The organism is Pseudomonas hamedanensis (genome assembly GCF_014268595.2).
GTDB lineage: Bacteria > Pseudomonadota > Gammaproteobacteria > Pseudomonadales > Pseudomonadaceae > Aquipseudomonas > Aquipseudomonas hamedanensis.
This window is the reverse complement of the sequence record NZ_CP077091.1, coordinates 4,921,909-4,978,819: the sequence shown is the minus strand read 5'-3', so window position 1 is coordinate 4,978,819 and position 56,911 is coordinate 4,921,909. Positions and strand designations below refer to the sequence as shown.

At 60.5% G+C, this 56,911-nt stretch carries 49 protein-coding genes, 4 tRNA genes and 1 pseudogene (2 of these 54 running past the window's edge); 35 read left to right on the top strand and 19 right to left on the bottom strand.

Annotated features, from left to right (window positions below; translation table 11 throughout):
* From rlmD to HU739_RS21710, 4 genes are all read left to right on the top strand, one after another.
* Positions 1–526: the final stretch of a 23S rRNA (uracil(1939)-C(5))-methyltransferase RlmD gene (rlmD, locus tag HU739_RS21725; RefSeq protein ID WP_186551736.1), read on the top strand. It extends 851 nt beyond the left edge of the window; 526 of the gene's 1,377 nt are visible here — the last part of the coding sequence; the start codon falls outside the window, past its left edge; it ends in the stop codon at positions 524–526.
* A gap of 101 nt (positions 527–627) precedes the next feature.
* Positions 628–2,871: a GTP diphosphokinase gene (relA, locus tag HU739_RS21720; RefSeq protein ID WP_039757831.1), complete on the top strand. Its 2,244-nt coding sequence runs from the start codon at positions 628–630 to the stop codon at positions 2,869–2,871.
* Positions 2,872–3,004: 133 nt separating this feature from the next.
* Positions 3,005–3,838: a nucleoside triphosphate pyrophosphohydrolase gene (gene mazG / locus HU739_RS21715; RefSeq protein WP_186551737.1), complete on the top strand. Its 834-nt coding sequence runs from the start codon at positions 3,005–3,007 to the stop codon at positions 3,836–3,838.
* 26 nt (positions 3,839–3,864) lie between these two features.
* Positions 3,865–4,407, top strand: a complete 543-nt coding sequence (locus tag HU739_RS21710) for a DUF2058 domain-containing protein (RefSeq protein WP_186551738.1) — start codon at positions 3,865–3,867, stop codon at positions 4,405–4,407.
* Positions 4,408–4,461: 54 nt separating this feature from the next.
* Here HU739_RS21710 and HU739_RS21705 read toward each other — a convergent pair whose 3' ends face one another.
* From HU739_RS21705 to HU739_RS21680, 6 genes are all read right to left on the bottom strand, one after another.
* On the bottom strand, positions 4,462–4,650 hold the full coding sequence (locus HU739_RS21705) for a hypothetical protein (RefSeq protein ID WP_186551739.1): 189 nt from the start codon (positions 4,648–4,650) through the stop codon (positions 4,462–4,464).
* A 391-nt stretch (positions 4,651–5,041) separates the two neighbouring features.
* The gene (fabB, locus tag HU739_RS21700) at positions 5,042–6,262 is read right to left on the bottom strand and encodes a beta-ketoacyl-ACP synthase I (RefSeq protein WP_186529698.1); all 1,221 of its coding nucleotides are present in this window, start codon (positions 6,260–6,262) and stop codon (positions 5,042–5,044) included.
* A gap of 11 nt (positions 6,263–6,273) precedes the next feature.
* Positions 6,274–6,789, bottom strand: coding sequence for a 3-hydroxyacyl-[acyl-carrier-protein] dehydratase FabA (fabA, locus tag HU739_RS21695; RefSeq protein WP_024013962.1), 516 nt, complete (start codon positions 6,787–6,789; stop codon positions 6,274–6,276).
* A 247-nt stretch (positions 6,790–7,036) separates the two neighbouring features.
* Complete coding sequence (locus tag HU739_RS21690) at positions 7,037–8,941, bottom strand: ATP-binding protein (RefSeq protein ID WP_186551740.1); 1,905 nt, start codon at positions 8,939–8,941, stop codon at positions 7,037–7,039.
* Positions 8,938–9,870, bottom strand: coding sequence for an ABC transporter substrate-binding protein (locus tag HU739_RS21685; RefSeq protein WP_186551741.1), 933 nt, complete (start codon positions 9,868–9,870; stop codon positions 8,938–8,940). The genes HU739_RS21690 and HU739_RS21685 overlap by 4 nt, the downstream gene beginning before the upstream one ends.
* Before the next feature lies 1 nt (position 9,871).
* Positions 9,872–11,995: a TonB-dependent receptor plug domain-containing protein gene (locus HU739_RS21680; RefSeq protein ID WP_186551742.1), complete on the bottom strand. Its 2,124-nt coding sequence runs from the start codon at positions 11,993–11,995 to the stop codon at positions 9,872–9,874.
* 196 nt (positions 11,996–12,191) lie between these two features.
* Between HU739_RS21680 and HU739_RS21675 the strand changes: the two genes are divergently transcribed.
* From HU739_RS21675 to HU739_RS21655, 5 genes are all read left to right on the top strand, one after another.
* Positions 12,192–13,217 carry an NAD(P)H-dependent glycerol-3-phosphate dehydrogenase gene (locus tag HU739_RS21675; protein ID WP_186551743.1) on the top strand — a complete coding sequence of 342 codons (1,026 nt, stop codon included), beginning with the start codon at positions 12,192–12,194 and terminating at the stop codon, positions 13,215–13,217.
* Between the two features lie 16 nt (positions 13,218–13,233).
* Positions 13,234–13,581 carry a DUF4389 domain-containing protein gene (locus tag HU739_RS21670; RefSeq protein ID WP_186551744.1) on the top strand — a complete coding sequence of 116 codons (348 nt, stop codon included), beginning with the start codon at positions 13,234–13,236 and terminating at the stop codon, positions 13,579–13,581.
* Complete coding sequence (gene sixA / locus HU739_RS21665) at positions 13,578–14,030, top strand: phosphohistidine phosphatase SixA (RefSeq protein WP_186551745.1); 453 nt, start codon at positions 13,578–13,580, stop codon at positions 14,028–14,030. Before HU739_RS21670 ends, sixA begins: the two co-directional genes overlap by 4 nt.
* A gap of 208 nt (positions 14,031–14,238) precedes the next feature.
* Entirely contained in the window at positions 14,239–15,894 is a 1,656-nt protein-coding gene (locus HU739_RS21660; protein ID WP_186551746.1) for an AMP-binding protein, read from the top strand.
* Between the two features lie 31 nt (positions 15,895–15,925).
* The gene (locus tag HU739_RS21655; protein ID WP_186551747.1) at positions 15,926–16,369 is read left to right on the top strand and encodes a hotdog fold thioesterase; all 444 of its coding nucleotides are present in this window, start codon (positions 15,926–15,928) and stop codon (positions 16,367–16,369) included.
* A gap of 30 nt (positions 16,370–16,399) precedes the next feature.
* Here the strand turns inward: HU739_RS21655 and HU739_RS21650 are convergent, their stop codons facing one another.
* Positions 16,400–19,366 (bottom strand): RHS repeat domain-containing protein, encoded by a 2,967-nt coding sequence (locus HU739_RS21650; protein WP_186551748.1) that lies wholly within the window; start codon positions 19,364–19,366, stop codon positions 16,400–16,402.
* A gap of 221 nt (positions 19,367–19,587) precedes the next feature.
* Between HU739_RS21650 and HU739_RS21645 the strand changes: the two genes are divergently transcribed.
* From HU739_RS21645 to HU739_RS21630, 4 genes are all read left to right on the top strand, one after another.
* Positions 19,588–20,394, top strand: coding sequence for an alpha/beta fold hydrolase (locus HU739_RS21645; RefSeq protein WP_186551749.1), 807 nt, complete (start codon positions 19,588–19,590; stop codon positions 20,392–20,394).
* On the top strand, positions 20,391–21,245 hold the full coding sequence (locus HU739_RS21640) for an alpha/beta hydrolase (RefSeq protein WP_186551750.1): 855 nt from the start codon (positions 20,391–20,393) through the stop codon (positions 21,243–21,245). The genes HU739_RS21645 and HU739_RS21640 overlap by 4 nt, the downstream gene beginning before the upstream one ends.
* A 103-nt stretch (positions 21,246–21,348) precedes the next feature.
* Entirely contained in the window at positions 21,349–22,167 is an 819-nt protein-coding gene (locus tag HU739_RS21635; protein WP_186551751.1) for a DUF4892 domain-containing protein, read from the top strand.
* 69 nt (positions 22,168–22,236) lie between these two features.
* Positions 22,237–23,280, top strand: a complete 1,044-nt coding sequence (locus HU739_RS21630) for an AI-2E family transporter (RefSeq protein ID WP_186551752.1) — start codon at positions 22,237–22,239, stop codon at positions 23,278–23,280.
* A 1,046-nt stretch (positions 23,281–24,326) separates the two neighbouring features.
* Here HU739_RS21630 and HU739_RS21625 read toward each other — a convergent pair.
* Together HU739_RS21625 and HU739_RS21620 are read right to left on the bottom strand one after the other, a co-directional pair.
* Positions 24,327–25,373: a sensor histidine kinase gene (locus HU739_RS21625; RefSeq protein ID WP_186552572.1), complete on the bottom strand. Its 1,047-nt coding sequence runs from the start codon at positions 25,371–25,373 to the stop codon at positions 24,327–24,329.
* On the bottom strand, positions 25,373–26,122 hold the full coding sequence (locus HU739_RS21620; protein ID WP_186552573.1) for a response regulator: 750 nt from the start codon (positions 26,120–26,122) through the stop codon (positions 25,373–25,375). Before HU739_RS21620 ends, HU739_RS21625 begins: the two co-directional genes overlap by 1 nt.
* A gap of 293 nt (positions 26,123–26,415) precedes the next feature.
* Here HU739_RS21620 and pyrF point away from each other — a divergent pair, with 293 nt between their 5' ends.
* Positions 26,416–27,114 carry an orotidine-5'-phosphate decarboxylase gene (gene pyrF / locus HU739_RS21615; RefSeq protein ID WP_186552574.1) on the top strand — a complete coding sequence of 233 codons (699 nt, stop codon included), beginning with the start codon at positions 26,416–26,418 and terminating at the stop codon, positions 27,112–27,114.
* Between the two features lie 125 nt (positions 27,115–27,239).
* On the opposite strand, the gene HU739_RS21610 is transcribed toward pyrF, so the two are convergent.
* The gene (locus HU739_RS21610) at positions 27,240–28,244 is read right to left on the bottom strand and encodes an NADP-dependent oxidoreductase (protein ID WP_186552575.1); all 1,005 of its coding nucleotides are present in this window, start codon (positions 28,242–28,244) and stop codon (positions 27,240–27,242) included.
* 235 nt (positions 28,245–28,479) lie between these two features.
* Between HU739_RS21610 and HU739_RS21605 the strand changes: the two genes are divergently transcribed.
* From HU739_RS21605 to HU739_RS27095, 4 genes and pseudogenes are all read left to right on the top strand, one after another.
* Positions 28,480–29,241 (top strand): SDR family oxidoreductase, encoded by a 762-nt coding sequence (locus tag HU739_RS21605; protein WP_186552576.1) that lies wholly within the window; start codon positions 28,480–28,482, stop codon positions 29,239–29,241.
* A gap of 182 nt (positions 29,242–29,423) precedes the next feature.
* Positions 29,424–30,824 carry an aminotransferase-like domain-containing protein gene (locus tag HU739_RS21600; protein WP_186552577.1) on the top strand — a complete coding sequence of 467 codons (1,401 nt, stop codon included), beginning with the start codon at positions 29,424–29,426 and terminating at the stop codon, positions 30,822–30,824.
* Positions 30,825–30,932: 108 nt separating this feature from the next.
* Positions 30,933–32,039: pseudogene (locus HU739_RS27100) on the top strand (HAMP domain-containing protein); the annotation flags it as partial.
* Positions 32,019–32,900, top strand: a complete 882-nt coding sequence (locus HU739_RS27095) for a methyl-accepting chemotaxis protein (RefSeq protein ID WP_407681965.1) — start codon at positions 32,019–32,021, stop codon at positions 32,898–32,900. The pseudogene HU739_RS27100 and the gene HU739_RS27095, both read left to right, overlap by 21 nt.
* Before the next feature lie 739 nt (positions 32,901–33,639).
* Here the strand turns inward: HU739_RS27095 and HU739_RS21590 are convergent.
* Entirely contained in the window at positions 33,640–34,398 is a 759-nt protein-coding gene (locus tag HU739_RS21590; protein ID WP_186552579.1) for a hypothetical protein, read from the bottom strand.
* Between the two features lie 384 nt (positions 34,399–34,782).
* On the opposite strand from HU739_RS21590, the gene HU739_RS21585 reads away from it, so the two are divergent.
* The 4 genes from HU739_RS21585 to HU739_RS21570 all read left to right on the top strand — a co-directional run bounded on the left by HU739_RS21585 (position 34,783) and on the right by HU739_RS21570 (position 35,195).
* Positions 34,783–34,858 (top strand) — tRNA-Glu (locus HU739_RS21585).
* A 2-nt stretch (positions 34,859–34,860) separates the two neighbouring features.
* A tRNA-Gly gene (locus tag HU739_RS21580) sits at positions 34,861–34,936 on the top strand.
* Positions 34,937–35,040: 104 nt separating this feature from the next.
* Positions 35,041–35,116 (top strand) — tRNA-Glu (locus tag HU739_RS21575).
* Between the two features lie 3 nt (positions 35,117–35,119).
* Positions 35,120–35,195: transfer RNA gene (locus tag HU739_RS21570), tRNA-Gly, on the top strand.
* A gap of 333 nt (positions 35,196–35,528) precedes the next feature.
* Here the strand turns inward: HU739_RS21570 and aceE are convergent.
* Complete coding sequence (gene aceE / locus HU739_RS21565; RefSeq protein ID WP_186546938.1) at positions 35,529–38,195, bottom strand: pyruvate dehydrogenase (acetyl-transferring), homodimeric type; 2,667 nt, start codon at positions 38,193–38,195, stop codon at positions 35,529–35,531.
* A 171-nt stretch (positions 38,196–38,366) separates the two neighbouring features.
* On the opposite strand from aceE, the gene HU739_RS21560 reads away from it, so the two are divergent.
* Positions 38,367–38,819 carry a MarR family winged helix-turn-helix transcriptional regulator gene (locus HU739_RS21560; RefSeq protein WP_186546939.1) on the top strand — a complete coding sequence of 151 codons (453 nt, stop codon included), beginning with the start codon at positions 38,367–38,369 and terminating at the stop codon, positions 38,817–38,819.
* Between the two features lie 246 nt (positions 38,820–39,065).
* On the opposite strand, the gene HU739_RS21555 is transcribed toward HU739_RS21560, so the two are convergent.
* From HU739_RS21555 to HU739_RS21540, 4 genes are all read right to left on the bottom strand, one after another.
* Positions 39,066–40,805 carry a dipeptidase gene (locus HU739_RS21555; RefSeq protein ID WP_186546940.1) on the bottom strand — a complete coding sequence of 580 codons (1,740 nt, stop codon included), beginning with the start codon at positions 40,803–40,805 and terminating at the stop codon, positions 39,066–39,068.
* A gap of 186 nt (positions 40,806–40,991) precedes the next feature.
* Positions 40,992–41,630, bottom strand: coding sequence for a LysE family translocator (locus HU739_RS21550; protein ID WP_186546941.1), 639 nt, complete (start codon positions 41,628–41,630; stop codon positions 40,992–40,994).
* 1 nt (position 41,631) lies between these two features.
* Positions 41,632–42,402 (bottom strand): 2OG-Fe(II) oxygenase, encoded by a 771-nt coding sequence (locus tag HU739_RS21545; RefSeq protein ID WP_186546942.1) that lies wholly within the window; start codon positions 42,400–42,402, stop codon positions 41,632–41,634.
* Between the two features lie 89 nt (positions 42,403–42,491).
* Positions 42,492–43,118, bottom strand: coding sequence for an alanyl-tRNA editing protein (locus tag HU739_RS21540; RefSeq protein ID WP_186546943.1), 627 nt, complete (start codon positions 43,116–43,118; stop codon positions 42,492–42,494).
* Between the two features lie 90 nt (positions 43,119–43,208).
* Here HU739_RS21540 and HU739_RS21535 point away from each other — a divergent pair, with 90 nt between their 5' ends.
* Together HU739_RS21535 and HU739_RS21530 are read left to right on the top strand one after the other, a co-directional pair.
* Complete coding sequence (locus tag HU739_RS21535) at positions 43,209–44,207, top strand: LysR family transcriptional regulator (RefSeq protein ID WP_186546944.1); 999 nt, start codon at positions 43,209–43,211, stop codon at positions 44,205–44,207.
* 332 nt (positions 44,208–44,539) lie between these two features.
* Complete coding sequence (locus HU739_RS21530; RefSeq protein WP_186546945.1) at positions 44,540–44,704, top strand: hypothetical protein; 165 nt, start codon at positions 44,540–44,542, stop codon at positions 44,702–44,704.
* A 14-nt stretch (positions 44,705–44,718) separates the two neighbouring features.
* Here the strand turns inward: HU739_RS21530 and HU739_RS21525 are convergent, their stop codons facing one another.
* Positions 44,719–45,126: a PA2817 family protein gene (locus tag HU739_RS21525; RefSeq protein ID WP_090285247.1), complete on the bottom strand. Its 408-nt coding sequence runs from the start codon at positions 45,124–45,126 to the stop codon at positions 44,719–44,721.
* Positions 45,127–45,214: 88 nt separating this feature from the next.
* On the bottom strand, positions 45,215–47,662 hold the full coding sequence (locus HU739_RS21520) for an acyl-CoA dehydrogenase (RefSeq protein ID WP_186546946.1): 2,448 nt from the start codon (positions 47,660–47,662) through the stop codon (positions 45,215–45,217).
* Positions 47,663–47,909: 247 nt separating this feature from the next.
* On the opposite strand from HU739_RS21520, the gene HU739_RS21515 reads away from it, so the two are divergent.
* From HU739_RS21515 to HU739_RS21500, 4 genes are all read left to right on the top strand, one after another.
* A complete protein-coding gene (locus HU739_RS21515) occupies positions 47,910–48,569 on the top strand; it encodes a transglutaminase-like domain-containing protein (RefSeq protein ID WP_186546947.1) in 660 nt (219 codons plus the stop codon).
* A 43-nt stretch (positions 48,570–48,612) separates the two neighbouring features.
* Positions 48,613–49,236, top strand: coding sequence for a glutathione S-transferase family protein (locus HU739_RS21510; RefSeq protein WP_186546948.1), 624 nt, complete (start codon positions 48,613–48,615; stop codon positions 49,234–49,236).
* A 132-nt stretch (positions 49,237–49,368) separates the two neighbouring features.
* Positions 49,369–50,301 (top strand): ABC transporter ATP-binding protein, encoded by a 933-nt coding sequence (locus tag HU739_RS21505; protein WP_186546949.1) that lies wholly within the window; start codon positions 49,369–49,371, stop codon positions 50,299–50,301.
* A complete protein-coding gene (locus tag HU739_RS21500; protein WP_186546950.1) occupies positions 50,298–51,077 on the top strand; it encodes an ABC transporter permease in 780 nt (259 codons plus the stop codon). The genes HU739_RS21505 and HU739_RS21500 overlap by 4 nt, the downstream gene beginning before the upstream one ends.
* 146 nt (positions 51,078–51,223) lie before the next feature.
* On the opposite strand, the gene HU739_RS21495 is transcribed toward HU739_RS21500, so the two are convergent.
* Complete coding sequence (locus HU739_RS21495; protein ID WP_186546951.1) at positions 51,224–51,742, bottom strand: DUF2062 domain-containing protein; 519 nt, start codon at positions 51,740–51,742, stop codon at positions 51,224–51,226.
* 135 nt (positions 51,743–51,877) lie between these two features.
* Between HU739_RS21495 and HU739_RS21490 the strand changes: the two genes are divergently transcribed.
* The 6 genes from HU739_RS21490 to kdsB all read left to right on the top strand — a co-directional run.
* Positions 51,878–54,112, top strand: coding sequence for a DNA internalization-related competence protein ComEC/Rec2 (locus tag HU739_RS21490; RefSeq protein ID WP_186546952.1), 2,235 nt, complete (start codon positions 51,878–51,880; stop codon positions 54,110–54,112).
* A gap of 101 nt (positions 54,113–54,213) precedes the next feature.
* Positions 54,214–54,849 (top strand): MotA/TolQ/ExbB proton channel family protein, encoded by a 636-nt coding sequence (locus HU739_RS21485; protein WP_186546953.1) that lies wholly within the window; start codon positions 54,214–54,216, stop codon positions 54,847–54,849.
* Positions 54,846–55,274, top strand: coding sequence for an ExbD/TolR family protein (locus HU739_RS21480; RefSeq protein ID WP_016771006.1), 429 nt, complete (start codon positions 54,846–54,848; stop codon positions 55,272–55,274). The genes HU739_RS21485 and HU739_RS21480 overlap by 4 nt, the downstream gene beginning before the upstream one ends.
* The gene (lpxK, locus tag HU739_RS21475) at positions 55,274–56,284 is read left to right on the top strand and encodes a tetraacyldisaccharide 4'-kinase (RefSeq protein ID WP_186546954.1); all 1,011 of its coding nucleotides are present in this window, start codon (positions 55,274–55,276) and stop codon (positions 56,282–56,284) included. Before HU739_RS21480 ends, lpxK begins: the two co-directional genes overlap by 1 nt.
* A gap of 22 nt (positions 56,285–56,306) precedes the next feature.
* A complete protein-coding gene (locus HU739_RS21470; RefSeq protein WP_003179363.1) occupies positions 56,307–56,492 on the top strand; it encodes a Trm112 family protein in 186 nt (61 codons plus the stop codon).
* Positions 56,489–56,911, top strand: partial view of a 3-deoxy-manno-octulosonate cytidylyltransferase gene (gene kdsB, locus HU739_RS21465; RefSeq protein WP_186546955.1) — the 5' portion only. 342 nt of this gene lie beyond the right edge of the window; only the first 423 of its 765 coding nucleotides appear in the window; its start codon is at positions 56,489–56,491; its stop codon lies off the right edge, out of view. The genes HU739_RS21470 and kdsB overlap by 4 nt, the downstream gene beginning before the upstream one ends.

The following is a 56,911-nucleotide window of genomic DNA, read 5'->3' as shown; positions in this document are numbered from 1 at the left end:
CAATGCCGCGGTCAACGAGGCAATGGTTGCGCAGGCGCTGGACTGGCTGAAACCGGCGCGCGAGGAACGGGTACTGGACCTGTTTTGCGGGCTGGGCAACTTTGCGCTGCCGCTGGCCCAAAGCGTGCGTGAAGTGGTGGCGGTGGAGGGCGTGCAGACCATGGTCGAGCGGGCCGCTGCCAACGCCGTCAGTAACAATTTGCATAACACAAAGTTTTTTCAAGCCGATTTATCCCAGCCTTTGAGCGCTGCCCAGTGGATCGCGAACGGCTTTTCTGCGGTACTCTTGGACCCACCGCGTGACGGTGCTTTCGAGGTGGTACGCCAGTTGGCGACCCTGGGTGCCAAACGGCTGGTGTATGTGTCGTGCAACCCGGCAACGCTGGCGCGCGACACGGTGGAATTGATCAAGCAGGGCTACCGGTTAAAACGTGCCGGGATTCTCGATATGTTTCCTCAGACGGCACATGTCGAGGCCATGGCGTTATTTGAAGCGGGCCAGGATGGCTCGTCTGAATCCGTCTGATCTGTCCGCGCAGCGCTCGCTTGAGCCCCGCGAGCGCAAACGGGCAGTACAGGTCAGCGATTTGACGCATTGAATCTGCGTCGTAGGGAAGGTAAAGCAGCATGGTACAGGTGAGAGCACACCAGCCGATCAACACTGACGGCAGTATCAACCTCGAGGCCTGGCTCGATCATGCGGTCAGTGTCGATCTGGCACTGGATCGCGAGGCCTTGAAAGAAGCCTGCGAGTTCGCTCGCGAGGCCGAACAACAGTCCAATGCCAAGAAGAATCTGTGGGCCGAAGGCTCCGGCAGTTTCAGTACTGGCCTGGAAATCGCCGAGATTCTTGCCGACCTCAAGCTCGATCAGGATTCGCTGGTCGCGGCGGTCCTGTATCGCGGCGTGCGCGAAGGCCAGATCGAACTCGCCGCAGTCGGCCAGCGCTTCGGCCCGGTGGTGGCCAAGCTGATCGACGGCGTGCAGCGCATGGCGGCCATCAGCGCCAGCCTCAGCCCTCGGCAATCGATGGTCATGGGCACGCAGGGGCAGGTGGAAAACCTGCGCAAGATGCTCGTCGCCATGGTTGACGATGTGCGCGTCGCGTTGATCAAACTGGCCGAGCGCACCTGCGCCATTCGTGCGGTGAAAACCGCCGACGATGAAAAGCGCAACCGCGTCGCCCGGGAAGTCTTCGACATCTATGCGCCGCTAGCGCACCGGCTCGGCATCGGTCATATCAAATGGGAACTGGAGGACCTGTCCTTCCGTTACCTGGAACCGGATCAATACAAACAGATCGCCAAGTTGCTCCACGAGCGACGTCTGGACCGCGAGCGTTTCATCAGCGACGTGATGACCCAGCTCAAGGACGAATTGCAGGCCACCGGCGTCGACGCCGACATCAGCGGCCGGGCCAAACACATTTATTCGATCTGGCGCAAAATGCAGCGCAAGGGTCTGGAGTTCAGCCAGATCTACGACGTGCGCGCCGTGCGCGTGCTGGTCCCGGAAATGCGCGATTGCTACACCGCACTTGGCATCGTCCATACCCTGTGGCGGCACATCCCTAAGGAATTCGACGACTACATCGCCAACCCGAAAGAGAACGGCTACCGCTCGCTGCACACTGCCGTGATCGGCCCGGAAGGCAAAGTGCTTGAGGTGCAGATCCGCACCCACTCGATGCACGAAGAAGCCGAACTCGGCGTCTGCGCGCACTGGCGCTACAAGGGCACCGACGTCAAATCCGGCTCGAACCATTACGAAGAGAAAATCTCCTGGCTGCGTCAGGTCCTCGAATGGCACGAAGAACTCGGTGACATCGGCGGTCTGGCCGAACAGCTGCGGGTCGATATCGAGCCGGATCGGGTTTACATCTTCACCCCTGACGGTCACGCCATCGACTTGCCGAAAGGCGCGACGCCGCTGGATTTCGCCTATCGCGTACACACCGAGATCGGCCACAACTGCCGGGGCGCGAAGATCAACGGGCGTATCGTGCCGCTCAACTACAGCCTGCAAACCGGCGAGCAGGTCGAGATCATTACCAGCAAGCACGGCACGCCGAGTCGCGACTGGCTGAACCCGAACCTCGGTTACGTCACCACCTCGCGGGCGCGGGCGAAGATTGTTCACTGGTTCAAGTTGCAGGCTCGCGATCAGAACGTTGCAGCGGGTAAAACCCTGATCGAGCGCGAACTCAATCGCCTTGGTCTACCGGCGGTGGATTTCGACAAGCTGGCCGAAAAGGCCAACATGAAAACCGCCGAAGACATGTTCGCCGCCCTCGGTGCCGGCGACCTGCGTCAGGCGCACCTGGTCAACCTCGCGCAGCAACTGGTCGAGCCGGAGCGCGGCAACGAGCAGCTGGAGCTGATTCCACGCAAGGCCACCGGTTACAAACCGGGCAAGCGCGGCGATATCCAGATTCAGGGCGTCGGCAACCTGATGACGCAAATGGCCGGCTGCTGCCAGCCGCTGCCGGGCGACGCGATTGTCGGCTACATCACCCAGGGCCGCGGTGTGAGCATTCACCGTCAGGACTGCGCCTCGGTGCTGCAACTGGGCGGGCGCGAGCCGGAGCGGATCATTCAGGTCAGTTGGGGGCCGGTGCCGGTGCTCACCTATCCGGTGGACATCATCATCCGCGCCTACGACCGTTCCGGGCTGCTGCGTGACGTTTCGCAGGTGCTGCTCAACGAGCGCATCAACGTGCTGGCGGTCAACACCCGTTCGAACAAGGAAGACAACACGGCGCTGATGTCCCTGACCATCGAGATTCCCGGTCTGGATGCGCTGGGCCGCTTGCTGGGGCGCATTTCGCAATTGCCGAACATCATCGAAACGCGGCGTAACCGTACCCCGTGAAGATCGACGCCAATCAACTGTGGGAGCGGGCTTGCTCGCGAAGAGGTCGTGTCAGTCGATATTTGCGCTGAATGACACACCGCATTCGCGAGCAAGCCCGCTCCCACATTGATCTAGTGTAGAGACATAACAGATGTATTCATTGGAAGATCTGCTCCATCTCATGAACCGCCTGCGCGATCCGCAGTTCGGTTGCCCGTGGGACATCAAGCAAACCTACGCGACCATCGTCCCGCACACGTTGGAGGAAGCCTACGAAGTGGCCGATGCCATCGAGCGCGGCGATCTCGATCATTTGCAGGGCGAACTGGGCGATCTGTTGTTTCAGGTGGTGTATTACAGCCAATTGGCCAAGGAAGAAGGGCGGTTTGAATTCGCCGGGGTGATCGACAGCATCACCCGCAAGCTGATCCGCCGCCATCCGCACGTGTTTCCCACCGGCGATCTGTATGCGCCGCTCGACGTGCCACGCTTGAGCGAAGAGCAGGTCAAACAGCGCTGGGAACAAATCAAAGCCGAAGAGCGCGCCGAGAAAGCCTCGGCGCCCGAACAGTTGTCCTTGCTCGACGATGTGCCGACGACGTTGCCGGCACTGTCGCGCTCGGCCAAGTTGCAAAAGCGTGCCGGGCAGGTCGGTTTCGACTGGCCGGACGCCTTGCCGGTACTCGACAAGGTGCGCGAAGAGCTCGATGAAGTGCTCGAAGCCATGTCGGAAAATGATCCGGTGGCCGTAGCGGACGAGATCGGCGACCTGCTGTTTTCCGTGGTCAATCTGGCCCGCCACCTGAAGGTCGACCCGGAAACTGCGCTGCGTGGCGCCAACGGCAAATTTGAAAGACGTTTCCGTTTTATCGAACAGGCATTGCGCGACACCCACCGTCCCATGGAAGATTGCACCCTCGAAGAGTTGGACGCCCTGTGGGGCGAAGCCAAACGCCAGGAAAAGAATGAGCCCAGCTGCGGCTGAGCCGTTGCCCAAGTGAGTAAGCATTAATGAGCCTTTCCCTTCGCGACCAGTTGCTCAAGGCAGGACTGGTCAATCAAAAGCAGGCCAAGCAGGTCAGCAAAGACAAGCAGAAGCAGCAGCGTCTGGCTCACAAAGGCCAGATCGAACTGGATGATTCGCAGCAGCGCGCAGCCCAGGAAGCCATGGCCGAGAAGGTCAAGCGCGATCAGGAACTGAACCGTCAGCAGAAAGAGAAGGCTGAAGCCAAGGCCCGCGCCGCGCAGGTCAAGCAGTTGATCGAAGTCTCGCGTCTGCCCAAGCTGACCACCGAGGACTACTACAACTTCGTCGATGACAAGAAGGTCAAGCGCATCTCGGTCAACACGCTGATGCGCAACAAGCTCAGCAGCGGCTCGCTGGCGATCGTGCACCATAACGGTGGCTACGAAGTGATCCCCCGTGAAGCGGCGCTGAAGATCCAGGAGCGCGATCCGCAGCGCATCGTTCAGCTCAACGTGCAGACCGAAGAGGTCAACGCCGAGGACGATCCGTACGCGGCCTATCAGATCCCTGACGATCTGATGTGGTAAGCGATTGTGGCGAGGGAGCTTGCTCCCTCGCCACAATGTGCAATGTTCGCCTGATCAGGCGGACTTCAGATCTCTTTGCTGTTCCTGCACTTCCAGTTCGGCCTTGTAGTTGTGGGCATCGATCTCGTTGTGGAACATGCCGACCAGCAAGTCTTGTTGATGCACATCCCAGATACGGATACCGGCGGCCAGGCCTTCGTGGGACATGTGTGAATCGTCGCGTTCAGTTACTTTTACAGTCATCTGCTAGCTCCAATTTTTTCAGGTTCTGCAGCAAGGCATGTGCAGGACTCTGTTATAGATTTTGTTAGCCAGCTAAGTAAACCGCCGATGGGCGCAAGGTGTTGTTGCGAATTTCGTAACAGTGCTGCAGGCCGCGTAAACCGCGACATTCGGTCGCAGGGCAATTGGTTTCATGACAAAGGTTTCATTTTCAGAACACCGCAAACCCCTTGTAGGAGTGAGCCTGCTCGCGATCGCGGAGTGTCAGTCACCGCTGATATTGACTGATCCACCGCTATCGCGAGCAGGCTCACTCCTACACAGATGTGTGTCGGCCATGAGTTTTATATCAGCCAAAAAAAACGCCCCGAACCAGTCGGGGCGTTTTCATGTGTCGCTCAGCAGCGGGGAATTACTTGCCTTCCCAGCGCTTCAACACCAGCGTGGCGTTGGTGCCGCCGAAACCGAAGCTGTTGCTCATCACGGTGTTGAGGGTGGCGTTCTCGCGGGTTTTGGTCAGCACCGGCAGATCGGCCACTTCCGGGTCGAGCTCGTCGATGTTGGCGGAACCGGCAATGAAGTTGCCTTCCATCATCAGCATGCAGTAGATCGCTTCGTGAACGCCGGCGGCGCCTAGGGAGTGACCGGACAGGCTCTTGGTCGAGCTGATGGCTGGAGCCTTGTCGCCGAACACTTCACGCACACCTTTCATTTCCGCGACGTCGCCGACCGGAGTCGAGGTGCCGTGGGTGTTCAGGTAGTCGATCGGGGTGTCGACAGTCGACAGCGCCTGCTGCATGCAGCGGATCGCGCCTTCGCCACTTGGGGCGACCATGTCGTAGCCGTCGGAGGTGGCGCCGTAGCCAACGATCTCGGCGTAGATTTTCGCGCCACGGGCCAGCGCGTGTTCCAGCTCCTCAACAACAACCATGCCGCCGCCGCCAGCGATGACGAAGCCGTCACGGTCCTTGTCATAGGCGCGGGAGGCTTGTTCCGGGGTGTCGTTACGCTTGCTGGACAAGGCGCCCATGGCGTCGAACAGGAACGACTGGCTCCAGTGCTCTTCTTCACCGCCACCGGCGAAGACGATGTCCTGCTTGCCCATCTGGATCTGTTCCATGGCGGTACCGATGCAGTGAGCACTGGTGGCGCAGGCAGAAGCGATGGAATAGTTCAGGCCCTTGATCTTGAACGGCGTGGCCAGGCAAGCGGAAACGGTGCTGCTCATGGTCCGCGTAACGCGGTACGGGCCGACGCGTTTCACGCCTTTCTCGCGGAGGATGTCCAGCGCTTCCATCTGGTTCAGCGTGGAAGCACCGCCGGAGCCGGCGATCAGGCCGGTACGCGGGTTGGACACTTGCTCTTCGGTCAGGCCGGAGTCAGTGATCGCGTCTTTCATGGCCAGGTAGGCGTAAGCCGCTGCGTGGCCGACGAAGCGATAGATCTTGCGATCGATCAGCTCTTCAAGGTTGAGGTCAATGGAGCCGGAAACCTGGCTACGCAGACCCATTTCAGCATATTCCGGGTTGAACCGGATGCCAGGGCGGCTTGCACGCAGGTTAGCGGAGACGGTCTCTTTGTCATTGCCCAGGCACGAAACAATGCCCAGACCAGTGATAACGACGCGGCGCATGCGAATAACCCTTAGAAGTTGTCAGTGGAGGTGAACACGCCGACCCGGAGGCCTTCGGCGGTGTAGATTTCGCGTCCGTCGACACTGACCGAACCATCGGCGATGGCCATGTTCAGCTTGCCCTTGAGGACGCGCTTGATATGAATGTTGTAGGTGACTTTCTTGGCGGTCGGCAGCACCTGGCCGAAGAATTTCACTTCGCCCGAACCCAGCGCACGGCCGCGGCCCGGCAGACCCTGCCAGCCGAGGAAGAAACCGACCAGCTGCCACATGGCATCCAGGCCCAGGCAGCCCGGCATCACCGGATCGCCTTCGAAATGACAGGCGAAGAACCACAGGTCAGGGTTGATATCCAGCTCGGCGACCAATTCACCTTTGCCGTACTTGCCGCCTTCTTCGCTGATATGGGTGATGCGATCCACCATCAGCATGTTCGGGGCGGGCAATTGCGCGTTACCTGGGCCGAACAGCTCACCGCGACTGCAGCGCAGCAGGTCTTCCCGAGTAAAGGCGTTTTGTTTGGTCATGCGAGCTCCTCAATAATCCCATGCGGCAGGTGGGGCAAATCTTCCCGACCGTTCAAAGCGTTCATGCCTCGAACCGGCAGCCTACTCATAGACTATTGCGTTGTGGTGAAAGTCACAGCACCAAGGACATGAATGTACACTTGTGCACTGAAATTTTTATACAAGCCCCTTTCGAGGCTCGTTCGGGTGCCTAAGACTGCCGCACTTTCGCTTTTCACGCCAGTCGCAGATGGTCGAAAAACCGTCACTACCGCACCCAGCGCTGCAGAATCTGCTGTAGGTCGTTGCGTTTGAACGGCTTCGCCAGGTAATCGTTCATGCCCGCTGCCAGACAGGCTTCCCGGTCGCCCTGCAAGGCGTTGGCGGTCAGCGCGATGATCGGTACGTCGCGGCGTCCGGGCAGTTCGCGAATCTGCCGCGTGGCTTCATAGCCGTCGATGATCGGCAGACGGCAGTCCATCAGAATCACCTCGAATTCGCCGCCCTCGGCACTGCGCACCGCTTGCGCGCCATCGGTCGCCACGCTGACGGCGAAACCGAGGCTGCGCAGCATCGCTTCGATCACGGTCTGATTGACCGGATTGTCCTCGACCAGCAACACCTGTCGCCCTTCACCCTGACCACTGCCGTTCAAGGCTCGTGGCGCAGCCTGTGGCGGCAGTGCCTGTTTATACAGCGCCAAAGGAATTTCCAGCGTGAACACCGAACCGCGACCTTCCTCGCTCTGCGCGCGCAAGGTGCCGCCCATGCGTTCGGCGAGGGTGCGGGCAATCGGCAAACCCAGGCCGGTGCCGCCATAACGCCGGGAAATCGAACTGTCGGCCTGCTGGAACGCGTTGAACATCAACTCCAGGCTTTCGGAAGAAATACCGATGCCGCTGTCACGCACCGAACAGGTGAACCACAGCAGTTCATGATCGAGCGACTGCCATTGTGCTTCGATGCTGACCCGGCCCTGCTCGGTGAACTTCAGCGCATTGCCGACCAGATTGACCAGAATCTGCCGGATTCGGGTCGGGTCGCCCTGAACCTGCAAGCCGCGCATGTCGTCCGGGATCCGCAGATTCAGCGCCAGGCCACGCTGCACAGCGCTGTGCTGGAACGACTGCGCACAGGCGCCGATCAGTTCGGCGAGGTTGAATGGAATGTGCTCCAGCTCCAGTTCCGAACGCTCGATCCGCGAGAAATCAAGAATGTCGTTGATGACCTTCAGCAGATGTTCGGTGGATTCTGACGCGAGTGCGGCGTATTCGACCTGCTCTTCGGTCATCTCGGTGGTTTCGAGCAATTGCAACATGCCCAGCACACCGTTCATGGGCGTGCGCAGTTCATGGCTCATCATCGCCAGGAAATCGGACTTGGCGTTGTTGGCCTTTTCCGCTTCCTCGCGGGTCTGGATCAGTTGCGCCATCGCCTGATGCTGCTCGCGGCTGGCCTGCTCCAGCGCCTGGGCGAGGTTGTTGATGTGCTGCGACAGCGCACCCAGTTCGGTGTCATCGACAATCGGCAACGGGGTTTTATAGTCGCCTTCCTGAATCGCCTTGACGGCATCGCCGATGTCGCGGATCGGCTGCGACAGGCTGCCGGCCAGGCGCCGCGCCAAAATAAACGTGAAGAGCAATGCGAACAGCGCGAGGATCGCGGCCTTGAACACGATTTCCTGCTGACGCTGGCTGAACGCATCGTTGGACAGGCCGACGATTACCCGGCCCAGATAATCCTCGCTGGCCCCGCTTTTGCTGACGTTGGCGTCCTGGAAAAAATCATTGTGCAAGGCAATCCGTTGCAGGCGCACCGGCGCCTGAAACACTTCGACCTGATGCGGACGGCTGTGGGCCGCCGCCGGTTGCTCGACGTACACGAGAATCCGGTTGGCGCTGTCCTGCACTTCCAGAAAACGCACATTGGGCGTGGCCAGGGTCGCTTTCAGCAGGCTCTCCAGCACTTCGTTGTTACCGGAAATCACTCCGTATTCGGTGGCAGGCGCCAACTGGTTGGCGATCAGTTGGCCGGTGTGGTTCAGCTCCTGGCGCAGATCCTGAATCCGCACGAAGGTAAAGAAACTGATCAGCAGCAAGGTCAGCAGCAAGGCCGGGCCGAGGCTGATCAGTTGGGTGCGGGTGTTGATGTCCCAACGGCGACGGAAAGTCATGGGCGCGGTTCTCCTTCGGCCAGCGCAGTGGCGGCAGACGCTTCATTGAGCGGTTCGATGCCTAAGGAACGAGCCACTTGCGCATTACTTGAGACTTTGAATCGCTCGGGATAGAGCGCGCGCGGCCAGGTTGCCGGCGGCTGGTCGAGCAAGCGGTCGAGGATGCTCAGCCAATCGCTCTGATCGCTGTAGGTGCTGGCCAGGCTGCCGGCGCGTACGAACGCAACGTTGGGGCCGACCAGGGCCACCTGTCGCGAGTAGCTGCTGAGCAGCAGGTTTTTCGCGGTTTTCGGGTTGTACAGATCGGGATCGTCGAGGCCCAGCAATACATCGCTGTTTTTCAACAGCGCTTGCAAGGGCCGACTGTCATGGGTGTCGTCCCAGCGCTCGCTGACGATGTGCAGGTTCAACGGTTGCGCGGCCAGGTTCAGCTCTTTGAGCAGGAACTCGCTGTGCTGATCGAACAGCACGCCGACCCGTCGGGCCTGCGGCAATATTCGCCGGATCAGTTGCAACTGTCGGCTCAGCGGCGGATCGCTCCACAGCAGGCTCAAGCGCGCCGGCTGTGAATCACCAAAGCGCTGCCGTGCCTGCAAGCGGCTGATACGCAGCACCAGCGTGGCCGGGCCTTGTGAGTCTTGCCGGCGCCAATCCAGCGCGGGCAGGTCGAGCAGGATCAAGCGCAGGCTTGCCGGCAATTTGCCCGCCGCCGGCAGACTCGCCAGCGGCTGGAAGCGCACGTTATCGGTGGGGCGCAATTCGCTGAGCGCCTGAACGAACGCCTGCACGCCGGGGCTTTCCTCGGCACCGGTCAGCAGAATATCGGCTGCCTGCACCGCGACGCCGTGCAGCCATGCCGTCACAAACAGACAGAATCCGGCCAGCCAGTGGCCGGCGCTTGGCATCTTCCGTGACAGGCCGTTGCGCATGCTAGAACTCCAGCTCGGCACTGAAGTACATCAATCGGCGCTCGTCATCGTTGTTATCGACAAAAGTGCTCGGCTCGTGATCGAGGCGCTGCTGCAACACCCCGGCCAGTTGCAACTGCGCCTTGCCCAGCGGAATACGTTTGGCGATGCGTGTGTCGATCCGTTCGAAGCGGTAGCCATTGAGGGCGTTGTCGCCGTAATAGAAGACGGCGCTGTTCCAGCCATGCCCCCAATCGCGCAGCCAGCCGGCGGAACCGCTGTTGCGCGAGGTGAACTGCTGATCCAGCGGATTGCTCGCCTGGGCATCGACAAAGGCATAGGTGAAACGCAAGCGGTCGGCCACGCTCACGCGCCAATCCAGTTGGGTTTCCGTGCCGCGAAAGCGTGAGCTGTTGGCGTTGCTGGCAATGTACTGGTTGTTGCGCAGCGGCTCGCTGATCATCCCGGTGATTTCGTCATAGAACAGCTTCACATCCAGCGCCAGGCCGAGTTCGGCGAAATAGCCGTTGTAACCCAATTCCCGCGAGCGCATGTGTTCCTGATCGAGATCGCCGGGGCCGCGGGTCTGGACGAAATAACGCGCCGACGACTGTCCATACGCCGAGGGCCGCAGCTTGCTGACCTGATAGCTCCAGTTGACGTTGTTCTCGAACATGTCCGGCGAGCGAATCGCTTCGGAGTACACCGCACGCAGGCCGTGGCGCGGGTTGATCAGGTAGTTGATCGCGAAGCGAGGGGTCAGCGAACTGCCGACCAGTTGCGTGTCCTCGAACATCGCCCCGCCCTGTAACAGCCAATGTTCACTGGCGCGCCACTCGAGTTGGCCGAAGGTGCGCCAAGTGGTGTCGTCGAGCGTGCCGTTGAAATACGTTTCGGAGTCGGCGCGGTCGTAGCGATAGTTCATGCCGCTGACCAGACGCAGGCTGTCGGACAGGCTGAGGGTATCTTGCAGTTCAAGGTCGTAGCGCGATTCGCGGGCGCTCTGGTCGATGTCACCGCACAGGGTTCGACTGGCGCCGTTGCGCCATTGACCGAGCACTTGATTGGCCAGCGCCATCTCCTGCGGTGTGCCGGGTGCCGCGCCGGGGCCGGTGAATTGGCTGATGTTGCGCGCCAGGCGTTCGGTGTAGTTGGGGTTCAGTTGCCACAGTTGCGCCAGTTGCGGGCTGAACGAGACCTCGGCGTCGCAGGCGCGCCAGGTCTGCTGACGATCCCAGTGTTGGACCGAGCCTTGTACGTAAAGGCTGTGTTCGGGGTTGATGTCGAGGTTCCAGCGCACCGAGCCGGCGTAATCCTTGGCCACCACGTCGGAATTATTCCCGGCGGCGGTAGTCCCTGAGAACACCGGGCGGTAGGTATAGGGCCGCTGATTGCTGCCGTCCTTGGCGTTGAGTTGCCAGTCGAGGCTCTGGTCATCGCTCAGGGTGTGACTGACGGCGAGACTCAGGCGATTCAAGCGGCGGCTGTCGCGGTAGTCGGCGCCGCTGCGATCGCTGTCGAAACCGTCGTCCTCCTGGCCGGACAGCGACAGGCGCAGATCACCGCCGTTCCAGCCGGTGCCCTGGCTCGCATAGAAGTCGCTGATGCCGCGTTGGCCGCGGGTGTACTTCAGCCGCGTGCCATGGCTGTCCGCGGGGTGGCGGGTGATGATGTTGATCACCGCCATCAGCGCGTTGGCGCCGTAGCTGACGGTGTTCGGCCCGCGAAACACTTCGATGCGTTCGACGTCTTCCAGGGCCACCGGAATATCGCTCCAGTCCACCGTGGCCAAGCCTGCGCGGTACACCGAGCGGCCATCGATCAACACCTGCATGCGCCGCGCGCCGGTGGCATTAGTGCCGTGGTAATTGACCGCGGCCTGATTGCCGTTGAGGTGGCCGACCATCATCCCCGGAACCAGGCGCAGCAGCTCGCTGATGTCACGGGCACCGCTGGCGCCGATCAGTTCGCTGTCGAGTACGGTCATGCTCCCCGGCACTTGTGCCGGTGTCTGTTTCAGGCGCGTGGCGGTCAGCACCTGCGGCAGCGTCTGGCTGTCGACAAACAGATCGTCGGCCTGCAGCAGCGGGCTGAACAGCAGCGCCAGCAGCACAGACGAACGCGGTGGGGGAGGGCCAAAAAACACAACGCAGCCTATAGAGCGAAGAATTGGCGCGCATGTTAACCGAGGGCAGCGACTTTTCCAGTCACGTTGTAGGCATTTTCCTAGGTTTTGTTGGTCTTCTTCCTACAAGTGTCGGTAATTGACGCAGGGGCTGGCCGCGACCGGGTCGCCCCGTATAATGCCGGCATCGCCACTGGTATGGATTAACGGATTGCATATGACTGAACAGCGCCCGATTGCGGTCCTGGGAGGCGGAAGTTTTGGTACCGCCGTGGCCAATCTGTTGGCCGAGAACGGCCATCAAGTCCGGCAGTGGATGCGTGACCCCGAGCAGGCCGAGGCCATCCGGGTCAATCGCGAAAACCCGCGTTACCTCAAAGGCATCAAGATTCTGCCGGGCGTGACTGCCGTCACCGACCTGCAGGCCACCCTCGACGCCTGCGAGTTGTGCTTCGTCGCGCTGCCGTCCAGCGCACTGCGCACGGTGCTCGCCGCCCACGCCGAGCGGTTGAGCGGCAAGATGCTGGTCAGCCTGACCAAAGGCATCGAAGCCCAGACGTTCAAACTGATGAGCCAGATCCTCGAAGAGATCGCCCCGCAGGCGCGCATTGGCGTGTTGTCCGGGCCGAACCTGGCGCGGGAAATCGCCGAACATGCGCTGACCGCGACGGTGGTCGCCAGTGAAGACGAAGCGCTGTGCAAGCAGGTGCAAGCCGCGCTGCACGGTCGCACCTTTCGTGTGTACGCCAGCGCCGACCGCTTTGGTGTCGAGCTGGGCGGGGCGCTGAAAAATGTCTACGCGATCATCGCCGGCATGGCGGTGGCGCTGGACATGGGCGAGAACACCAAAAGCATGCTGATCACCCGCGCTCTGGCAGAGATGACTCGTTTCGCGGTGAATCAAGGGGCCAATCCGATGACTTTCCTCGGCCTGGCCGGGGTCGGTGATCTGATCGTTACCTGTTCCTCGCCCAAGAGCCGCAACTATCAGGTCGGTTTCGCCCTCGGCCAGGGCCTGAGCCTCGACGAAGCCGTGTCGCGCCTGGGGGAAGTCGCCGAAGGGGTCAACACGCTCAAAGTGCTCAAGGCCAAATCGCAAGAGGTCGGCGTGTACATGCCGCTGGTCGCCGGTCTGCACGCGATTCTCTTCGAAGGACGCACGCTGGAGCAGGTGATCGGTCTACTGATGCGCGCCGAGCCAAAAACCGACGTCGATTTCATTTCCACCAGCGGTTTCAACTGAGTCAACGGGAAGAGCCATGAACGATCCGAAAACCGAAGCCAAGTACGAATCCATCCTCCTGCGGGTGTTGTGGATGATTGTCTATGTGCTGGTCTGGCAAGTGGCGCAGTTCATCCTCGGCGCCGTGGTGCTGGTGCAACTGATCTACCGTCTGATCTACGGTGCGCCGAGCGCCAGCCTGATGAATTTTGGCGACAGCCTGAGCCAGTTTCTCGCTCAGATTGGCCGTTTCGGCAGTTTTCACAGCGACCAGAAACCCTGGCCGTTCGCCGACTGGCCAACGCCGCGCACCCCGGAAGGCGAAGCGCCGCACACCGTCGCCCCGGCCGCGCATCCGGTGCGCGATGAGGAGCCCAAGCTATGAAACTCTGGGTGCTGCGTCATGGTGAGGCGGTGCCTTACGGCTCGAAGATCGATTCCGAGCGAGAACTGACCGAACATGGCCGTAAAGAAGTCCTGAGCAGCGCCGCTCATTTAATGGGGCAGCCGTTGACGGCGATCTATGCCAGCCCTTATCTGCGCGCGCAGCAAACCGCGCAGATTGTTCGCGAGGCGTTGGGCTTTGAGCCGGAGATTCGCACCGTCGATTGGCTGACACCGGAGAGCGATCCGGACAAAGTCGCCGAGCAATTGGTCTCGGTCAGCAATGTATTGCTGGTCAGCCATAACCCTTTGGTGGGCAATCTGCTCAGCTATCTGCAGCACGGCGCCGGGCATCCGCCGGAGCGGGTCAGTACGGCGGGGCTGGCGGAGCTTGAGCACAGTGAACTGCTGATTGGCTCGATGAAGCTCAACAGCCTCAAACACCCTTAAGGCATACACCGCTCCCCTTGTAGGAGTGAGCCTGCTCGCGATGGCGGTGTGACAGGCAACATCGCCGCTGACTGACACACCGCCATCGCGAGCAGGCTCACTCCTACAGAGGCTATCTGCATCTGAAATTATTTGTTTGAAAAATCCAACCAAGCACTTGCTTGGTTGACTACGCTTGCTCCAGACCAAAAAAACAGGAGCGAGTCGCATGTCTGCCGCCTTCCGTTTGCCGCTGGATGTGTTTTACGAACGCGAAGCGCGGCACCCGCGCCAGCGCTTCCTTGTGCAGCCCATCGGCGGCGGGCAGGTCGAGACACTGACCTGGGCCGACGTCGGCCATCAGGCCCGTTGCGCCGCGCACTGGCTACGCGCCCGCGAATTGCCGTCCGGCAGTCATATCGCGCTGATCTCGAAAAACTGCGCGCACTGGATCATTGCCGACCTGGCGATCTGGATGGCCGGACACGTCTCGGTGCCGCTGTACCCCAACCTCACGGCCGAATCGGTGGCGCAGGTGCTCACTCACTCGCAAAGCGTGCTGGCGTTCATCGGCAAACTCGATGATTGGGCGGGCATGTCCCAGGGCGTGCCGGCGGGCTTGCCGACTATCAGCCTGCCGCTGCATCCGTCCGGCGCGTTCGATTTCAGTTGGGCGGACCTGCAAGGTTGTTCGCCGATTCAGGACGACCCGCGTCCCGCCGCCGAGCAACTGGCGACCATTATTTACACCTCCGGCACCACCGGCCTGCCCAAGGGCGTGATGCACAGTTTCGCTAATCTTGGTTTCGCCACCAGTCGCGGCACGCAGTTGTTCGGTCTCAACGAGAACGATCGACTGCTGTCGTATTTGCCGCTGTGCCATGTCGCCGAGCGCATGTTTGTCGAGCTGGCGTCGATCTACACCGGGCAGACGGTGTTTTTCGCTGAGAGCCTCGATACTTTCATCATCGACCTCAAGCGGGCGCGGCCGACCGCGATGTTCGGCGTGCCGCGCATCTGGACCAAGTTCCAGATGGGCGTGTACAGCAAGATCCCGGCGAAACGTCTGGATTTTCTCCTCGGCCTGCCGTTGATTGGCAAACGGGTCGGGCACAAGGTGCTGGCGGGTCTGGGGCTGGATGCCTTGCGTGTGGCGTTGTCCGGCGCCGCGCCCGTGCCGCCGACCCTGCTCGCCTGGTATCAGAAACTCGGCCTCGATGTGCTGGAGGTCTACGGCATGACCGAGGGTTGCGGCTACTCGCATATCTGCCTGCCCGGCGAGTACCGGCAAGGCTGGATCGGCAAACCTTGCCCGGAGGTCGAAGTGCGCATCGATGCGTCCGGTGAAGTACAAGTGCGCAGCCGGGCGAACATGCTCGGCTATTTCAAGGAACCGCAAAAAACCGCCGAGACCCTGACCGAAGACGGCTTTCTGCGCACCGGCGACAAGGGCGAGCAGGACAGCGAAGGGCGCCTGCGCCTGACCGGGCGGCTCAAGGAAATCTTCAAGACCAGCAAAGGCAAATACGTCGCGCCGGCGCCTATCGAGAATCGCCTGGCGGTGCATTCGCGAATCGAACAGGTCTGTGTGGTGGGCGATGGTTTGAGTGCGCCGTTAGGCTTGTGTGTGCTGTCCTCGGTCAGCCAGGACGAGGGGCGGGTGAGTCTGCAGACGAGCCTGGAAAAACTGCTGGAGGAGGTCAATGCTGTGCTCGACAAGCATGAGCGCCTGCACCGGCTGGTGGTGGTCAAGGACAGTTGGGCCGTGGAAAACGGCTTTCTCACGCCGACCCTGAAAATCAAGCGCAACGTGATCGAAGACCGTTATGGCGCCCGTTTCGAAGAATGGAGCGAGCGCCGCGAGGCGGTGCTGTGGCAGGATTGAGTGACGACTAAAACAACAAGGGAAGTCTGCAATGAGCCTGTGGCGTACCACTCCAAACATCGAGCAGTTGAACGCGATTCAGAAAAACACCATCGGTGAAGTGCTCGACATCCGCTTCGAAGCGTTCGACGAGCAATCGCTGACGGCGAGCATGGTCATCGACCATCGCACTCACCAACCGTACGGCTTGCTGCACGGCGGCGCCTCGGTGGTGCTGGCGGAAACCGTCGGTTCGATGGCCAGTTATCTGTGTATCGATGCCAGCAACTTTTACTGCGTAGGGCTGGAGATCAACGCCAACCACCTGCGCGGCTTGCGCAGTGGACGGGTGACAGCGGTGGCCACGCCGATTCACATTGGCCGTACCACCCATGTCTGGGATATCCGCCTGACCAGCGACGAAGGCAAGGCCAGTTGCGTGTCGCGCCTGACCATGGCGGTGGTGCCGCTGGGAGAGCAGCCGCCGCTGCGGTGAGGGCAGCGGTAAGGCGATAGCATCACCTGCTTAAAAGTTGAGTTGCGCTCGGGAATATTTTCGCTGACCAGGACTGGTTTCGCTAACAAAGTAGACTTGGTCGACGTCGGTTGGTGGGCTTTCGGCACCGACCTCGTTTTTTTCAACGTCCCACGAAGTCCTTCCCAGTTCTGCGCTCAGGCCAGGCTTGGCAATCGTGACAAACGTCGAGCGTATGTCGCCGATCGCGCTCACGACTGCACGGCTCACCGCCGTTCGGGTGTGTGGGTCCAACGTGTCGTAGCCAGGGATCTGTGATAAAGCCAGATTGGCGACCTGCCCCAACGATAAAAAGAAATGACGGCTGCTGTAGCCGACCACGGCGTTTTCCTGATTGAAGGTCGGTTCGCGATCATTCGAGGGGATGGTCGGGGTTCCCCTCAGCCCTCTCACGACTGAGGCAGCGGCAGCACTGGCAGCCGTGACTGCCGAGACGGAAAGAACGGACTGCAACACATTTCCGGTTGCATCCGTGCCAAACAGCATTGAGCCGCCGAACCCGGTGGCGCCTGCTGCCAACCCTGCGCCAGCTACGCTGGCCGCTCCCGTGAGCGGATCGACACGGCCCACAGCGGGATTGCTCGGACCGGCATTGGCCAGATACTGCGCCGACATTTCGCGAAACAGGGTACCGAAGGCGCTGCCAATCTGGCCCGCCGCGGCTGCATTCCCGCGTGGATCGAGCATCCCGAGCAGGGACGGCGCAGCGCCCAGGGCCGCACCTATTACAGCACCGCCGATTTTCGCAGCCAGAGGTCCCCAATCTGCCGCGGAACTGATGTGCATAGAGCTTTGCGCCCAGTTGGCGCCGGCATAGCCGCTTATGCCACCCGTTACGGCACCCGCCAAAGCACCTCCAATGCTCACCGCAACGTTCGCCGGCGGCAGGAAACCCACGAAGGCCGCTTGCGCGGCGGTGGCAAAAGCTGCGCTGACAAACTCTCGCGTGGCTGTCGCACCCGCTGCCCTGGCGGTATCCAATCCGGTCAGTCCTTGGCGGTCGACAAACCTTACGGGATTGCCGCGCACCATCAAGTATCGATTCATACCATCGGTGATGCCCACCGGATCCGGGCTGATCCAGCGCATCAACCAAGGCGCATAGAAGCGCTGGCCATAATAATAAAGGCCGGTGGCATCAAGCTCCTGGCCTGCGTAGCGGCGGGTCTTGTAACGGGCCTGTAGCTGATCGGGCCCTGCCCACCACGAGGTGCCACCGTAGGGAAAATAGTTCTCTTCACAAATAGTGTTGCCCTGATCGTCGAGCACCAGCATGTTCGAGCCCAGATGATTGCTGAACTGGTAGCGATACTGATCGGCAACCATGCCCTCGGTAGCCCAGTGCAGGACTTCAACAGCACAACGTCCTGCCTGCACTGAAATGACGTGCAAGGTTTCATCGGCTCTATTGCGTATTTCCAGCTCTGGCAGATAGCGCGTTTCATGCAGTTGCACGATTGCTGCCGTTTGTACGAGGCGGACTTTGCGCTTGCGCTGACCCGCGCCGTCGTACGCATAGCGCTCGCAGTCGTTTGCAGCATCCTTGCGCCTGACCTGATCGACCTGGAGCAATCGTCCGCCAGCACTCCACTGCAACATCTGGCCGGGCTGGAGCGTTTTCCGGTTGCCGTTGATATCGAAGCCGGCGGCAATTTCCAGTTCGTCGGGCAGTGTGCCGCTGATCGTTTGTTCCATGCCGCGATTGCTGTATCTGGAAATCGCCGTGCGCTGCGTCCAACTCTTGCTTGCGGCACTGTGAACCAGGGTGGTGAGGTTGCCGGCCTCATCATAGGTGTACGTCTGGCGGTAGTTTTCGAGCTGGGCGGAATCTGGTGGAGAGCTGAAGATCGGCTCCGCGGGACCATTGACCGTGCTGCTTCGCTGCCAGCCCGTGGCACCGATCAATTGGTAGAGGCTGTCATAAATAAACGACGAAACAGGGTTGATCGTCTGGTTGCGAAAAAAGCGCGTGGGCTGGGCCATATCCTCGACACTGAGGATGTTGCCGACTGGATCGTAGCGATAGAGCAGATGTTGCAGGGCAGGGCGCCCGTCCGTTCCGGCAATGATCTCAACAAGTCGACCGCTCTGTGGATCGTAGAAATTCTGGCTTATCACGCCATTGGCGGCCGCTTGGCGCACCACCTGATCGTCCGCGTTGTACTGGATGTCGTGCAGCAACAGTCTGGGATGCGAGTCTTGCGCGACTTTCAGACTGATTTGCTTGAGTTGTCCGGCGACGTTCAGTTGGAGTCGCTTTTGATTGCTCATGGCGTCTTGCTGGCTGATCGTCTCCCCCAAGGCGTTATAGCAGACATGGGTAGTTGCACCACTCCCGGACTCGTGGAGCAGGTCTCTTTCCGCCAAGGCTGGCGGCCAGTCCGGCTCGTTAATTTCACTGAGAAAGTGCCGTACACACCTGATTGGCTCACCGTTGAGGGTGTATTCAGGAAAAAACTCGCTGCCAGCACTGTCATCATGGCGAATCATGCGGTCGCATTGGTTGTGCGCTGCGCACGATGGCGAGCTGTCGCCGTAACTGAAAAAACCGCTGTTTCTGGCACTTGTGCCCAGTACCTGTTCAACGAGACTGATGGGACGCAGCCGCAAGTCATAGAAGGTCAGCGTCTGTGTCATCTGCCCGTCCCACTCGATGAGGCGTTGTCCTGCCGCGCCTGGCAAGGTCAGCCGAAGTGCGCCATCAACACTGTCGCTTGAAAGGGACCGGCCGGAGAGGCTGGAAATCAACTTCAGGTTTGGGCGGGCATCCGGTTCGCGCTGTTGCAGCGCATACAGGCGTGGATCGCAGGCGTCAGTCAGTCGACCGGCAGCGTTGTAGCGTTGGCGATAAATACGCGGGTCGGTCGGCCCACCGGGGGTTTCACGACAATAGGACACCGTGGCAATGTTCAGCCCACGTGAATCCATCACGGAAACCGTCGGTGTATGCGTGTGCATGAAGCAGCCATCCCGAGTTCGTGGACCTGATTCGTTTATCGTGCACAGGAAGCCAGCGGTCAACTGTCAGAAATTACAGGTCGTCGAAGTTTGCGACGACTGGCCTGACGTCAGTATGGATAAAACAACATCGCCACTATTCGTGGCCGTTACGGTCATTGCTGTCCGCGCGGGTCTTGCGGACAATCATCCTCATGTTTTCGCCCACTGGATTTGCCCGCATGTCGCAACCGATCTTTTTCGCCCACGCCAACGGCTTTCCCTCGGGCACCTATGGCAAGTTGTTCGCGGCGCTGGCGCCCGAGTACCGGGTTGCACATTTACAGCAGCACGCCCACGACCCGCGTTTTCCGGCGGATGACAACTGGTACAACCTGGTCGATGAACTGATCCATCACTTGCAGCAGCAGGACCAACCGGTGTGGGGCGTCGGTCATTCCTTTGGTGGCGTGCTCCATTTGCACGCGGCGTTGCGTTGTCCTGAGCTGTATCGCGGGGTGGTGATGCTCGATTCGCCAGTGCTGACCCGCACCGATCAATGGGTGATTCGTGCGGCCAAGCGCTTCGGGTTCATCGACCGGCTGACCCCGGCCGGGCGTACGCTCGGGCGTCGTGAAGAGTTCGCCGATCTCGATAGCGCGCGCAGTTATTTCGCTGGCAAAAGCCTGTTTCGCGGATTCGACCCGGAATGCTTCGATGCGTACCTGCAACACGGGCTGCATCGGGTAGACGACAAGCTGCGGCTGCGTTTCGACCCGGCCACTGAAATCAGCATTTATCGCGGCGTGCCGCATACCAGTCCCGGGCGCACCCGGCAATTGCAGGTGCCGCTGGCCGTGGTGCGCGGACACAAAAGCCGTGTGGTGATGCGTCACCACACCCGTTTTGTTTCGCGTCTGCCACAAGGCGAGGCGCTGAGCATGCCCGGCGGGCACATGTTTCCGCTTGAGCGCCCGCAGGACACCGCACGGTTGCTCAAGAGTCTGTTCGCTCGCTGGGAAAGCCGTCAGGCTCAGGATTGCGCATGAGCCCGACGTTCGAAGAAGTGCGTTTGAGCCTGCCGCATATCGAACTGGCGGCGCATTTGTTCGGCCCCGAGAACGGCTTGCCGGTGATCGCCCTGCACGGCTGGCTCGATAACGCCAACAGCTTTGCCCGCCTCGCGCCCAAACTCAAAGGCTTGCGCATCATTGCGCTGGACATGGCCGGACACGGACATTCCGGGCACCGGCCGAACGGCGCCGGCTATGCGCTGTGGGATTACGCCCACGACGTTTTGCAGGTCGCCGAGCAACTGGGCTGGAAGCGTTTCGGCCTGCTCGGGCATTCGATGGGCGCTATCGTGTCGATGGTGCTGGCGGGGTCGCTGCCGGAGCGGATCAGCCATCTGGCGCTGATCGATGGGGTGATTCCACCGACCGACAAAGGCGAAAACGCTGCCGAGCGGATGGGCATGGCCCTGCAAGCCCAACTGGATCTGCGGGAAAAACGCAAACCGGTCTACACCACACTCGACCGAGCGATCGAAGCGCGCATGAAAGGCCTGGTGGCGGTCAGTCGCGAAGCGGCCGAGCTGCTGGCCCAGCGCGGTCTGATGCCGGTGCCCGGCGGTTATACCTGGCGCACCGACAATCGCCTGACCCTGCCATCGCCGCTGCGCCTGACCGAGGAACAGGCGATGGCGTTCGCGCTTCGAGTCAGTTGTCCGGCGCACCTGGTGGTTGCGGCTGACGGCATGTTGGCCAGGCATCCCGAACTGCTGGAGCGTCTGCCCTTTAGCCATAAACCGCTGCCGGGCGGGCACCATTTGCACCTGAACGATGAGGCCGGCGCGGATCTTGTCGCAGACTGTTTCAATCGCTTCTTCGCCATTCCTTGACTTGCTGCGGGCAACTGCCGAGGCTGGGCGGGTTGAAATGGGAGATAACCACGATGGATGTCTACACCGCTGCACCCCCGATTTGCCACGCCTTGGCGATCCGATGAGCCTGACCAAGCGCTCACTCAGTCTGCTGGCGCTGTGTTCTATCAGTTGCTTTTCGTTCGCCGCGGATGTGCCGGGCAGTCAGGATTTGCAAATCGTGCCGCGTCTGGCCGATGCGCAAATCGTCGACTATCGGCCTGCCGTCGAGCTGGAAAGAATCTATCCGCTGGGTTCGATCCGCAAGATCAGCGGCCAACTGCGCTTCGACGGGCAAGTGACCGCGCGTGGCCAGACCACTTCGGTGACCTACGAGTTGCCGCCCGAACATTCCGCCACCGAAGCATTCACCGCCGCTCGCCAGGCCCTGCAAAAGCAGGATGCCGAGTTGCTGTTCTGGTGTCAGGCCCGCGACTGCGGTGAGAGCAGCCTGTGGGCCAACGAGGTATTCGGCAATGCCAAGCTGTACGGTTCCGATGAGCAACAGGCGTACCTGTTGCTGAGGCTGGCGGCGCCGAGGGACAACACACTCGTGGCGCTCTACAGCATCACGCGCGGCAATCGCAAAGCCTATCTGCACGTCGAACAGTTCGAGGCGAACGCGCCGTTGGGCGAGTTGCTGCCGACCTCGGCGACCTTGTTGCGTCAGCTCAAGAGTACCGGCGAGCTGGATTTCCCCGATCGAGTGGATGAGCCGGGTGAGCCTTGGTTACGCTTGATTTCTCGCAGCCTCAATCTCGACACTACCTTACGGGTCACGGTCTCCGGGCCCAAGGCCGAAGCCTGGCGCCAGGCGCTGATCAATCAGGGCGTACGCGCGGCACGCATGGAAACCGGTAATCTCGAAGGCGCCGGACTGCGCATCCACCTGTTGCGATAAGCTGTATCGGCGAATACCCGCGAGGTGTTCGCCTACTCTTGGCCTGACTGACTATTTTCGAGACCCTCCATGCTCAATAACGATCGCCTGCTGGTGCAGATTCTGCTGCTGGTGTTGTTTGGTGCCAGCCTGTGGGTGATGGCGCCGTTCTGGTCGGCGCTGTTCTGGGGCGCGGTGCTGGCATTCGCCAGCTGGCCGCTGATGCGGCTGTTGACCCGTTGGCTCAATGGCCGTGAATCGCTGGCCGCGGCGATCCTGACGCTGGGCTGGATGTTGCTGGTGGCGGCGCCGCTGGTGTGGCTGGGGTTCAACCTGGCCGACCATGTCCGTGATGCCACGGCGTTCATCAAGGATGTGCAGGTCGACGGTCTGCCGGAGGCGCCGACCTGGCTCGGCGGTGTGCCTTTCGTCGGTGAGCGGCTGGTGGGCATGTGGGACAGCATCGATCAGCAGGGCGCGGCGTTGATGGTCTCGATCAAACCCTATCTGGGGCAGGTCGGTAATTGGTTGCTGGCGCGCAGTGCGCAGATTGGCGGCGGGATTCTCGAGCTGACGCTGAGTATCGTCTTCGTGTTCTTTTTCTACCGTGACGGGCCGCGGCTGGCGGCGTTCGTGCACAGCCTGCTCGAACGGCTGATCGGTGATCGTGCCGGGTACTACATCGAATTGGTGGCCGGTACGGTGCAGCGGGTGGTCAATGGCGTGATCGGGACCGCGGCGGCGCAGGCGGTGCTGGCGTTGATCGGCTTTTTTATTGCCGGGGTGCCGGGGGCGCTGGTACTGGGGATCGTGACGTTTCTGTTGAGTCTGATTCCGATGGGGCCGCCGCTGGTGTGGGTCCCGGCCACCGCCTGGCTGGCGTGGAAGGGTGAGTACGGGATGGCGGTGTTTCTCGGGATCTGGGGGACGTTCATCATCAGTGGCGTGGACAATGTGCTCAAGCCGTATCTGATCAGCCGCGGGGGGAATCTGCCGCTGGTGATTGTGTTGCTTGGGGTGTTTGGCGGGTTGATTGCGTTTGGGTTTATCGGGTTGTTTATCGGGCCTACGTTGTTGGCGGTGGCTTATAGTTTGTTGACCGACTGGAGCAAGAGTCAGGCTCGGGTGGTTTAGGGCTTGGCGGCCTTTGGGCCGGCCAGGCTTTGGGTTTTTTGGGGGTACATATCCGTTGCTGCGGTAACGGCTACTCAGGGTTCCGCCCTGACGGCGGGTGACTTTGGGGGCCCAAAGTAACCAAAGGCCTTTTACCCTGACGTGCGGCCCCTCGCTGTGGCTCGGGGTGCCTTCGCTGCGGGATCGATCCGGGCGCAGCGTTTCCGGTTTGCTTCGCTGCACCTCCTTCCGCTGTGTACGACTTCGTCGTACGGTCGCTGCGCTCCCACGCCCGGATCAATCCCTCCACTCAGCCTGCCGACGGGCGCCGTGCATCAAGATCAAGAGCCTTACTCGAGCTAACGCTCATCGTGTTGAGTGGTGAGAGGCAAAAGCGGTACTTGAGCTAACGCTCATTGTGTTGAGTGGTTGGGAGCTAACGCGGTTTGCTTTGCTTTTGCTTCTCTGTGGGAGCGAGCCTGCTCGCGAAGGCGGCCTGGCAGTCGACCTGTCTCTTGCAGATGTACACCGCTCCAAACTATAGGAGTGAGCCTGCTCGCGATAGCGCCGGTACAGACACCATTTGCTTCGAAAATAAACACAGTCCCTGTGGCAGCTGGCTTGCCAGCGAAAACGGCCTGACAGCCGACCTGTCTCTTGCAGATGTACACCGCTCCAAACTGTAGGAGTGAGCCTGCTCGCGATAGCGCCGGTACAGACACCATTTTCTTCGAAGATAAACACAGTCCCTGTGGAAGCTGGCTTGCCAGCGAAAACGGCCTGACAGCCGACCTGTCTCTTGCAGATGTACACCGCTCCAAACTGTAGGAGTGAGCCTGCTCGCGATAGCGCCGGTACAGACACCATTTGCTTCGAAAATAAACACAGTCCCTGTGGCAGTTGGCTTGCCAGCGAAAACGGCCTGACAGCCGACCTGTCTCTTGCAGATGTACTCATTTCAAGTGTGGGAGCGAGCCTGCTCGCGAAGAGGCCGTCAAATCCAACAGAGATATCGAATCAACCGATGCCTTCGCGAGCAGGCTCGCTCTCACATGACTGGGTGAGGCTCAGCCCCGTGGCAGGCGAACAATGGCGGTCAAACCGCCGCCCGGAGTTTCTTCCAGATTCAATTGCCCACCCAACCGCTGCGCCGCCTCTCGGGCAATGGTCATGCCCAGGCCCACCCCCCCTGAGTTGCGGTTGCGCGAACCTTCCAGCCGATAAAACGGTTCGAACACGGCCTCGCGCTTGTGCTCGGCAATCCCCGGGCCGTGGTCGATCACGCGGATCAGCAGTTGCCCGGGCAGGTCTTGCAGTTCGATTCGCGCCTGCCCGGCATAGCGCAGGGCGTTGTCCAACAGGTTGTTGATGCACGAGCGCAGCGCCATCGGTTGCACTGGCAAGGGATGGCAATGGCCGCTGACTTGAACGTCCGCGCCTTGGTCCTGGGCGTTTTCGCACAGTGATTCGACCAGTGCCTGCACGTCCATCAACTGCAGTGCTTCGCTGGTGCGCTGTTCGTGCAGATACGTCAGGGTGGCATCGAGCATGTCGATCATGTCGTCGAGGTCCTGGCGCATCTGGCTTTGCAGCTTGTCGTCGCTGATGTTTTCCAGACGCAGTTTCAGGCGTGACAGCGGTGTGCGCAGATCGTGGGAGACGGCGCCGAGCATGCGTGCGCGTTGTTGTACCTGTTCACGAATTCGCTGTTGCATCAGGTTGAAGGCGTACGCCGCTTGCCGGGCTTCCCGTGGCCCGGATTCATCGAGTGGCGGGCTGTCGAGGTCTTCGCTGAGGCGTTCGGCGGCGTCGCTCAAACGCTGGATCGGGCGGCTGAGCAGTTTGGCGCCATACCAGGCCGCGATCATCAAGGTGATGAACTGGAAAGTCAGCGGTACGATCGGGCCACCGAACCAGGGACGCGGACGTGGCGGGTAGCGGGGGTCGTGTGCGGGTGCTTGCCCGTCGATCCCTTGGGAAAACGGCGCAGAGGGCGGCGGCGGGGGCGGGCCGTAGAGCTTGAACCAGGTGAACGCCAGCAGGTGCGCCAGGACGATGGCGACAAACAGCACGCCAAACAGGCGGCCGAACAGCGTGTCCAGGCGCAGCCGCATCAGCCGATGTCCCGTGCGTCGAACAGGTAACCCTCACCGCGTACGGTCTTGATCAGGTGCGGAGCTTTCGGGTCGTCGCCCAGTTTCTGCCGCAAGCGCGAGACCAGCAAATCGATACTGCGGTCGAACGCTTCGATCGAGCGGCCACGGGCGGCATCGAGCAGTTGCTCGCGGCTCAGCACTCGGCGCGGGCGTTCGATGAAGACCCAGAGCAAGCGAAATTCGGCGTTGGACAGCGGGACCACAAGGCCATCGTCGGCCACCAGTTGGCGCAACACGCTGTTCAGGCGCCAGTTGTCGAACCGGATGTTCGACCGCTGTTCGCTGCGGTCATCGCGCACCCGGCGCAGAATGGTCTGGATGCGTGCGACCAGTTCGCGCGGTTCGAACGGTTTGGCCATGTAGTCATCGGCGCCCAGTTCCAGGCCGATGATGCGGTCGGTCGGTTCGCAACGTGCGGTGAGCATCAGGATCGGGATGTCCGATTCGGCGCGCAGCCAGCGGCACAACGACAGGCCGTCTTCGCCGGGCAGCATCAGGTCGAGGACGACCACGTCGTAGCGTTCGGCCTGCATGGCCTGCCGCATCGCCGCGCCGTCGGTGACGCCGCTGGCGTGGATGTTGAAGCGGGCGAGGTAGTCGATCATCAGCTCGCGGATCGGCACGTCGTCGTCGACGATCAGTGCGCGGATGCTCCAGCGCTTGTCGTCTTTCGGCTCGTCCGTCGCAGTCGCAGGGTTGTTGTGCATGGGATGTTCATCTGCCAGTAGGCCGCCACCACAAAGATGGGCCGCGAGGTTGTGGTTTCAGCATAGGCGTCCACCCAAGGGGCGGGAAGTGCTGATGTAAGGGCGTGTTGCGGCTGGCGAGGCTAGCGCCGACGCTTGTTGATCAGATGTCGGCTGTGTATCGGAGTCGACACAATAGCAGCGGGCGCTATGCTGATCACGGTCGGCGCGACGATTTACCGATCATCGGGTGCCGCGCCGCCGCCGGTTCCGCTACAATGCGCGCCGATTTCGACCTGCCTGAGAGCCCATTCATGTCCGCCTGCCAGACTCCTATCATCGTCGCCCTGGATTTCCCCACCCGTGACGCCGCACTGAAGCTGGCCGACCAGTTGGACCCGAAGCTGTGCCGGGTCAAAGTGGGCAAGGAGCTGTTCACCAGTTGTGCCGCGGAAATCGTTGGCACCCTGCGTGACAAGGGCTTTGAAGTCTTTCTTGATTTGAAATTCCACGACATTCCCAACACCACGGCGATGGCCGTGAAAGCCGCCGCGGAAATGGGCGTGTGGATGGTCAACGTCCATTGCTCCGGTGGCCTGCGCATGATGGCCGCCTGCCGTGAAGAACTGGACAAGCGCAGCGGCCCGCAACCGCTGCTGATCGGCGTGACCGTGCTGACCTCTATGGAGCGCGAAGATCTGGCCGGTATCGGTCTGGACATCGAGCCGCAGGAGCAGGTGCTGCGGCTGGCGGCACTGGCCGAGAAGGCCGGGATGGACGGTCTGGTGTGTTCGGCGCTGGAAGCCCAGGCGCTGAAAACCGCGCACCCGTCGTTGCAACTGGTGACCCCGGGGATTCGTCCGGCGGGCAGCGCGCAGGACGATCAGCGCCGTATTCTGACCCCGCGTCAGGCGCTGGATGCCGGTTCCGATTACCTGGTGATCGGCCGTCCGATCAGCCAGGCGGCGGATCCGGCCAAGGCATTGGCTGCGGTTGTAGCCGAAATCGCCTGAGTAACACCGCAAAGCCAATGTAGGAGTGAGCCTGCTCGCGATAGCGGTGTGTCAAACAACGTTAATGTTGGCTGACACACCGCTATCGCGAGCAGGCTCACTCCTACATTTGGTCCGCGGTGGTTTTAGATTTTCAACACCAACTTGCCAAAGTTCTCGCCGCTGAACAGTTTCATCAGCGTTTCCGGAAAGGTCTCCAGGCCTTCGACGATGTGTTCTTTGCTCTTGAGCTGCCCCTTGGCCATCCAGCCGGCCATTTCCTGTGCGGCAGTGGCGAATTGCGCGGCATAGTCCATCACCACAAATCCTTCCATGCGCGCTCGGTTGATCAGCAGTGACAGGTAGTTGGCCGGGCCTTTGACCGCCTCTTTATTGTTGTACTGGCTGATCGCACCGCAGATCACGACCCGTGCCTTCATGTTCAGGCGGCTGAGGACCGCGTCGAGAATATCGCCGCCAACGTTATCGAAGTACACGTCGACGCCTTTCGGGCATTCGCGTTTAAGGCCGGCCACGACCTCTTCGGATTTGTAGTCGATGGCGCCGTCGAAACCCAGCTCGTCGATGAGGAATTTGCACTTGTCGGCGCCCCCCGCGATGCCGACCACGCGGCAGCCTTTGATCTTGGCAATCTGCCCGGCAATGCTGCCCACCGCGCCGGCCGCGCCGGACAACACCACAGTGTCGCCAGCCTTGGGCGCGCCGACATCCAGCAGGGCGAAGTAGGCGGTCATACCGGTCATGCCCAGCGCTGACAGATACACCGGCAACGGTGCGAGTTTCGGATCGACCTTGTAGAAGCCTCTTGGCTCGCCGAGGAAAAAATCCTGCACGCCAAGGGCACCGTTGACGTAGTCGCCGACGGCAAATCCCGGATTGTTCGACGCGACGACTTTTCCCACGCCCAGCGCGCGCATGACCTCACCGATAGCGACCGGCGGAATGTAGGACTTGCCTTCGTTCATCCAGCCGCGCATGGCCGGGTCGAGGGACAGGTATTCGTTCTTGACCAGGATCTGTCCCGCCGCCGGCTCGCCGACCGGCACTTCCTGAAAAGTGAACGTCTCGCGGGTGGCGGCGCCGACGGGGCGTTTGGCGAGCAGGAACTGGCGATTGGTCTGGTTGGTCATGACTGGCACTCGAACGGAATGAAGCCTTGTTGATAGTCCTTCGGCGGCGATGTGGCAAGGTTGGCCGATGCGGCGAATGCATTCCGATCCAGTGCAGTGATAGTCCCCGCCACAGGTTAATCACTGTGGCGCATGAGGACCCAAACAGCCTTCTGATAGTGCTGACGCGGTGCAATCCCCTGTCGCTATGCTGTGGCGCTACTCACCCTGCCACTTTGCGTTCGAGGACATAACAATGAGCATGACGTTTTCCGGTCAGGTTGCCGTCGTCACCGGTGCCGCCAACGGGATTGGCCGCGCGACGGCCCAGGCGTTCGCTGCCGAAGGGCTGAAAGTGGTGGTCGCCGATCTCGATGCGGCCGGGGGCGAGGGCACCGTGGCGCTGATTCGTACGGCGGGTGGCGAAGCGACCTTCGTGCGTTGCAACGTTACGGTCGAAAGCGAAGTGAAAAATCTGATGGACGAGGTCATCAATACTTACGGCCGTCTCGACTATGCATTCAACAACGCCGGAATTGAGATCGAGAAAGGCAAACTGGCCGAGGGCTCGATGGACGAGTTCGACGCGATCATGGGCGTCAACGTCAAAGGCGTCTGGCTGTGCATGAAGTATCAACTGCCGTTGCTGCTGGCTCAGGGCGGCGGGGCGATCGTCAACACGGCGTCGGTTGCCGGATTGGGCGCAGCGCCGAAGATGAGTATTTACGCGGCGTCGAAGCACGCAGTGGTCGGCCTGACCAAATCGGCGGCGATTGAATATGCGAAGAAGAAAATCCGTGTCAACGCCGTGTGCCCGGCCGTGATCGACACCGACATGTTTCGCCGCGCCTACGAGGCTGATCCGAAAAAAGGCGAATTCGCCAATGCGATGCACCCGGTCGGCCGCATCGGCAAGGTCGAAGAAATCGCCAGCGCGGTGCTGTACTTGTGCAGCGATGGCGCAGCCTTCACCACGGGGCATTCGCTGGCGGTGGATGGTGGGGTCACCGCGTTCTGAGCGACGCTGCTATACAGAACCCGCATTCGTGCGGGTTTTTTGTTCCTGCCAGGTTCCAAGATCCGTTAAACAATGTGTATCAAATAGTTAGAACGGTCGCTTTTGGCGGTGTTGTCGCACAGCCTGAACGGTGTGGCTGTGATTTACTGCGCCCAGCAAAACGGACAGGAGTTTGCGCGCTCATGGAATTGAGAATTGACCGACAGGCAATGGTGCCGGTCGTACAGCAGATTGTGGACGGGCTGACTGACTGGATTCTGCAGAGCGGTGTCCCGCCGGCCACTCGTCTGCCCTCCGTTCGGCAAATCGCCCGAGGCAATCTGCTTAGCCAGTCATGCGTGGTGGAAGCGTGCGAGCGTCTGGTATCGCAGGGGGTTTTGACGGCACGGCAGGGCGCGGGGTTTGTCGTGGCGGCATCGCCATCGACGCTCAACGCCGATGAAGAGCTGACGCCTTTCCTTGGGCGACACGCCTGGTGCGATGCCGTCTGCGCAGTCGCAGGCGGGTTGAAACTGGGCGCCGGCGGCTTGCCGCAGAGTTGGCGCGAGCCCGACGACCTCAGCTATGCGCTGCGCGAAGTGGCGCGTACCGATATGGCCAGTCTGTTCAACTACAGTTCGCCTTTGGGCCTGCCCGCATTGCGCGAACAAATTGCCAAACGCCTCAAGACCTTGAATATCGAGGCGCGCAGCACGCAGCTGTTGAGCACTGGCGGCGCCAGTCACGCGCTCGACCTGATCGTGCGCACCTTGTTCAAGGCCGGTGATTGCGTGATAGTCGAAACCCCCGGCTATGCGCCGCTGTTCGAGCTGTTGCGCTTGCATGGGGTGCGCATGCTTGAGGTCCGGCGTACGCCGAGCGGGCCGGACCTCGACATGCTCGAAGCTTTATTGCGTCAGTATCAGCCCAGCGCGCTCTTCATCAACAGCCACCACCACAATCCCACCGGCAGTTGCCTCACGCCGGCCGTGGCCCAGCACATTCTGCAATTGAGCAAGACTTACGATTTGCGGGTGATCGAGGATGACGTCTACGCCGATTGGCACACCGGCAACGGCGTGCGTCTGGCGGCGCTGGATGACGATGGACGAGTGATTTACGTCGGCAGCTTCTCCAAGACCCTGAGCAGCTCCTTGCGGGTCGGCTTTGTCGTTGCCGAGAGCGAACTGGTCACGCGGTTGGCTCAGGTCAAGATGATCAGTGGCCTGGGCTGCTCAAGGTTTTGCGAAGCGGTATTGGCCAGCCTGATGGCAACGGGCGCTTACCGAAAACTGGTGCAGCGCCAGCGCCAGCGTCTGAATGCCGATCGCGCGGCGGCCTTGCAGGCGCTGGAAGACGCCGAGTGGGAGATTTTCGGTAAACCGGTTGGCGGGTTGTTCATTTGGGCGCGCTCGCGGATGAACGACCAGGAAGGTGTGCGCCAACAGGCTCAACGCTGCGGTGTCGTGCTGTCAGCCGCTGACGCCTACAGCCCCAGTGGCGAAACCGGCGATTGGCATCGCATCAATGTGGCCTACGCCTGTGACCCGCGCGCCCGCCAGTTTTTTCGCAGTACCGCTGTGGATCGACCTCAAGCGTTCTGAAAACGACGCGGGCGTAGCTTTTTGCCATTATTCCGACGCCAGAGACTTGTGCTGGTTCAAGCCCGTTGCGAATCTTCGGCAATAGACTTTGGCTGGGGACTACGCGCAATGATTTCCGCCGTGCAAGGACGTTTCGCCAACCTCGGTATGGCAACCAAACTGGGTATCGGCTTTGTGCTGGTGTTACTGCTGACCGCACTGGTGGCAGCCATTGGCGTCTGGTCCCTGCAAACCATCAGCCTGCGTTTCGATGGGCTGAAGCAGATGTCGTCGCTCAATAGCGGTTTGCTCAAGGTGCGCCTGCTCGAACAGGAATATGCCTTGCGCGGCAGCCCGAAAACCGCCGACGCCTTGCGTGAAGGTGTGGACGGACTGGTGGCCCTGGCCGGTGAACTCAAGGCGCAGACGCCGGCCAATGTGCCGGTGATGACCGATGTCGAGCAAGCGCTCGGGGCCTATCGCAAGGCGTTTGACGAGTTCGTCTCGCTGAGCCAGGCCAAGGATCTCGCGCTGGAAATGGCTAGTTGGTCGGTGTCCAGCGTGGCTAACAATCTCGATGTACTGCAAGCCGGGCTGGCCGATGATGGTGCCTATACCTTGAAAGACACAGAGGGCAAGGACGGCGCCCAGTTCATCGAGCAGACGAATCAGGTCAGCCAGGTATCGCGGCTGATGCTGCAAGCGATGAACGAAGCGCATGTCCGTCTCGATCAGAGCCGCAAGGGCGACGCCGATAACGCCGGCGAAGGCAACATCGAACAGGCCGCTCAGGCACAGGCGCAGGCCGAAGCGCTGAAAAGCACGGTCAAGGATGAGGGCTATCTGACCGTGCTCAATGAAGTGTCGGGACACATTGCCGGATTCAACGACAAACTGGCGGAGTACACCGGTTTGCTGGCACAGGAAAAAACGGTTTACACACAACTGCATCAGCGTGCCGCGCAAGTGGTGGACCGGGTAAACCAGGCCTATGTCGCCGAGGATGCCGCGATGCAAGCCGAGCTGAAGAAAAACACCCTGCTGATCATCGCTTCCTCGGCACTGGCGCTGTTGGTCGGGTTGATCGCTGCATGGGTCATCACACGCTTGATCGTCGCGCCATTGCGCCATGTGATTGCGGTGGCGCAGCAGATCGCGGCCGGGGATCTGACGGCGACGGTTGAGGTGAACCGCCGTGATGAGATGGGCCAATTGATGTTGGCGATGCAGCAGATGGGCGCGGGTCTGGGCACGATTGTCAGCGGCTTGCAGGCGGGTATCGAGCGCTTGGCCGGTTCGGCGCAATCGCTGTCGGCGGTCACCGAGCAGACCAATCTGGAAGTCAGCAGTCAGAAGGAAGAAACCGAGCAAGTGGCCACGGCCATGAATCAGATGACCGCGACCGTGCATGACGTTGCGCGCAATGCCGAAGAAGCGGCGCAGGCTGCACAGACCGCCGAGGGCAAGGTCGAGAGCGGTCAGCAGGTGGTGCGGCAAAGCATGGAGCGCATTGAGCAACTGGCCGATTCGGCCACCTCGGCCAGTTCCAGTATCGAAAGCCTCAGCGCCGAAATCCAGAATATCGGTACGGTGCTTGGAGTGATCAAGAGTGTCGCTGAGCAGACCAACCTGCTGGCGTTGAACGCGGCGATCGAGGCGGCTCGGGCCGGGGAGCAGGGCAGGGGTTTTGCCGTGGTGGCTGATGAGGTTCGCGCGCTGGCACGGCGTACGCAGCAGTCGACCGAGGAGATCGAGCGATTGGTCAGTGCCTTGCGCGCGGCGGCGCAGTCGTCGGTGCAGCAGATTCGCAGCAGTGGCGAGCTGGTGAAGCTGGCGGTCAGCGATGCCTTGCAGACCGAGAGTGCGCTGGGCAGCATTGCGGCGGCGGTGTCGTTGATTCAGCAGATGAATCAGCAGATTGCTGCGGCGGCGGAGGAGCAGAGTTCGGTGGCCGAGGAGATCAATCGCAGTGTCACCAGTATTCGGGCGAGTGCGGATCATTCTTCTGTGGCGATGCGCGGGAATGCGGCTTCCAGTGTTGAACTGGCGCAGTTGGGGGTTGAGCTGAAGTCCATGGTTGGGCATTTTCGGCTTTGACTTGGCGGCCTTTGGGCCGACCAGGCTTTTGGGGTTTTGGGTGAATATCCGTTTTTGCGGTGTTGCGGCTGGCGGTTTCGCCCTTACGGCGAGTCCCTTTTTCAGACGCCAAAAAGGAACCAAAAGGCTTTGCCCTGACGTTCGGCCCGCTCGCTGGGGCTCGGGGTTCCTTCGCTCCGGGATCGATCCGGGCGCAGCGTCTCCGGTTTGCTTCGCTGCACCTCCTCTCGCTGTGTTTGGCTGCGCCAAACGGTCGCTGCGCTCCCACGCCCGGATCAATCCCTGGGCTCAGCCTTCCGACGGGCTCCACGATCAAGAGCGGTACTCGAGCTAACGCTCATTGTGTTGAGTGGGGCGGCTTCGCCGCGAGGGACTGGACTGGTTTGCGTTGCGTTGCGTTGCGTTGCTTTTGCTTTTTTGTGGGAGTGAGCTTGCTCGCGAAGGCGGCCTGACAGCCGACCTGTCTCTTGCGGATGTACACCGCCCCAAACTGTAGGAGCGAGCCTGCTCGCGATGGCGTCGTCACAGTCACCCCATTTCTCCCGGATACCCGCAATCCCTGTGGGAGCTGGCTTGCCAGCGAAGGCGGCCTGACAGCCGACCTGTTTCTTGCAGATGTACACCGCCCCAAACTGTGGGAGCGAGCCTGCTCGCGATGGCGGCTTCGGATTACTGCTGCGTCAATTCCGTCGCCCACAAAAAAGCCACCTCGCGGTGGCTTCTCTGTCAGCTTGCAGGCTTAGTCGTAAATGACTTTCTTCTTCCAGTCCGCATCCGCTTCGACATCTTTCAGACCGGCAGTCAGTTGATTCTCTTCACCTTCAACCGGCGCAATTTTGTCCATGACCTGGGCATTGGCGCGGGCCAGCAGTTTTTCCAGGTATTGCAGTTGTTCGGCGTAGATCTGCGGATCCTGTTGTTTGCGCAGGTATTGCACGCCGCGTTCGAAGGCGAGGCGGGCCTGGCCGGGCTGGTTTTGTTGCAGGGATTGCTGGCCGAGGTTGTTGAAGAATTCGATGTGCAGCAGCACCAGAATATGCCGGACTTCACGGACCCAGTGCTTGGCTTCGTTCGGGGGCAGGAAGCCGTCGTGGGCGGCGCGGGTGATTTGGCCGTGGAGGGCTTCGAGCAGGAAGCGCACGTCTTTGGCTTTGGCTTCGGTCATGATCGGTGCTGGTGGATTGTTGACCGGTATCGATTCGCCCTGGGCGACCAGTGCGCTCAGTTCGCTGATGCGTGCCTTGGTGGTCGCACTGGTTTTCTCCAGATTCAGCAGGCGCTGGCAGACGTTCAGTTCCAGTCGGGTCAGCAACAGCTTGAGCGCCGGTGTCATGAATTGGCCGGGGAATGTCTCGGTCAGTTCGCCGCAACGGCGCAGGCGGTCGTTGAGTTCGACTTTGGTGCGGGCCTTCTCCAGTTTGTTGTTTTCCACCACATGGTTCATGTAGCCAATGGCGATCAGAATTGCGATCCCGGCTACAACTAGCAGGGTGATCATGAGTGGTGTCACCGGTAAGACCTCTTTATAGGGTTCGCATGCGAGTGTAGTGGCTGGGCATTTAGGCGCCTAGCGCCGCTCGACGGGTTGGATCGGCTGCTGCAATCTGTATCGGCCGCGTCCTGCTTATATGAATGCTGGCGCTTGATGTGCAGATTGCCATCACTGTGCGGTGGACTATAACGCCTTGGCGTGTGGCGGAATATAGGCGTCAGGATTCAGACGACGGAAAAGCCTTACGCGGCCCGGAAAGCAGGTCGAAGTCATTGATTTAAATAAATTTATATCAGGGGGTTGACGACCTCTCAATCCATCCATAGAATGCGCGCCACTTGCAGCGTAAAGCACACAGCGAAACGCGGCAGGGAGTGAATGTTGTAGTGTGTCCCCTTCGTCTAGTGGCCTAGGACACCGCCCTTTCACGGCGGTAACAGGGGTTCGAGTCCCCTAGGGGACGCCAGTGCGGGAATAGCTCAGTTGGTAGAGCACGACCTTGCCAAGGTCGGGGTCGCGAGTTCGAGTCTCGTTTCCCGCTCCAATTTTAAACAGCACTGCTTTCGGGCGGGGCTGAGTGAAACCAGAACCCACTCTTCGGAGGCGGATCTGGACACCGAAACACACACCATGTGTTCCGGGTAGCGTGTCCCCTTCGTCTAGTGGCCTAGGACACCGCCCTTTCACGGCGGTAACAGGGGTTCGAGTCCCCTAGGGGACGCCATTTGCGGGAATAGCTCAGTTGGTAGAGCACGACCTTGCCAAGGTCGGGGTCGCGAGTTCGAGTCTCGTTTCCCGCTCCAATTTCACAAAAACGCCGATCAGTGATGATCGGCGTTTTTGTTTGTGCGCGTTTCCTGGCCCAAGCCATGACCGTAGCGCTATTTCATGCTTCCAGATCCCCGAACGGTAGATGGGAAGTTGGACCAAAGGACGTTTTGCTCTTTGGCAATTATCGAGGGAACCGCCCCGTCGCCCATCTGCTCGCTTGCGCTCAATGCCAGCATTTGCGACCAGGCGATTGGAACCAGATCGAGCGACGTGGGGGCAAGAGATCGGGCGGGACTTCCAGCCCGATCAGCTTACATCAGAGGGTCAAAGCAAAGAAACGAAGCCGTAAGCATGATCAAACAGAATCATACCGCTGCGGGATTCTGCTTCTCGGGGTCGATACCATAAAGAACAATCGCCTCGTCCACTTTTTCCCGTGCTATCGCTCCGTCATCGGCCAGCGCCTTCAAAGCCGCCAAGGCAATGAAGTGGCGGTCCACTTCGAAGAACCGACGCAGCGATTCGCGGGTGTCCGATTGGCCAAAGCCGTCGGTGCCCAGGGCCACGAAGCGTCGATTGGGCACGAACGGGCGGATCTGGTCGGCGAATATTTTCATGTAGTCGGTCGCGACCACCACCGGACCCTGTGCACGCTGCAGGCAGCTTTCTACATGGCTGATGCGAGGCGTCTGTTGTGGGTGGAGCAGGTTCCAGCGTTCGGCATCCTGGCCGTCGCGACGCAGTTCGGTCAGGCTGGTGACGCTCCAGACGTCACTGCTGACGCCAAAGTCGCGCTCCAGCAACTGCGCAGCGGCAACGACTTCCTCCAGAATCGAACCACAACCCATCAGTTGCACGTGCTGGCTTTCGGGCTGCGCAGGGTGGCGAAGCCGGTACATGCCTTTGAGGATGTCCTGCTCGACACCTTCGGGCATCGGCGGATGGGGATAATTTTCGTTGAGCAGCGTGATGTAGTAATAGATATCCTCGTTCTCGACATACATCCGCCGCATCCCATCCTGGATGATCACCGCCAGCTCGTAGGCGTAAGTCGGGTCGTAGGACACGCAGCAAGGGATGGTGGAGGACAGAACATGGCTGTGGCCGTCGTCGTGTTGCAGACCTTCGCCCATCAGGGTCGTCCGGCCGGATGTCGCGCCGAGCAGGAAGCCACGGGCGCGGGCGTCACCTGCCGCCCAGGCAAGGTCGCCGACGCGCTGGAAGCCGAACATCGAGTAGAAAATGTAGAAGGGCACGGTCATCACGCCGTGGGTGCTGTAGGAAGTGCTCGCGGCGATCCAGGAGGAAATTCCGCCGGATTCGTTCAGGCCTTCCTGCAGGATCTGACCGTCTCGTGCCTCCTTGTAATAGCTTAGTTGGCCGGCGTCCTGAGGCGTGTACAACTGGCCGACGTGCGAGTGGATACCTATCTGGCGGAACAGGCTCTCCATGCCGAAGGTGCGTGATTCGTCGGGGACAATCGGTACGATCAGCTTGCCGATGTTCGGGTCCTTGAGCAGCGTACCGAGGATGCGCACGAACGCCATGGTCGTCGAGATTGCCCGCTCGCCGGTGCCCTTGAGCTGGCTGTCCAGGGTCGTCAGGGGCGGAATCTGCAAGGGCGCCACCGCACCGAAGCGCGCAGGCACGTAGCCGCCCAGTTGGGTGCGTCGGGCTTGCAGATAGAGGGCCTCGACGCTGTCGGACGCCGGTTTGAGGTAGGGCATGTCGCGCAGTTGATCGTCGCTCAGGTCCAGGCCGAATCGATCACGGAACGCCTTGACCGCATCGTCGCCCATTTTCTTCAACTGATGGTTGATGTTCTGGCCTTCACCGGCTTCACCCATGCCGAAGCCTTTCACGGTTTTCGCCAGAATGACTGTCGGTCCGCCAGTGTGGCGCATGGCGGCGGCGTAGGCGTTGTAGACCTTCTCCGGGTCATGGCCGCCGCGGGACAGTTTCCAGATGTCGTCATCGCTCAGGTCACTGACCAATTCCAGCAGTTCTGGGTATTTGCCGAAGAAATGCTCCCGCACATAGGCGCCATTCTGCGACTTGTAGTTCTGATAATCGCCATCGACGCACTCCATCATCCGCTGGCGCAGCAGGCCGGTCCTGTCCTTCTCCAGCAGCGCATCCCAGCCGCTGCCCCAGATCACCTTGAGCACATTCCAGCCAGCCGCCCGGTACAGGCTTTCAAACTCCTGAATCACCTTGCTGTTGCCGCGAACCGGTCCGTCCAGGCGCTGCAGATTGCAGTTGACGACAAAGATGATGTTGTCGAGCTTCTCCCGGCCCGCAAGGGAAATCGCCGCCAGCGATTCGGGCTGGTCCATTTCACCGTCACCGAGAAACGCCCAGACTTTACGCCCTTGATGTTCCTTCAGCCCGCGGTCTTCCAGGTAACGCATGAACCGGGCCTGGTACGCGGCGGTAATTGGCCCGAGCCCCATGGACACCGTCGGGAATTGCCAGAACTCGGGCATCAGCCGTGGATGCGGATAGGAGGAAATACCGTCACGATCGGTTTCGCGGCGAAAGTTGTCCAGTTGCTCTTCACTCAGGCGTCCTTCCAGATACGCCCGTGCATAGATGCCAGGAGAGGAGTGGCCCTGGATATACACCATGTCGCCGGCGAACTGCTCGGTGCGGCCACGGAAAAAATGCTCGAAGCCGACGTCGTACAAAACCGCCGCCGATGCGTAGGACGCAATGTGTCCGCCCACGTTCGAATGTTTGCCGGCGCGCAGCACCATGGCCAGCGCGTTCCAGCGGATATAGGCATTGATCCGGCGCTCCACGGCCACGTCGCCGGGGTAGGGCTGCTGGCGGTCGACCGGGATCGTATTGACGTAGGGCGTCGTCACGCGTCCGTAGAAATCACCGTGACGGTTGGCGTCGAAATCAAGCATCTGATCGATCAGATAGTGGGCGCGAGGGCGTCCTTCGACATTCGCCACCGACTCAATCGATTCGAGCCATTCGCGAGTCTCTTGTGGATCCTCGTCAAGAAAAGCGGGTTGTTGTGCCATCGTTGTCGTCTCCTGGACATTGCAGCAGCACCGAGTCGTTTGGTGCCTGACGAAGGGGCGTGGGTCATCGCCAGCCTTTGAGTTTGTAGTTGCAATTGCAACTACGTGGAAGAACTTAGCCTGCCGTGCGTTACAATTGCAACTAAATCGATTTCATGAAAAAGGTGATGCATGTCTTCCAACGAGCCGGATACCTGGTTCAGATTCGTCAGGGCACACCGCTGCCTGATCCGCGAGATCGAACGCCGGCTGGCGGCCGCCGGGCTTCCGGCCTACGCCTGGTACGACGCGTTATGGGGGTTGGAAAGCGGCCCCGAAGGCACCCGGCGAATGAATGAACTGGCGGATGTGATGGCTATCGAGCGCTATAACCTCACGCGCCTGGTTGACCGCCTGGAGGCCGAAGGCCTGGTCACCCGCAGCCGCGCCAGCGATGACGGTCGCGGCGCGTATGCCAGTATCACCGAGCAGGGCAAGGCGCTACGCAAGAAAATGTGGGCGATCTACGAAGGCGCGGTGGACGAACTGTTCCTGTCGCAATTCGACGACACCCAGCAGCGGCTTTTCAGCGACGCCCTTGAGCGCGCGGCCAGCGCGGCGCGCAGCAGTGGGCGGGCGAAGTAAGGGAACGGCTCATTGGCGCGGGTTGCGATCCATCGCCAGCGAATCGTGTATGAAGCCGGGACGGGAGTAAGCCGCTCGGACACCAGGTACGCGTCTCTTTGCTCCGCCAATTTCAAAAAAACGCCGATCATTGAATGATCGGCGTTTTTGTTTGTGCGGGTGTTGTAGCGGAAACAGTAAAGGATCCGGTTCTGAGTCCTTCGGCATCTTGAACCCGGTCACAGGCGACCGGGGTTCAACAGCGCTTTACAGCTTCGGCAACTGCCCGACACGCCCCATCATTTCCGTGACGATCTGCAGATCGAGCAGGAACTGATCCACGGTTTTGAATTCGCCATCGGTGTGCCCGGTGTATTTGGCTTCAGGTCGAGCCAGACCGAATTGCACGCCGTTCGGCAATTCGTGAACCGAAGTCGCCCCTGCGGAAGTCCCGAACTCCGACTTCATGCCGAGGTTTTCGCTGGCCACTGCGAGCAACGCCTTGACCCACTCACCCTCGGGATTGCGATACATCGGTTCGGCCACTGAGTAGTCGAACGCTACAGCGACGTGAGTCTTCTTGCTCCAGGCATCCAGTTTTTCAGCGATCTCAGCCTTGAGTTTTTCTGGAGACTTGCCTTTCGGCACGCGCAGGTTGACCGCCAACTTGAAGGCTTTGTCATCCTCACCCACATAGGTCAGGGAAGTCGTCAGTGGACCCATGAACGCGTCCGAGAAGCCCACCCCGAGTTTCTTGCCCAGATAGTCGAGGCCCCAGTTGTCGTCGGCATAGCGCGCGGCGTCGGTGAATTGGTTGTGCTTGAGCGCGACTTTGCCGTCCAGGCTGTTGATGAAGCTCAGCATGCGTGCGACCGGGTTGATGCCCGACTCGGGTTCGGAGGAGTGCGCGGAAACGCCGGTGACGGTCAATTTGACGTCTTTGCCTTCAACTTTTGCAGCAACCTGGAAGTCGCCGCCGTTGGCTTTGGCGTAGGCGTCTCCGGCTTTTTGCAGGCTCGCTGCCAGTTCGGCAGGTTTGTCGGTTACCAGTGTCACCACTGAGGCGGACGGAATCTGATTGGTCGCCTTGCCGCCGGTCATCGACACGATTTCTGCACCGTTGCCCTCGGCCTTGCGCTTGGCGAAGTTGGCCATGACGGTGCCGTAGCCCTTCTCGGCAATCACCACCGGGTAACCGCCGTCCAGCGCCATGTTGTAGGTGGGCGTCGGGTTACGCTCGAAATAGTAAGGGATGGCGTCGCCCGTGGTTTCCTCGGTGGTATCGACCAGCAACTTGAAGTTACGCGCCAGCGGCAGTTTCTCGTCCTTGATCGTTTTCATGGCGTACAGCGCGACGACGATGGCGTTCTTGTCGTCCTCGGTGCCGCGACCGTACATGCGATCGCCAATCAGCGTGACCTTGAACGGGTCGAGCCTGGTGCCGTCCTTGAGCACCCAGTTTTCCGGTGTTACTGGCACCACATCGGCGTGCGCGTGAATACCGACGACTTCGTTGCCTTTGCCGTCCAGAGAGATTTCGTAGACACGGTTATCGACGTTGCGGAATTTCAGATTGAAGGATTCGGCGAGTTTCTGAATCTCGCCAGCAATCTTGATGAATTCAGGGTTGTCGTGTTGCGCCACGCCGTCCTTGCGGAAGGTCGGAATCTCGACAAGTTGGCGCAGTGTTTCCAGCGCGGCTTTGCCGTATTTCACACGGGTGTAGATACCCAGCAGGCGGTGGATTTCATTCTGCTGTTCGGCATTCAAGGTCTTGTTGTCGAGGAAGGCGCTGACGGACTGGTTGAGGTTGTCCGTTTTGGCCAGGTCGCTTTTCGCCAGGCTGCCGAGGAAGCTGCGGAAGTCCGCTACGGTCTTGCCGTCGAAGGATTTCAGGATCGCTGCGCTCTGCTCGGCAGTGATGTTGGCTTGGGCGGCGCTGGTAAACGCGGTGAGGCTGGCTAGGACCAGCGTTGCGGTCGCCAGTTTTTTCAGGGAAAAGACCATGGAACAGGCATTCCTTTGCTAAAGGTTGGAGGAAAATTTCTGACGCTTGCGACAGAAACATTTTGCAACCTAACACCGCGAGGGCGTGAAGAGGGAGCCGGAAATTTGATCTGTCGCACAGAAATGCAAAAGAGGCGCACAAATGAAAAGTCCCGGCGGGTGATGGCCGGGACTTTTTTGTGTGAGTTACATCGATAGCATCAGGCGTCCGGCAAACAGGATCAGAATGACGCCCATGCTGCGCTCGAACCAATGTCCGAGGCGCATGAACAGCAAACGCACTTGATTGCTGGAAAAAAACAGCGCGACGATCACGAACCACAGCGCGTTGACGAAACACATCCACAAACCATAGAACGCCTGGATCTGCAGCGGTGTGCTGGCGCTGATGATCGTGGTGAAGATTGCGAGGAAAAACAGCGTGGCCTTGGGGTTGGTCGCGTTGGTCAGAAAACCGGTGCTGAATGCTTTGAACAACGACTGTTCGACCAGCGGCTCGTCAGTGTTTTTTTCGCCTTCGATGCTGCTCTTCGGTTTGCTGCGGATCAGGCTGATGCCCAGATAAAGGATGTATGCGCCGCCGACCACTTTGGCCACCGTCAGCAGCCAAGGCGTGGTGTGCATCAGGGCACCGACACCGAGCAAGGTATACAACACGTGCACAGAAATCCCCGCACCGATACCCAACGCGGTGCAAATTCCCACCAATCGGCCGAAGCGAACGCTCTGGCGAATGGTCACGGCGAAGTCCGGGCCGGGTGCGACCACAGCAAGAAAGTGAATAGTTGCCAGCGCCAGAAACTCGCCCAGGTAGTTGGAAAACATGTCAGCTCCAGAAAGTCAGAGGGGAAGCATTGCCGCGATAGCCGACAAAGAAGGACAGGCTCAAGCGCGGGTCCGCCACGCCTGGGGTGACCGAGTGCATACGGCGCGAATTGAACATGATGAAATCGCCGGGCTGCGGTCGCACTTCGAGGGCGGGCGGCCCCAGCAGCGACGGCTCGATGCCGTAGCTGTCGCCACGCATTTCATCGAACTGGTCCGGGGTGATGTCGTCTTCCCACATCTGCAAGGCGCCGCCCTCGGTGGGCATGTTCAGGTAAACGTTGCAGGCGAACTGCGCTTCGAGGCTGCGCGCCTGGAAGCTGTCCGGTGCGTCTTTGGCGAAGATGTCGTGGTGGGCCAGAAAGCACACGCCGGGTTTGACTACGCGGGACAGGCCGACATACATCTTGCGACCGTAGAGGTTTTCCAGGTGGGCACCGGCCGGCCACGATTCATCAAGCATGCAGCGCAGGGTGTCGACCGGGGAAGAGTAGGGCGCGCAGCGATTGCGCAATTCGGCGATGTTGCGGGTGGCGCGTTCGAAGTAATCCTCGATCAGTAACGGTTGGTTTTCCGCCTCATAAAATGCCATGCCGATACGGCCGATACTCGGCGCGTTGATGTAGCCTTCAAAACCCGGCGCGAGAATCTTGTCGCCGAGCTCGATCGCCAGCGGCTCGGGTAAAAAGCTTTTGAGGCGGATGGCGAGGACTTCTTCGTTGGCCAGTTTTTTTATGCACGTCTCATCGAGACGCTCGACGTCTAGCATCATGGTTTAGGTCCATCTATCGATAGTCAACGGAACCTTCGAATGCGGCTCCCCCGGCGTCGGACGCTGCGCGGCGGCAGCGCCCGAAAAGCTCAATCCACGCTGTAGTGAACGGACAACGTGCCCTTCTTCTGTGAAAGGGATGCGATCGTGACTGTGCCCAATTCCTTCAGGCTGCGTACATGAGTGCCGCCACAGCCGTAGGCCGGCAGTTCTCCAAAACTGATTTCCCGCGCGCCTTCGCGCAGCGAGGTCAGGCGCGGCAGATCGTGTTCGATCCACTGCTCGATGCCGTGCTGGACGGCTGGCGCCTGTACTTCTTGCGCGGCATCGCCCGGTTTGAACTGGACGCGGCCTTCGTCTGGCCAGTGGTGTGCCTTGACCGGCGTCCAGCCCATGGCCTGAATGAAGTGACCGATCAAATGCCCCGCTGAATGCATGCGGGCGTTATAACGACGGCGCTCCTGGTCGACACGGATCTGCGTCATGCCAAGGCTCACCGGCCGATCGACGTAATGAATGATTCGCTCGGGATCCTGAACCACACGCAGCACTTCGGCATCACCGATCCAGCCCGTGTCGTAAGGCTGGCCGCCACCCTGGGGATGAAACAAGGTGGCGCGCAGCACTACGGCGAATTCGTTCTCGTAGGGTGTGCAGTCGAGGACTTCGACATTCGCCTTGAGGTCATCGCTATGGAAAAAAAGGCGAAGCGTCATATTCCATGCCCTGATTGAAGTTTCTATTTTTATTATATGAATCGTGCAATAACGTGATAATCCGTTCAAACATCAAAGGACTTGTGCGTTGTGAGCATCAATCTACCGCTGCCACTGCTGGGTGAAATGGCGATTTTCGTCAAGGTGGTCGAGACCGGCAGTTTTTCGGAAGCGGCTCGGCAGATGGGCTCGTCGCCCTCGGCGGTGAGCCGCAGTATTTCGCGTCTGGAAAAAGCGCTGGCCACCCGCTTGCTGCAGCGCACCACGCGCAAACTGCGCTTGAGTGACGGCGGGGAAGAGGTGTTCAAGCGCTGCCGGGAGATGGTCAGCGCGGCCCGTTCGGTGATGGAAATCAGTGGCCAGTTCACCCACGAAGCGGAGGGCCTGGTGCGCGTCAGTGTGCCGAAAGCGGTGGGGCGGTTTGTGGTGCATCCGCACATGCCGGAGTTTCTGCGGCGTTACCCCAAAGTGGATGTGGAATTATTGCTGGAAGATCGCGAGGTCGATTTGATTGACGATCATGTCGACCTGGCGATTCGCATAACCGATCGCCCCCCAGCCGGTCTGGTGGGGCGGCAGTTGCTGACAATCGACCATTTGCTTTGCGCTACGCCGCAATATCTGGCCGAACACGGTACGCCGACGCATCCTCACGATTTGCTCAACCACAGTTGCATTTATCTGGGCGAAACGCCGAGCGATGCGCGCTGGAAATTCAAGAAGGGCAGCAAGGCGGTGACGGTCGGCGTGCGCGGGCGATATGCCGCCAATCATACGGGCGTGCGGTTGGGGGCGGTGTTGCAGCATATCGGGATTGGCAGTTTGCCGTATTTCACGGCGCGTTATGCGTTGGAGCAGAAGCTGATTGTGCAGGTGTTGCCGGACTGGACGTTCCTTGCCTCTTACCACGGCGGGTTGTGGTTGCTGCATTCGCCGACGCGTTATTTGCCACCGAAGTTGCGGGTGTTTATTGATTATCTGGTGGAGTGTCTGGAGAAGGAGCCGACGTTGGGCAAGCCTGGGAAATCGGTTAGCGGGAGCAACGCGGCTGTGGCGTATGAGTTGCCTGAGAGTGAGGGATTGCTTTGAGGTTTGTTCTTTGTGCTTGGCCTTGGCGGCCTTAGGGCCGACCAGGCTGCTTGGGTTTTGGGTGAATATCCGTTGCTTCGGGTGGTGCTTCTGGCGGTTTCGCCCTTACGGCGAGTCCCTTTTTCAAACGCCAAAAAGGAACCAAAAGGCTGGGCCCCGGCGTTCGGCCCGCTCGCTGGGGCTCGGGGTTCCTTCGTTCCGGGATCGATCCGGGCGCATCGCTTCCGGTTTGCTTCGCTGCACCTCCTTTCGATGTGTACGACTGCGTCGTACGGTCGCTGCGCTCCCACGCCCGGATCAATCCCGTAACGAAGCCTGCCGATGGGGCCGGCATGGCAAGATCAAGAGCGGTACTCGAGCTTGCGCTCATTGTTTTGAGTGGTGAGGAGCGGGCGGTGTTTGGCTTTGGCTTTGGGTTTGGTTTTGGTTTTGGTTTTGTGGGGGGGCTTTGGGTCTTGAAAAAAAGGCCCGCATGGGATTTCCAAGCGGGCCTTTGATTGTGTGTTGAAGATCAGTGTTTGCTGTCCTGTGCGGACATGGCCATCAGTTGTTTTTCCTGGTTCCAGTCGAAGGGTTCGTCGTTCTGTTCGGCTTCGAAGCGGCGTTCTTCGAGGGCTTGGTACAGGTCGATTTCTTCGTCGGACAGGTAGTGCAGGCAGTCGCCGGCGAAGTACCACAGCAGATCGCGCGGGATCAGGTGGGCGATTTGCGGATAGCGGCTGATGACTTGGGTGAGGATGTCCTGGCCCAGGTATTGGCTTTCGATAGGGTCGATCGGCAGGGAGGCCAGCAGTTCGTCGAAGCGCTCGAGGAACAGGGCATGGCTTTCTTCGGGTACCTGTTCGGCCTCACCTACGGCGACCAGGATACTGCGCAGGTGGTCGAGCAAAACAAGATGGTCGGCAACGACGTTGGACACGAGATAAGTCCTCAAGAGCAAAACGGGCGCGGGAGTATAAAGCCACCGCGCCCGTTTTTCATAAATAACCGCTAAACGTCAGCACGTCTCAGCGGATTTTTCCTTCGGCCAGCGCCAGCTCCTCTTTGTCGAAATCATCGACGTCGATCACTTTGCGGCGTGCCGCTTCGGCATCACGCAGGCTCTGCGCTTCCAGCGGTTGCAGCACGCCGGCTTCCAGTGCCGCGTCGATGGCGTGTTCGCCCGCAGTCGGTTTGACCTGACCGTTTTTCAGGGCGATGTGGAGTTTTTTGTGCAGCGGTTGTGCAGCATTCAGCAGATCGCTGGCGTGTTGCAGGGCACCCACCGCATCGTCCGGTGCTTGCGGGCGATAGCAGCCGGCAAGCAGTTCTTCCAGTGCCGGATCGCCCTTGGCGCGACCGATGACTGCCGCGACTTCGGCGCCGAGTTTGTCCGATGGGCCTTTGTGGCGACGGCCGAACGGGAACACGATGACGCGCAACAGGCAGCCGAGCACTTTGTTGGGGAAATTGCCCAGCAGTTCGTCCAGTGCCCGTTCCGACTGGCCGAGGCTTTCTTCCATGGCCCAGCGGAACAGCGGCTCCATGTACGCCGGCGAATCCAGGTCGTGATAGCGCTTGAGCGCGGCGGAGGCCAGGTACAGGTTGCTCAACACATCACCCAGGCGGGCCGACAGACGTTCGCGGCGTTTCAGTTCGCCGCCCAGCAGCATCATGCTGAAGTCGGCGAGCATGGCGAATGCGGCGGCCTGACGGTTGAGCGCGCGGAAGTAGCCCTGACTGATTTTGTCGCCCGGCGCATGTTCGAAGTGGCCAAGGCCGAGGTTCAGCACCAGTGTGCTGGCAGCGTTGCTGACGGCGAAACCAATGTGCTTGAGCAGCAGGCCATCGAATTCCTTGAGCGCCTGATCCTTGTCTTCGCGCCCGGCGAGAGCCATTTCCTTGAGCACGAACGGATGGCAGCGGATCGCGCCCTGACCGAAGATCATCAGGTTGCGCGAAAGAATGTTGGCCCCTTCCACGGTGATGAAGATCGGCGCGCCGTTCCAGCTGCGACCAAGGTAATTGTTCGGCCCCATGATGATCGCCTTGCCGCCGTGCACGTCCATGGCGTGACTGATGCACTCGCGGCCGCGCTCGGTGAGGTGATACTTGAGGATCGCCGACAGCACCGAGGGCTTTTCGCCCAGATCCACGGCATTGGCGGTGAGCATCCGCGCGGCATCCATCATCCACGCGTTGCCACCGATGCGCGCCATGGCTTCCTGAATGCCTTCGAAAGCGGACAGCGGCACATTGAACTGCTCACGAATCTGCGCGTACTGACCAGTGACCAGACTGGTGAACTTGGCCGCGCCGGTGCCCACCGCTGGCAGCGAGATCGAACGCCCGACCGACAGGCAGTTCATCAGCATCATCCAGCCCTTACCAAGCATTTCCTGGCCACCGATGAGGTAGTCCAGCGGAATGAACACGTCCTTGCCTGAGTTGGGGCCGTTCATGAACGCGGCGCCCAGTGGCAGATGGCGACGGCCGATTTCCACGCCAGCGGTGTCGGTCGGAATCAGCGCGAGGCTGATGCCCAGGTCTTCCTTGTCGCCCAGCAGGTGATCCGGGTCGTAAGCTTTGAACGCGAGGCCGAGCAGGGTCGCCACCGGGCCAAGGGTGATGTAGCGTTTTTCCCAGTTCAGGCGCAGACCAATGACTTGCTCACCTTTCCATTCGCCTTTGCAAATGATCCCGGTGTCGGGCATCGCGCCGGCATCGGAGCCGGCAAGCGGGCCGGTGAGGGCGAAGCAGGGGATGTCGTCGCCACGGGCCAGACGCGGCAGATAGTGATTGCGTTGTTCGTCGGTGCCGTAATGCAACAGCAGTTCGGCCGGGCCGAGAGAGTTGGGCACCATTACGGTGGAGGCAAGGTCGCCGCTGCGAGTTGCCAGTTTCATCGCCACTTGTGAGTGGGCGTAGGCGGAGAAACCTTTGCCGCCGTATTCCTTGGGAATGATCAGGGCGAAAAAGCCATGCTCCTTGATGTGTGTCCAGGCCTCGGGCGGCAGGTCCATCGACTGGCCGATCTGCCAGTCAGTGACCATCGCGCAGAGTTCTTCGGTCGGGCCGTCGATGAAAGCCTGTTCTTCTTCGCTCAACTGAACCTTGGGATAGGACAGCAGTTTGTCCCAGTCCGGACGGCCGCTGAACAACTCGCCATCCCACCACACCGTGCCGGCATCGATCGCGTCGCGTTCGGTCTGCGACATCGGCGGCAGGGTTTTCTGAAACCAGTTGAACAGCGGCGCAGTGAAGTGTTTGCGGCGCAGGTCAGGCAGCAACAGCGGCGCGGCAACCACCGCCAGCAGGACCCAGAAGATGAACAGCAGCCCGCCCGGCGCGTGACTGAAAATCCCCATTGCCAGTAAATAGACGGCAACGATGCCCAACGCGGGCAGCGGGGCGATGCGTCGGTGGGCGAGATACGCCACGCCGACGATCAAAACCAGTATCCACAACAACAGCATATTCAGTCCTCCGTGAACCAAGGCAAATCGACCCTCCAGAGCTTAGACGGCATCTGTAAAAGCGGGTGGTCAGAGCATGGTGATTGAAATCGTGGGAAACCCCGGATGGTTTTCGTAGGTTCGGTGGGCAACACGTGTGGGAAATCGTTCGTAGCTGCGCAGCTTTGCTTTCAGGTTTGGCCGAAACGTCGTTATCTCTGTGCTCAGGCTGTCGCTAGACTCGTGACTCATCCAGGAGATTACCGCCATGCACGAGTATCTGAGCCCCGGCCGCTTCATCGATAGTGACCACCCGGCGGTGGTGGAGTTCGCCGAGCGGCATCGCGGCGCCAGCCATGATCCGCGTAAGCAGGCGATCAGTCTTTACTACGCCGTGCGCGAGGCGGTGCGTTATAACCCCTACACCTTCAGCCGGGATCCGCAAACCTTGCGTGGCAGCTACGCGCTGGCAGCGGGGGAGAGTTACTGCGTGCCGAAAGCCACGCTGCTCGCCGGTTGCGCGCGGCATTGTGGAATTGCGGCGCGCATCGGTCTGGCCGATGTGCGCAATCACCTGTCGACGCCGCGTCTGCTCGAGTTGCTGAAAAGCGATGTGTTTGCCATGCATGGCTATACCGAGCTGTTTCTCGATGGCCGCTGGGTCAAGGCCACTCCGGCGTTCAATCAGCAACTGTGCGAGTTGTTCAACGTTGCAGCGCTGGAGTTCGATGGCATCAACGACAGCGTGTTCCATCCGTACAATCGCGACGGCGCGCTGTTGATGGAGTATCTGATCGATCACGGCCAGTTCACCGACGTGCCGGAAACCTTCTTCTTCGAACACCTGGAAAAGTGTTACCCGCATCTGTTCAGTGCACATTTGCCGGTCCTGCTGGGCGATATGCAGACGGATTTGAGTCGCACCTGATCCGGCGTATGCTGACCGTCCATTCACTTGCAAAGAGGCGGTCATGCTGAAGATCTGGGGACGGAAAAATTCGTCGAACGTCAGGAAGCCTTTGTGGGCTGCCGAAGAGTTGGGCCTGGCCTACGAGGCCATCGATGCCGGGGGCGCGTTCGGCGTGGTCGACACGCCCGAGTACCGGGCGATGAATCCGAATGGCCGGGTGCCGGTGATCGAAGACGACGGTTTCGTGCTGTGGGAATCCAATGCCATCGTCCGCTACCTGCTGGCCAAACATGCGCCGGACAGCGCCTGGTATCCGGCAGACCCACAAGCCCGCGCCACGGCGGACAAGTGGATGGACTGGACCACCTCCAGTTTTGCCGGGCCCTTTCGCACTGTGTTCTGGGGTGTGCTGCGCACGCCTGCCGAGCAGCAGGACTGGAAGGCGATCAACGCCGCGATCAAGGAATGTGATGAGTTGCTGAACATGGCCGACCATGCGCTGATCAGCCAGCCCTATCTCTCCGGCAATGACATCGGCATGGGCGACATCCCGTTGGGCAGCTTCATTTATGCCTGGTTCGAAATGCCCATCGAACGGGCACCACAACCGCATCTGCAAGCGTGGTACGAGCGCCTGAAGCAGCGTCCGGCGTACCGGAAAGCGGTCATGACCGCGTTGACTTGATAATTACTATCGACACACTTGACTGTACTTGTGCGGCGACGGCAAGCACCATTGCGCTTCGTGTCGCGGTTGTTTCCCTCGCCGCCCACCCCTATTTATTCCTTTCCTTCCTTCTTGGTGCGTAAATCAGATATGAGTTCCGCTCTGTCCATCCGGCAGCTAACCAAAACCTACGGCAACGGGTTCCAGGCCTTGAGTGGTATCGATCTGGACGTCGCCGAAGGTGATTTTTTCGCCTTGCTCGGCCCCAACGGTGCCGGCAAATCCACAACCATCGGCATTCTCTCGACCCTGGTCAACAAGACCAGCGGCACAGTGAATATCTTCGGCCATGACCTGGACAAGAACCCGGCGGCGCTCAAGCGCTCGATCGGCGTCGTGCCTCAGGAATTCAACTTCAACCAGTTCGAAAAGACCTTCGACATCGTCGTGACCCAGGCCGGTTACTACGGCATTCCGGCGAAGATCGCCAAGGAACGCGCCGAGCAGTACCTGACCCAGCTCGGCCTGTGGGACAAGCGCGATGTGCCGTCGCGTTCGCTGTCCGGCGGCATGAAGCGGCGCCTGATGATCGCCCGTGCGCTGGTGCATGAGCCACGTCTGCTGATCCTCGATGAGCCGACCGCCGGCGTCGACATCGAGTTGCGCCGTTCGATGTGGACGTTCCTCACCGAGCTGAACCAGAAAGGCATCACCATCATCCTGACCACGCATTATCTGGAAGAGGCGGAACAGTTGTGCCGCAACATCGGCATCATCGACCACGGCACGATTGTCGAGAACACCAGCATGCGCCAGTTGCTCAGTCAGTTGCATGTCGAGACCTTCCTGCTTGATCTCAAGGGCGATCTGTCTGCCGCGCCGCAGTTGGTCGGCTACCCGTCGCGGCTGGTCGATGCGCACACGCTGGAAGTCCAGGTCGACAAGTCGATGGGCATCACCGCGCTGTTTGGCCAACTGGCACTGCAGAACATCGAAGTGCTGAGCCTGCGTAACAAAACCAATCGCCTTGAGGAGTTGTTCGTGTCCCTGGTGGAGAAAAATCTGTCGAAGGTGGCGGTATGAGTTCCGAGTTCGGTCCCAACCTTGTCGCCCTGCAAACCATCGTTTACCGCGAAGTCAAACGCTTCATGCGGATCTGGCCGCAGACGCTGCTGCCCCCGGCCATTACCATGGTTCTGTACTTTGTAATCTTTGGTAACCTGATCGGCCGGCAGATCGGCGATATGGGTGGCTTCACCTACATGGAGTACATCGTGCCGGGGCTGATCATGATGTCGGTGATCACCAACTCCTACGGCAACGTGGTTTCCAGCTTTTTCGGCAGCAAGTTCCAGCGCTCGATCGAAGAACTGATGGTTTCGCCGGTGTCACCGCACACGATCTTGATCGGCTTCACCATTGGCGGCGTATTGCGCGGTTTGGCGGTGGGTTTGATCGTGACGATTCTGTCGCTGTTTTTCACCGATTTGCAGGTACATCACCTTGGCGTGACCATTCTGGTGGTGGTGCTGACGGCGACGATCTTTTCGCTGCTGGGTTTTATCAACGCGGTATTTGCGCGTAACTTCGACGATATCTCGATCATCGCGACTTTCGTGCTGACCCCGCTGACCTACCTGGGCGGCGTGTTCTACTCGATCACCTTGCTGCCGCCGTTCTGGCAGACCGTGTCGCTGGCCAACCCTGTGCTGCACATGGTCAATGCGTTCCGCTACGGGATTCTCGGTGTGTCGGATATTCGCATCGGCATTGCCATCACCTTCATGCTGGTGGCGACGGTGGTGCTGTATCTCGGCTGTGCGCGGTTGCTGGTGAGCGGGCGCGGGATGCGCACCTGATTTCACATCCGGTCGTGGCCATCGCGAGCAGGCTCGCTCCCACATTGGAATGATTTTCCCGTGGGAGCGAGCCTGCTCGCGAAGGGGCCCATGCAGACACCACAAAACAAAACGGCCTCCCATCGCGGAGGCCGTTTTGCATTCATTCATTTCTGTCGACTTTTCTTGCGCCGCCGCCATTGCCGCGCCACCCACCAACGCCAGTACAGCATCACCAGGCAATAGGCGAGGGCGCCCAGCACCAGGCCGACCACCACCGAACCCAGCAGAAACGGCTGCCACAACGTTGACAGTTCACCGCTGATCCATTCCCAGGTCAGCTCATCCGGCAGGTGCCGTGCGGGCACGTCCATCAAGAACGCGCCGGCCTGATAGGTGCAGAAGAACACCGCCGGCATGGTGATCGGATTGGTCAGCCAGACCAGACTCACCGCGATCGGCATATTGCCGCGCACCATCACCGCCAGCGCAGCCGCCACCAGCATCTGCGCCGGGATCGGCAGGAAGGCCGCGAACAGGCCAACCGCCATCGCCCGGGCGACCGAATGGCGATTGAGGTGCCAGAGGTTAGGGTCATGCAGCAACGTGCCGAGAAAGCGTAAGGATTTGTGTTCCCTGATGCTCGTCGGGTCGGGCATGTATCGTTTGAATAAGCGCCGGGGCATAAGGCTTCTCGGTCGGTTAAGGCGGCAAGTATGTCTGGATTCTACGAACCACCCATTCAGACTTTGTGACAATTGTTGACGGCGGACGTGCCCGGCACCGGCTATGCCTAGGTGGGGACTCTTAAGGACGGGCATATGCGCACAGGGATGATGGCGCTGGCAGTCGGTCTGCTGGCCCCGGTTTTCATGCCGGCGTTGCCGCCGGTCGGTTTGTTGGTGGTGCTGCCAGTGGTGGCGTTGATGCTGCTGCCCTTTCGCAGCTATCCATTGGCGTGTTTTCTGTTTGGCTTCACCTGGGCCTGCGTCGGCGCGCTGTGGGCGCTGAACGATCGCTTGCCGCCGCGCCTGGACGGCGAAACCCGCTGGGTCGAAGGGCGGGTGGTCGGCTTGCCGCAGAGCAGTGACGGCGTGGTGCGTTTCGAGCTGGCCGATGCGCGCTCACGCCATGCAACGCTGCCGTCGCTGATGCGCCTGGCCTGGTACGCCGGACCGCCGGTGAAAAGCGGTGAGCGCTGGCGCCTGGCGGTGAAGCTGAAGCGCCCCGGTGGCCTGCTCAATCCAGATGCGTTCGATTATGAGGCCTGGCTGTTGGCGCAGCGCATCGGCGCGACGGGTACGATCAAGGACGGCCAACGCCTCACGCCAGCCCGCAATGCCTGGCGCGACAGTCTTCGTCAGCGCTTGCTGGCAGTGGATGCACAGGGACGCGAGGGCGCGCTGGCCGCGCTGGTGCTGGGCGATGGTTCCGGTCTCAGCCGCGAGGACTGGCAAACTTTGCAGGACACCGGCACCGTGCATTTGCTGGTGATCTCCGGCCAGCACATTGGTTTGCTCGCGGCCGTGGTGTATCTGCTGGTCGCCGGACTGGCGCGCTACGGGTTGTGGCCGCTGCGCTGGCCCTGGCTGCCGTGGGCCTGCGGTCTGGCATTCGCCGCAGCGCTTGGTTACGGCTTGCTCGCCGGGTTCGATGTGCCGGTGCAGCGCGCCTGTGTGATGGTGGCGCTGGTGCTGTTATGGCGCCTGCGCTTTCGCCATCTCGGTGCATGGTGGCCGTTGTTACTGGCATTCAACGGCGTGTTGTTGCTTGATCCGCTGGCGAGTCTGCGGCCTGGGTTCTGGCTGTCCTTTGCTGCGGTGGCGGTGCTGATTCTCACCTTCGGCGGGCGGCTGGGCGCGTGGCGCTGGTGGCAGACCTGGACGCGCGCGCAGTGGTTGATCGCGATCGGGTTGTGCCCGGTGTTGCTGGCCTTGAGCCTGCCGATCAGTGTGAGCGGGCCGCTGGCGAACCTGCTGGCGGTGCCTTGGGTCAGCCTTGTGGTGCTGCCGCCGGCATTGCTCGGAACGTTGTTATTGCCTGTGCCCTATGTTGGCGAAGGGCTGCTGTGGCTGGCGGGCGGCCTGATCGACTGGCTGTTTATCGGGCTTGCGCTGATCGCCGGACAATGGCCGGCGTGGATACCCGCAGCCATTCCATTCTGGGCACTGGCGGTGGGCGGCCTCGGCGCGGTCTTATTGCTTTTGCCCCGTGGCGTACCGCTGCGCCCATTGGGCTGGCCGCTGATGTTGCTATTGGTGCTACCGCCCCGAGAACCAATAGAAGAAGGGCAGGCCGATATCTGGCAACTCGACGTCGGCCAAGGTCTTGCCATCCTGATTCGCACCCGCCACCACGCGGTTCTGTATGACGCCGGCCCGCGTGTTGGTGATTTTGATCTGGGCGAACGCGTGGTGCTGCCTGCGCTACGCAAACTCAACGTGCAAAAGCTCGATTTGATGCTGCTCAGCCACGCCGATGCCGATCACGCCGGCGGTGCCCGGGCGGTGAGGCGCGGCTTGCCGGTGGCGCGGATCGTCAGCGGCGATCCGCTAAACCTGCCGGCGGAACTGAACGCCGCAGCCTGTGAAAGTGGCGAGCAGTGGCAGTGGGATGGCGTGCAGTTCCAGCTCTGGCAATGGTCGGACGCGGATGACAGCAATCAGCGGTCCTGTGTGTTGCAAATCGAGGCCAATGGCGAACGCCTGTTGCTCACCGGCGACATCGACACGCACGCCGAACGCGTCCTGCTCGGCAGCCCTCTCGCGGTGCCGACGCAATGGCTGCAATCACCGCATCACGGCAGCCGCAGCTCATCATCGATGGCCCTGCTAAACGCGCTGCAAGCGCAATCGGTACTGATCTCCCGAGGCCATGGCAATGCCTTCGGTCACCCGCATCCGACCGTGCTTGCGCGCTATCGCAAGCAAGGCCTGCGCATCTACGACAGCGCCGAGCAGGGCGCCATTCATTTGCAACTGGGTCGCTTCAAACCGCCGTGGACGATGCGTCAACAGCGACGTTTCTGGCGTGATCCGCCTGCGCCCGGCCATTGATCGGTGCCAGCATGGATGCCACCTCACGGTCGTCGGGGCAGCGGGTCTTAAACGCCAATCGGTATGGTAAAGTGGCGCACTTTTTCGAGGGGACTGTCACTGTGTGGGAATTGGTCAAATCCGGCGGCTGGATGATGTTGCCGATCATTCTGAGTTCCATCGCGGCCATGGCGATCGTTGCCGAGCGTCTGTGGACCCTGCGCGCCAGTCGCGTCACCCCCGAGCATTTGCTGGGCCAGGTCTGGGTCTGGATCAAGGACAAGCAGCTCAACAAGGAAAAACTCAAGGAACTGCGCGCCAACTCGCCGCTGGGGGAAATCCTCGCGGCCGGCCTGGCCAACTCCAAGCATGGTCGCGAGATCATGAAAGAGTGCATCGAAGAGGCCGCCGCGCGGGTCATTCATGAACTTGAACGCTACATCAACGCCCTCGGCACCATCGCGGCCATGGCGCCGCTGCTCGGTTTGCTCGGCACCGTGTTGGGCATGATCGATATTTTCAGTGCGTTCACTGGTTCCGGCATGACCACCAACGCTTCGGTATTGGCGGGCGGTATCTCCAAGGCGCTGATTACCACCGCAGCAGGCCTGATGGTCGGCATTCCGGCGGTATTCTTCCACCGCTTCCTGCAACGTCGTATCGATGAGCTGGTGGTCGGCATGGAGCAGGAAGCAATCAAACTGGTCGAAGTGGTGCAGGGCGACCGTGACGTCGACCTCTCTGAGGGCAAAGCGTGAAATTCCGTCGCAAGCCCCGGGAAACCGTGGACATCAACCTCGCGTCGCTGATCGACGTGGTGTTCATCCTGCTGCTGTTTTTCGTAGTGACCACCACCTTCACCCGTGAAACCCAGCTGCGCGTGGACCTGCCGGAAGCCGTCAGCGGCTCGCCGGCCGAAGACCAGCAGGTCAAACAGCTCGACGTTGCGATCAGTGCCGAAGGCGTGTTTTCGGTGAACAACAAAATTCTGCCGAAAAACGATCTGGCAACGCTGATGGAAGCCATGCAGAAAGAATCCAACGGCGACACCAACATGCCGTTGTCGATCAGTGCCGATGGCAAGGCGCAGCATCAATCGGTGATCACCGCCATGGACGCGGCCGGCAAGCTTGGTTTCAGCCATCTGCGCATGACGACGGTCGAGGCGGCGCCGAAATCCTGATGAGCCTGTCCGATCGTTTGCTCGCCGCGTGGTACCAGGGGCACCCGGCCCTGACGCTGCTGCGGCCGCTGGAAATGCTTTACCGCCGCGTGGTGGTCAACAAGCGTCAGCGCTTTCTCGACGGTGAAGGTGAAATCTATCAGTCGCCGGTTCCGTTGATCGTGGTCGGCAATATCACCGTCGGCGGCACCGGCAAAACGCCGATGATCCTCTGGCTGATCGAGCATTGCCGCCGCCGTGGACTGCGCGTCGGGGTGGTCAGTCGCGGTTATGGTGCCAAGCCACCGCAACTGCCGTGGCGGGTCGAGGCCGGGCACAGCGCCGAGGTTGCCGGTGACGAGCCGCTGCTGATCGTCCAGCGCACCGGCGTGCCGCTGATGATCGATCCTGATCGCAGCGCCGCCGTCAAAGCCCTGCTCGCCAGTGAGCCGCTCGATCTGATCCTCTCCGACGACGGCATGCAGCATTACCGCCTCGCGCGGGATCTGGAATTGGTGCTGATCGATGCCGCCCGTGGCCTCGGCAACAAACGCTGTCTGCCGGCCGGGCCGTTGCGTGAGCCTATCGAGCGTCTGAAAAGTGTCGACGGCGTGCTGTTCAACGGTGCCCTGGATGATCGCGACGATGGTTTCGCCTTTCGCCTGCAACCCACTGCGCTGGTCAATCTGCGCAGCGGCGAGCGCAAACCCCTCGATCATTTCCCGGCAGGCCAGGCCGTGCACGCGGTCGCCGGCATCGGCAATCCGCAACGTTTCTTCAATACCCTCGAAGCGCTAGACTGGCGCGCAGTGCCCCATGCGTTTGCCGACCACGCCGAATACAGCGTGCAAGCCTTGAATTTCACCCCGTCATTGCCGTTGGTGATGACCGAAAAGGATGCGGTCAAGTGCCGTGCCTTCGCTGCGGACGACTGGTGGTATCTGGCGGTCGATGCCGTGCCGTCGCCGGCCTTCGTGGCCTGGTTCGACACACAGCTGATACGCCTGTTGCCGGATCGTCTTTTGCCTTAACTCTTTTTTCCTGGGAATGTTCATGGACACCAAATTGCTCGACATCCTCGCCTGCCCCGTGTGCAAAGGCCCGCTCAAGCTCAGCGCCGACAAGACCGAACTGATCAGCAAGGGCGCCGGTCTGGCGTACCCGATCCGTGACGGCATCCCGGTGATGCTGGAAAGCGAAGCCCGCACCCTGACCACCGACGAGCGTCTGGATAAATGACCACTGCCTTCACCGTTGTCATTCCATCACGTTACGCCTCGACCCGTCTGCCGGGCAAACCGCTGCTGGATATCGGCGGCAAGCCAATGATCCAGCACGTCTGGGAGCAGGCGAGCAAAAGCAGCGCCAGCCGGGTCGTGGTCGCGACTGACGATGCGCGCATCGTCGAGGCCTGCAAGGGATTCGGCGCTGAAGTGGTGCTGACCCGTGAAGATCACAATTCCGGCACCGATCGTCTGGCCGAAGTGGCGGCGAAGCTGGGCCTTGAGCCGGACGCAATCGTAGTCAACGTGCAGGGCGACGAGCCGCTGATTCCGCCGAGCGTGATCGATCAGGTGGCGGCCAACCTGGCCGCCCACACCGAAGCACGGATGGCCACGCTGGCCGAGCCGATCGAAGACGTCGAGACGCTGTTCAAC

Excerpts from the sequence above, each read along its gene's own strand:
- HU739_RS21620 (WP_186552573.1), bottom strand. The coding sequence starts at position 26,122 with ATGCACAACAACCCTGCGACTGCGACGGACGAGCCGAAAGACGACAAG.
- HU739_RS21600 (WP_186552577.1), top strand. The coding sequence starts at position 29,424 with ATGGAATTGAGAATTGACCGACAGGCAATGGTGCCGGTCGTACAGCAG.
- HU739_RS27095 (WP_407681965.1), top strand. The coding sequence starts at position 32,019 with ATGTTGGCGATGCAGCAGATGGGCGCGGGTCTGGGCACGATTGTCAGC.
- fabA (WP_024013962.1), bottom strand. The coding sequence starts at position 6,789 with ATGACCAAACAAAACGCCTTTACTCGGGAAGACCTGCTGCGCTGCAGT.
- HU739_RS21635 (WP_186551751.1), top strand. The coding sequence starts at position 21,349 with ATGAGCCTGACCAAGCGCTCACTCAGTCTGCTGGCGCTGTGTTCTATC.
- HU739_RS21500 (WP_186546950.1), top strand. The coding sequence starts at position 50,298 with ATGAGTTCCGAGTTCGGTCCCAACCTTGTCGCCCTGCAAACCATCGTT.
- HU739_RS21495 (WP_186546951.1), bottom strand. The coding sequence starts at position 51,742 with ATGCCCCGGCGCTTATTCAAACGATACATGCCCGACCCGACGAGCATC.
- HU739_RS21560 (WP_186546939.1), top strand. The coding sequence starts at position 38,367 with ATGTCTTCCAACGAGCCGGATACCTGGTTCAGATTCGTCAGGGCACAC.
- HU739_RS21540 (WP_186546943.1), bottom strand. The coding sequence starts at position 43,118 with ATGACGCTTCGCCTTTTTTTCCATAGCGATGACCTCAAGGCGAATGTC.
- HU739_RS21640 (WP_186551750.1), top strand. The coding sequence starts at position 20,391 with ATGAGCCCGACGTTCGAAGAAGTGCGTTTGAGCCTGCCGCATATCGAA.
- lpxK (WP_186546954.1), top strand. The coding sequence starts at position 55,274 with ATGAGCCTGTCCGATCGTTTGCTCGCCGCGTGGTACCAGGGGCACCCG.
- aceE (WP_186546938.1), bottom strand. The coding sequence starts at position 38,195 with ATGGCACAACAACCCGCTTTTCTTGACGAGGATCCACAAGAGACTCGC.
- HU739_RS21660 (WP_186551746.1), top strand. The coding sequence starts at position 14,239 with ATGTCTGCCGCCTTCCGTTTGCCGCTGGATGTGTTTTACGAACGCGAA.
- HU739_RS21630 (WP_186551752.1), top strand. The coding sequence starts at position 22,237 with ATGCTCAATAACGATCGCCTGCTGGTGCAGATTCTGCTGCTGGTGTTG.
- HU739_RS21545 (WP_186546942.1), bottom strand. The coding sequence starts at position 42,402 with ATGATGCTAGACGTCGAGCGTCTCGATGAGACGTGCATAAAAAAACTG.
- HU739_RS21650 (WP_186551748.1), bottom strand. The coding sequence starts at position 19,366 with ATGCACACGCATACACCGACGGTTTCCGTGATGGATTCACGTGGGCTG.
- HU739_RS21490 (WP_186546952.1), top strand. The coding sequence starts at position 51,878 with ATGCGCACAGGGATGATGGCGCTGGCAGTCGGTCTGCTGGCCCCGGTT.
- HU739_RS21515 (WP_186546947.1), top strand. The coding sequence starts at position 47,910 with ATGCACGAGTATCTGAGCCCCGGCCGCTTCATCGATAGTGACCACCCG.
- relA (WP_039757831.1), top strand. The coding sequence starts at position 628 with ATGGTACAGGTGAGAGCACACCAGCCGATCAACACTGACGGCAGTATC.
- sixA (WP_186551745.1), top strand. The coding sequence starts at position 13,578 with ATGAAACTCTGGGTGCTGCGTCATGGTGAGGCGGTGCCTTACGGCTCG.
- HU739_RS21625 (WP_186552572.1), bottom strand. The coding sequence starts at position 25,373 with ATGCGGCTGCGCCTGGACACGCTGTTCGGCCGCCTGTTTGGCGTGCTG.
- HU739_RS21690 (WP_186551740.1), bottom strand. The coding sequence starts at position 8,941 with ATGACTTTCCGTCGCCGTTGGGACATCAACACCCGCACCCAACTGATC.
- HU739_RS21470 (WP_003179363.1), top strand. The coding sequence starts at position 56,307 with ATGGACACCAAATTGCTCGACATCCTCGCCTGCCCCGTGTGCAAAGGC.
- mazG (WP_186551737.1), top strand. The coding sequence starts at position 3,005 with ATGTATTCATTGGAAGATCTGCTCCATCTCATGAACCGCCTGCGCGAT.
- HU739_RS21685 (WP_186551741.1), bottom strand. The coding sequence starts at position 9,870 with ATGCGCAACGGCCTGTCACGGAAGATGCCAAGCGCCGGCCACTGGCTG.
- HU739_RS21670 (WP_186551744.1), top strand. The coding sequence starts at position 13,234 with ATGAACGATCCGAAAACCGAAGCCAAGTACGAATCCATCCTCCTGCGG.
- HU739_RS21520 (WP_186546946.1), bottom strand. The coding sequence starts at position 47,662 with ATGCTGTTGTTGTGGATACTGGTTTTGATCGTCGGCGTGGCGTATCTC.
- pyrF (WP_186552574.1), top strand. The coding sequence starts at position 26,416 with ATGTCCGCCTGCCAGACTCCTATCATCGTCGCCCTGGATTTCCCCACC.
- HU739_RS21530 (WP_186546945.1), top strand. The coding sequence starts at position 44,540 with ATGGCAAGATCAAGAGCGGTACTCGAGCTTGCGCTCATTGTTTTGAGT.
- HU739_RS21505 (WP_186546949.1), top strand. The coding sequence starts at position 49,369 with ATGAGTTCCGCTCTGTCCATCCGGCAGCTAACCAAAACCTACGGCAAC.
- HU739_RS21645 (WP_186551749.1), top strand. The coding sequence starts at position 19,588 with ATGTCGCAACCGATCTTTTTCGCCCACGCCAACGGCTTTCCCTCGGGC.
- HU739_RS21675 (WP_186551743.1), top strand. The coding sequence starts at position 12,192 with ATGACTGAACAGCGCCCGATTGCGGTCCTGGGAGGCGGAAGTTTTGGT.
- HU739_RS21510 (WP_186546948.1), top strand. The coding sequence starts at position 48,613 with ATGCTGAAGATCTGGGGACGGAAAAATTCGTCGAACGTCAGGAAGCCT.
- fabB (WP_186529698.1), bottom strand. The coding sequence starts at position 6,262 with ATGCGCCGCGTCGTTATCACTGGTCTGGGCATTGTTTCGTGCCTGGGC.
- HU739_RS21710 (WP_186551738.1), top strand. The coding sequence starts at position 3,865 with ATGAGCCTTTCCCTTCGCGACCAGTTGCTCAAGGCAGGACTGGTCAAT.
- HU739_RS21605 (WP_186552576.1), top strand. The coding sequence starts at position 28,480 with ATGAGCATGACGTTTTCCGGTCAGGTTGCCGTCGTCACCGGTGCCGCC.
- HU739_RS21610 (WP_186552575.1), bottom strand. The coding sequence starts at position 28,244 with ATGACCAACCAGACCAATCGCCAGTTCCTGCTCGCCAAACGCCCCGTC.
- HU739_RS21550 (WP_186546941.1), bottom strand. The coding sequence starts at position 41,630 with ATGTTTTCCAACTACCTGGGCGAGTTTCTGGCGCTGGCAACTATTCAC.
- HU739_RS21705 (WP_186551739.1), bottom strand. The coding sequence starts at position 4,650 with ATGACTGTAAAAGTAACTGAACGCGACGATTCACACATGTCCCACGAA.
- HU739_RS21555 (WP_186546940.1), bottom strand. The coding sequence starts at position 40,805 with ATGGTCTTTTCCCTGAAAAAACTGGCGACCGCAACGCTGGTCCTAGCC.
- HU739_RS21655 (WP_186551747.1), top strand. The coding sequence starts at position 15,926 with ATGAGCCTGTGGCGTACCACTCCAAACATCGAGCAGTTGAACGCGATT.
- HU739_RS21590 (WP_186552579.1), bottom strand. The coding sequence starts at position 34,398 with ATGATCACCCTGCTAGTTGTAGCCGGGATCGCAATTCTGATCGCCATT.